Here is a 51,575-nt window from a genome sequence, read left to right on the forward strand (position 1 = left end):
AACCTACAGCTGGTAGGGGAACTATGAAAGATGTACTTGGTGGGGTGGATACTTTTTCACCAGTATATCAGGACTTGGGTATTTTTTTTCTAAAAAAAATCATCAGAATGAATTCGCTCTGACTTGCCGGAATCATTAAAAGGAAAGTCAGTAATTAGGTAGATCCCTTGGTTTTGACTACTCGCATTTTAACTGATTATTTGTATTTTATATAGACATAGTTATATCCAATTGTAAATCCGGTCACTAGCTCCACCGGATCTCGTTCGATTTAAGACAAAAAAAAACCACCGAAAAGGTGGTTAGAGATTAGGCTTCCGGAATTATGATCCCGAGATTCAAAGAAGATAGCTTTTTCTAGCTTCTATAAATGAAATTGAAAATCGATAGAACTAAAGTACCAATCATAAGGAATACGTTAACTTCATTTCCTCTTCCAGAAATAAACCGCTGACACTTGTCCCATTACACTGGTCAGGTTTCTTCCTTTTGGAAATTCGCGGGTGCTGGAAGCATCAAGCTGCCACTGATAATTTCGTGCATGGATGAGCTGAAGCTTAGAACTGATTATTAAGTTATTGAACTGTTTGTCATAGAGAAAACCTAGCGATAAATCGATCCAGGGTTTGCGTTCAGTAAACTGTAATTGGGTCTTGTAATAGAAATCCTGATTATTGGCTAGGCGCTCTAAAAGAATCCCCATTTTTTCTACCCCATCAACCAACGAAATTTCAACGGTCTGAAGGTTAGAACCCGTTCCAATTCCAACCCCGAGTGGCTGTCCATAATTCCCAAACCCACGGGCAGGATTATGGGTATGCCAGGATAGTCCTCCTCTAATCCCCCCGTATCGGATGTATCGATTTACCGATTCCTGTTGATGTGTAATTTCAGATCTGATTTGTAGGCTATTACCCCATTCTGGAATCTCAAAAAGCTGATTAAATCCAAAGATAAAGGCTCGAGCATGTTCTGGGGAAAGAATAAAATCCCGCCAGGTAAACGCATGGTCCCTACGCCCATATTCAAAATACAGTTCGGATTTGGTTTTCGGAACGACTAATCTTCCAAATAAGGTAATTGTCTGATCTCTTCCATTGGCATCAAAGTCCACTGAATTGCCATTATTGAAAAATCGTTTCTTTTGAAAACCTTCAAAAATGGGGAACCAGTCATAAAATTGTTCTCCCCTATTCTCGTTGTATTGTTGAAAGGTTCGGCTAAATCCAAAATAGAATCCTTTCACCCATTTTGGGTTCCAGGTAAACGTAACCGCATTAAGATATCGGGAGTCTCCGGTAAATGGATTAAAAAACCGATCATTTAGATCTTCATTTTGTGAAGGAGCAAAACCCGAATTTTGGAGCTTTCCGATAATCAATTGTCCTTCAAAACTTCCTAAGAAAGTTTTGGCAGGCTTGAAAGTATTGATCGTCCAATGCGGAAAACCTTGGGCATTATTCGAAAAGGTTAAGGCATTAAATTGTCCGGGTCCCCACCAAATATTCTCGGTACTGCCCCCTATTTCAAAAGCACCATATTGAAAGGTCAGCTTCGATTGTCCCCACCATGGCGAAAAATAGGTTCCATCTCCATACCGCTCGGGATTATCTCCCCAATTCCAAAGAAAAAATCGATTACTGATCTGGAACGTAGTCATTTCTTCCAAGCCCGTTTGAAAACCAGCATTCTGTGCCACTACTACCTCAGGGCGAAAGGTTAGATTTATGAATTTATAGTTGAGTTGAACTCCACCTGAAAAGTAAGTTTGAATGCCTGGATTGGGAATTAAACCATAATCAGCCCATCCATAAGGTCTTCCAGTAAGAATTCGGGTGGTATTGAGCAGAGGTAATATACTTACCGCTAAGTCTTTATTGACAAAAGGTGAAATACCGTTGACAGTTGTCTCATGAAGTGTCGTTCCAAAAAGAACTGGCCGAATCAAAAAAGAACTACGAATGGAATCAGTAGCTAATAATTGACTTCTACGCTGCAATTCTTCCAAAACGGGGAAACCAGCAGGAAGGGATTGAGCATAAGATAGGTTTAAGAAGAAAAATAGGGGGAATCCTAAAATAATTCCTGCATTAACAACCTGACTTTTCCCAATCATAAAATTTTTTGTAATCAAATCGATAATCATCCCTTTTAGAATCCTCCAATGAAAAATTGGAAAAGACCATTAATTTAGAATTGGAAGTTAGGAATTGAAATCCATTCGCGTAGCCTCCAGGCAGAAAAATGATTTCAGGAGCATCAACATCAAGAATTTTGACAAGTGGTGTTCCAACTTGATAATTTTCAAAATTAATTACCGGAAGCATTACCACTTTTATCCTACCTGCAATCGGTAAAAATGCCTTTAATTCCATTTTATGGGCTTGCCATGCCCGAATTTGACTTTTATGAGCCGGGGAAATAATGTAAAATCTTTGAAAGGTAGATAGATCGAATTCGTTGCAAAAATAAAGCCCTCCCCGATCATCTTTATGGTGTTGAATTTTGAAAAAATTAGGCTTATGCAAAAGTCATCTCGGTTAATTGAAGAATGTTTTTTTCCCGTATAAAAGTGGATTCCAAAAGAAGTTTGGAAGCCTTTCCCATTTGTAATCGTTCCTGATCCGATAAGTTGATGAACCTGCCAAACCCCGCTGTGATCTGTTCGACTTCATTAGGGTCAGAGCTTATCCCTATTCCAAATTCATTCATCATTTGAGGAACTTCTCCTTTCATCACCGCAAAAATGGGTTTCTCGTAGTTAAGGTAGGTTTGAAACTTACTGGGGATCATGATCTCATAAATGGGCGAATCCACTAATGAAATTAACAGCACATCACTGCCTTCAAAAAAATCAGGCATTTCCTCCAAAGGTTTTCTTCCTACAAAATTGATGTTTTTAATCTTATTTTTCTGAGCGAAGAGTTTAAGTTCCTCCAAAGCCGAACCATCACCGACCAGATTCAGCCATGCTTTTGGGAATTGCTCAGCGATTGGTTTAAAGCCTAAAAGAACATTATCTAAATTTTGAACTTTCCCTATATTCCCAGCAAAAGTAAAGTTAAACTCTCCCGGTAATACTCTTGGGTTAGTTGAGTTCGAATTGATTATGGGCCAATTGGGAACCCAAACTATAGACTGCCCATTTTTTACGTATTTTGAAAGTTTATAGGAAAAGCCGGTGCAGGAAACTGCGATTTTATCCGCATTATTATAAACAAAAGAAACCAGACCATTCAGGCTTTTTTCCAGTAGCTTGGTCCTTTTTATGCCGTAGGCATAGACTGTGTCAGGCCACAAGTCCTGCGTCCATATCGTAAGAGGTTTCTTGTATACCAATTTGATAAGCGTTCCTGGCAGGGCAACAGTTAAAGGGCCTGTTTGGTACACAAAAACTTTATCAAACCTTTTGCCTATAAAAAGGCCAATCAGAGAGGCGAAAAATACAAAGCATAAATAGTTTAAGATCTTGATGATCTTACTTTTTTGATAGCCAGGGATAACTAAAACCCGATGGATTGCGATGGAATCAAAATAAGTTTTTTGATACAACTTATTTTTAAACCCCGAAAACACCTTTCCAAAAGGATAAGAAGGGTTTCTGGTAAGAACTTCAACATGATATCCCCTATCTGACCATTCCTTTGCAAGGTCATTGATGATAAAATCTTCAGGAAAAAATGCCTCCCCAATTATTAAAAGTTTTTTACCCGACATGAGGATAGATAGGGGAATAAATTTCTGGGTGAGATTGCATGAAACGCTTCATTTCCAGAATCATTTCTTCATAAGAAGGAATCAATCCTAAAAACTCAAGATGATCGGTTTTCAGACTTTTATCGACTTCCTTACCCAAAGATGGATTGACCCTGATGCCCAGCTCAAAATACTCATTGAATAAGTTCAACAGTTCAAATTTTGAAATAGCCTCTCCATTGCTGACGTGGTAAAGCCCCGAAAGCTTCTTCTCCATGGCTATATCAATCACTTTGGCTAACTCGACGGTGGATACTCCTCCCCAAAAAGCTTGAGTAAACCCATTTACTTCATTGGACTGGTTCATAAACCAATGGAATAAACCTTCTCCATTCGTTTTCAATTCCGGACCAATTATGGAAGTTCGAAGTGTCAAATGCTTATCAGAAAAAATCTCACCTAGAGCCTTTCCTCTACCATAAACGTCGTCTGCGTCTCGAAAGTCCGACTCAACATAGCCTCCCTTTTTACCCGAAAAAACACAATCTGTAGAAACGTGAATGACTTTTGATCCGATGGAATCAGCAAGGGCAACCAAATGATGTGGCAAATACGCGTTGATTAAAATAGAGTTCTTGGGATTTGCGTTTGATCCTTTGATCAAAATCCCAATACAATTGACAATGATATTGGGTTGGATTTCATTAATCAATTGGTCAAGTCTTTGAAAATCGGTTACATCGCAAATGATCGTTTCCGCTCGAAACTTAGTTCTAAACGATAAATCAAAAACCTCAAATGTAGGGTTTTGACTTAATCTCAGAACCACCTGATGTCCCAGCATTCCTGTGGAACCTAATACCAAAACCTTTTTCATTCTTTATTCCAAGTTACCCGGTTCACAATTGAGGTATAGCTTTGAATTGCTCTAATAACCCTCGTTGAGGTATTTTTCACCTCATATTCAAATGGCAAATGTTGCTGACCCGCTGTATGGAGCTCTCGGGCTACCGGAATGGATTGAAGCATGTTTTCCTTGGAGATCCCTCCCATTACGATCGTCCCCGCGTCAATGGCTTCCGGACGTTCGGTACTCGTACGAATACTCACCGCCGGAAAATTCATCATCGCTGATTCCTCCGAGATGGTTCCGGAATCTGAAAGAACCACAAAGGCTTCTTTTTGTAATTTGACGTAATCAAAAAATCCTAAAGGCTCGACATTCCGAATTAGACGGTGAAATTGAATTCCTTTCTCTTGAATGCGCTTTTTAGTCCTAGGGTGAGTACTAAAAATAATGGGCATTTGGTAGGTTTCCGCAACCGCATTGAGCGCTTCAGCCAAAACTTCAAAATGGTTCTTTAAGTCAATATTTTCCTCTCGATGGGCACTGACCACGATATAATTTCTGGGTTCTAAACCGAGTTGGTGTACCACATTGGACTCCAAAATCTCTGATTCGTATTTTTCCAACACTTCCCTCAAGGGAGAGCCAGTGACAAAAACATGATCTTTTCGAAACCCCTCGCTAAGCAAATATCTTCGGCTATTTTCGGTATAAGTCAAGTTAATATCTGAAATATGGTCCGAGATTTTTCGGTTAATTTCTTCTGGTACGTTTTGATCAAAGCAGCGATTTCCGGCCTCCATATGAAAAATGGGGATTTTCAATCGCTTTGCAGCTATGGTACAAAGGACACTGTTGGTATCCCCTAAAACGAGTAGGGCATCAGGCTGAATTTGAGCAAGTACTTCAAAGGACTTGGCAATTACATTACCAATGGTCTCTCCGAGATGCTTGCCCGCTACATTCAAATAAAAATCCGGTTCACGAAGTTGAAGATCCTCAAAGAATATTTGATTTAAGGTATAATCGTAGTTTTGTCCGGTATGCACCAGAACATGATCAAAAATTTGATCGCACTTTTTGATGCATTCCGATAGACGAATGATCTCCGGTCGGGTTCCCACGACGGTGACTACTTTTAATTTTTTCATTTGCTCTAATTTATTTTCAAAGGAAACATGGAGTCTCGCATGTTGGACGCACATGCTCCGGTGTGAGGATCACATCATGCTTGATTTCATTACTTTTTCCAGTTGGCAAGCTCCTCTTGAATAAAGTCAAGACTCAGTAATTTTTCTTTGATTTCAGGGATGGTAAGACGTCGGGTATTATGTGAATTATAGTCTTCAATTTCTCCAACCTCAAGTTTTCCTTCTGTATAATATCTTCCATAGTTAAGGTCTCGGTTGTCTGCTGGAATCCGATAAAAATCTCCCAAATCCTGGGCCTTGACCATCTCTTCTCGAGTACAAAGGGTTTCGTATAATTTCTCTCCATGGCGGGTTCCAATCACCTCAATGGGATTATCTGCTTGAAACAATTCTTTCATTGCCAAAGCCAAATCGCCAATTGTAGAAGCCGGGGCTTTTTGTACAAATAAGTCTCCTTGTTTGCCGTGCTCGAAAGCAAACATGACCAAATCGACCGCCTCATCCAGTGACATGAGGTACCGAGTCATCTTAGGATCAGTAATAGTCAAGGCTTTTCCAGCTTTCAATTGATCTACGAATAAAGGAATTACTGAACCACGAGAAGCCATAACATTCCCGTAGCGAGTCAGGGTGACAATAGTTTTATCTTTTGGAATGTTTCTAGACAGAGCCACAGCCACCTTTTCCATCAGTGCTTTTGACATACCCATGGCATTAATGGGGTAAGCAGCTTTATCGGTACTCAAGCAAATGATATTTCTGACCCCATTGGCTACTGAGGCTTTAATAACATTTTCTGTTCCTATGACATTGGTTTTTGTAGCCTCGGTTGGAAAAAACTCACAGGAAGGAACCTGCTTCAGGGCAGCAGCCTGAAAAACATAATCCACACCTCGCATAGCTACATCTAAACTATTGTAATCCCTTACGTCCCCGAGATAAAATTTAATTTTAGGATTATTTAAAGACACTCGCATGTCATGTTGCTTTTTTTCATCTCGGGAAAAAATTCGAATTTCCTCGATAAATTCGGAGTACATAAATTTCTTAAGTACTGCATTTCCGAAGGATCCAGTCCCCCCAGTAATTAAAAGAGTTTTATTTTTCAACATATAAATTAATAGAATAATTTTTTATAAAATTTGAGTAAGGTATAGGTAGGTAAATAAAAAATTTTAGACAAAAATTCTATTTGACCAGATTTAAAATTAAACTTAGACTCAATGTATTTGATTATATTAAAATTAAAATAACTCATAAAGTAAGAAACTTTAATTATAAATGGAATTAATTTAAATTTCTCCAAAAACTCCTTTTTAGTCGTTAAGAACATCCAAATCTGAGCTTTCACTTGTAAATAAACTCTCGCTTTTAGCGCAGCATTTGTCCCTCTAATCCTTACCTGGGTTAAAGAATCATTGAGAACACCTAATTTATATGTTGTAGCCAATAATAACCAAAAGTAGCCATCTTGACCATAACGCATAACTTCTGAAAACCTCAAATTTGGATTACCCATTAATATTTCACGCTTAATCATAACACAGGGAGTAGCCACAGGAGAAGAAATTAAAGACTTCAAAAATACATCGCCGGAGAAAAAAGAAACATTAACGACAGATATTGGCTTATTTGTATGATCATTAAAAAGCGTATAGCCAGTATGAGACCAAACGTGATTATTTTCAACCATAAAAGACAACTGTCGCTCAAGCTTAAAGGGATGCCATAGGTCATCAGAATCTAAGAATGCAATATAATCCCCAGTAGAAGCTGCGATCCCTAAATTTCGAGCATGGCCAGGACCAAGATTAGAAGTTTTGAAATACTTAATAAAGGGGCCATGAACTTTAATAAAATCAGTATCATCAAGTGGGGAACCATCATTAATAACTAGTATCTCAATTTCTTTATATGACTGGTTATAAACACTTTCTAAAGCAGAAATTAACCAAGAGAAATTTGAATAAAAAGGAATAACAACTGATATCATATCCTTTTAAGAAATTTGGCGGGATTTCCCACATAAATAGAATTTGGAGGTATATTACCAGTAACAACACTTCCTGCTCCAACAATTGAATTTTCTCCAATTGAATAGCAATTGGAAAGAATTAAACAATTCATTCCAATCCACACATTCTTCTCAATAACAAGAGACTTACCAATTGGAGCATTTTTGGGGTTTAACCCATGATCATGAGTTTGCACACATACATTTTCCGATAAAAGACAATTTTCTTGTATAACAATACCTCCAGAAAAATCCAATTTGCAACTACGCCCTATAGTAACTTTATCGTTCAATACCAATGACCCAGAATCTAATTCTGATGTAAAAGAAACATTTTCACCGATCTCAACATTATTAAAAACTTGAATAGCATTAGGATACCTATAAATTAAACCTCTACGAACTACAACATTTTTACCACAATAGGAAATATTAAAATTGAAAATAAAAGTAAAAATTCCATCTAAAAATCCATTATAAGCTCGTTTTGAAATTAGGTAAAAAAAACCAAATAAGCCTAAGAAGGAATAATTCCAGAATTTACGCATAGTATAATTTAAATCGAATCGACTACTAATTCAAAGTGACTTTTATTATTTTCAAAAAGATACTTATTAACATCTGAATTAGCATTAGCGGCCAAGTTTTTAGCAAACTCAAAATCATTAATAAGAAATAATACTTTATCACAAATATCAGATTTAGACTTAACCTTAATTTGAAGACAATTATATTTATCAATCATTAAGGAAGGAATACCTCCTACAAAAGTGGTAATAATTGGAACATTGAAAATCATTGCTTCATATAGAACACGAGGAAAGCCTTCATGATAAGTAGGCAAAATAAAAATATCAGATTTCAAATAAACTTGTCTAAGAAGATCAGGATCAAAAATAGAACCACTAAAACAAACAACATCTTTTAAACCTAAATCATGAACATATTTCTTTAAAGACAAATAAGATGAACCGTCTCCAACCAGATTTAATTTAAGGTTTACCGCATTTTTCTTACAAATGGCATGAATAGCATCAATTAATTCAAAAACACCTTTATCTTTCTCCAATCGACCAACAAAAAGAAGATTAAAACATCCATTTACTTTATACTCTTTAAATAATTCTAAATCAGAAATTTCATAATTTATCATAGGTCGAATAGTATTTACATTCTGATTATACTTTTTAATCTCATTTGTAAAGAAGGGGGAAACAGTATTAATGAAGCTAGAATGCTTGTACAAAAATTTAGAGAATCGTGAATTAATTTTTTTTTGCCCTCTGACATACAAACCAAAAGGTTTATTTATAAGAACACAAAAAATACAAATATATTTAAAATTATTAGGATAAAACAAGTACAAATAATCTGTTCTAAAAATTAAATAAAAGCAATATAAATAAGCTTTTATATACTCTAATACTTTAAAACCATCTTTCCTGATATACCTACAAAAAATATTAGTATTTGAAAGATTAAAATTATTAATAGTATCAGAGGCTTTTTTTTGTTCTTTAAAATGAAAGTTAGTAACAGAATACCTTTCTGAAAGTTCAAGCATAAACTCTCCTGTGCGATCATAAACAAAAAGATTATTATTGGAATCTTCGAACATTGCATTACTATTAATTAAAAGAACCTTTTTTGCCATAAAATTTTTAAGATAAACACATGGAAATTAAACTATTTAAATATCACTCTAGAAGGAAATATATAAACTCTATTTAGATAGGAAAGAATAAAAATGGGTATAAAGTAAGTGAAAAATGAATCAGAGATTAAATTAAGATTCCCAAAAATGAAGAACCCAATCGAAACAGAAAAAAAACTATATACAAAGGTATTATCTATCCTAGAAGTTTGAAAAGATAATTTATCAAAGAAACATATAAAATAGGTAAGTATAGGAGTAAGAATCCAAAAGAAATACCGTCCAAAAAGCATACTTGCTTCGGTAAGGGTTGGGACTATATTAGATCTAGTCCCCAAATAGGAGTTAAAATAAAAATTAGACCGATCATCTATATTAAAAAAGTCATTCAAAAACATAACTTGCGCAAATAATTCATCTAATATATTAGAAAATTGGATATTGTTATAATATTGATCAGCAGCCTGAATACCCAAACTAATATTGGGAATTCCATGGAAATAGGAATTTAAAAAATAGCTACCAATTTCATAATTAAATGAAACGGAATTAATATTAGAAACAGAAAAAAACTTAATCAAAGTCAAAAGCAACATAGAAAATAAGCCATAGGCTAAGAAATATAAAGAAATTAATTTAGAAAATTTTGAATAGAATTTGGTTAGCACAAACCAAAAAGAAAATAAAGGAATTAGAATACTTAATCGACTGTTACTAAAATAAAACAAAGTGGAAAACAATAAAGGCAAAACAGACAATACGAAATAATAAAATTTAGGATTATTGACATACTTTTTATAAAAAAAAATAAAACCAAATAGAGGAATAATATAAAGACCCCATTTTATAAAAAATATAAAAGCAGTACTTCCTTGAAATTCTTTTTCAAAAACAAACTCATTCGGAGATAAAATAAAACTAAAATTTGAAAAAGAAACAGGAGAAAAGATATAAATAAAAGTTAATAAAAATACAAAAGCGATAGGCAATTTATACGAATAACTAGAAACAATAAAATTATTAATTTTAACAAGATGTCTATTATAAAAAAAACGTAAAGAAGTTAATACCAAAAGCATCTCCAATAAAATATAAAAATATGAAAATATCAAGGATTCATTACGAATTAATGAATTATAAGGAGAATAATAATTTGAATAAACATAAAAGAAAGGAAACATGAAATATTTGGCAATAAAAACAATATTAAGCATAATGTAACCTACACCTACATTTTTTGGATTTGGAACAATTAAATAAAACAAAAGTCCAAACGTAATTGGAATTAAGCAAACCCAGGTTTTAGGATTTGAAAAATTAAATTCATACGAAATGACAAATACAATAAAAGATACTAATAAAATAATTAATTTATAGTATGAATGTTTCAATCTCTTAAATTATTAGAATAAATTAATTGCTTAAACAAAACTTCTTGGAATTCAAATTTCCCTTCATGAAAATTTAGAGAACGATCCCAATAACCAGTGCAGGCTGAATAAGCTGTAGCGGCGTAACCAAAGCTAATTTCTCCAATATAAGGCTTTCCATCTACATTAGAAATTATAAAATCATAAGCTACTGTCTGCATTTTAAGAGATTCATTTACTTGAAATGCAATCTTAATACAATCAATATTAATTTCCTTTTGATCATATATAATATAACCACTTCCAGATGCTCTAAAATCACCTTTTCTAACAAATCGCTTTAAAGCAAAGGCTATTTCACCAATAACTACTACTCTTATATCAAAACCGTCATTCTCAATAAAATCCTGAAAATAAACATATCCAATTTCATTTGATACAAATTTAAGATTATCAGGAACATCAAACATACGATAAAGAGATTTAAATAAACCTAAAAGAAATTTCCCCTTACGTTTATGTCTTATTATCCGATCAAAAAAGGAAGCTTTTTGATTATAGAATGGAAAACCACTTCCAAAGGCTCTTTGTATGTATTTTTTGGCCTCATATTTACTTTTGAGCAAAATAACATTATTTGAGCCTGATCCTTTTCGAAGCTTGAATACTTTTGGAAACGAGGTACTGTTGGCCCAGTCAAGGGCTGATTTTTTATCATAAAATACGAAAGTAGGGATAACAGGAGCCTGGATTGCTTCAAGAAGGTATTTTTGACCCAGTTTATCATCAAAATGCCAAGAAGTTTTGAAATCAGGAAAAACAACAATTCCTGATGTTTCTAACGAAAATAAAAGCTGCTTAGCAAATACTTGATCCCTATAATCATAATTACTATAATGCCATAAAAAAAGATCACATCCCTGAACTTGTTCAATTATATCGTTACTGTAAGCATCTACTAGAATGAAATCAATCGAATATTTTTTACAGTAATCCAACCACTTATAAGTAAAAAAATCTTCATTTTTTGCTTTTTGAATTGCAATCTTTATTTCTTTAGGGAAATTCATTTTCTATTTTGATTTATATATTTAATAAAAATACCTCCTCCTAAAATTAATCTTGATAAACTTACATTAACCGCGGCTCCAATAATACTAAAATAGTAAACAAAAGGAAAAGCTAAAGAAAACCCAATTAAAGAAGTTAGAACTGTATTTTTCATAACTAACTTATCTTTCCTACGCACTAAAAAATAATTCAAACCATATATATCGTAGAAAGCATATCCAAATAACCCAACGGCTAGAATAAATAAAACTAAAAATTCATATTCATAATCAAGAGAAAGATACAAAAAGACAAATTGATGAAACACTATCAAAAAAACAACCAAAATAAAAACAGTAACAATTATCACATTTCTATAAGTACCAAAAGAATGTCTAAATTTAATCAAATATGGATAAAAAACCTTTGAAATAGTACTAATAATAGTGGCAAACAACTCAATAATTTTCCTTATAGATGTAAAAATACCTACGGCTTCATTAGAATAAAATACACCTAGCAACATAGTACTAGTACTATTATACAAAGTCGGCACAAATTGATTAACAAATACTGGAAAATTCTCACTAATCACTGATTTAATCTTAACCCAATTAATTTTAATAAATCTTATTTTAAATTTTCGAAAAATGACATATTGCGAGATAAATCCTGCAATTATCAAACCCATACTTTGTAACAAAGGATATATCCAATAATCCTCTTCTGCTCTAATGAAAACAAAAATACAAAATGTAAAAAGTGTCTTAACCCCAATATTTATAACTGTGATAAATTTCATTTTTTCCATGCCCTGAAAGAACCAATCTGGAAACAATGAATAACCTATTAATGAAATACTAGTTAGAAAATATACATCTCTGTATTCATGAAAATCTGAAACAAATAATATAATAAAACTAACAATCAGCAAAGACAGAGATAAAAAAATCAATTTAACGATATACACTTTACTATATATCACACTTAGCTTTAAACAACTTTCTCTAAACGCAGAAACATCTCTTGTGGCTGTAATTTTAAAACTATAATCAGTTAGAGATTGAAAATACGAGATTAAAGTAGTAGCTAACATTATAACACCATATTTCTCAAATCCAATGGTTCTTAAAACATAAGGCAAAGTGATTAATGGCAAAATCAAACTAAATAGCTGAAGAGCAGATAAAGAAATAAAATTTTCTAATAAAACAGTTTTAATATTACCATTTTTTTTAAAAGTGTTTAATAAATTTTTATACATAATTTACTCTAAGGCCAATCAACAACTTCGTCTTCTCAATTAATTGCATATCGATTGAAGCCATTAATAATCATGGAATCACTGATAGCTACCATTAAGAAAGGAAACCTTTCAATTCTAACAGACTACTACCTATTTCAAGATAAGCGACAAAAAAAGTATATTTATCAAGATTACCATCTCTATAAAAAATGAAATGCAAGAAAATTGGAAAACCCTATGGAGCGGTCACCCCTAATTCGACATTTACAAAGGTAACTTCTCTATTTCTTTTAGGTCGATAGTTCTGGATCAATTTCGAGTACCAAAATAATCTATAAAATCTAAGCGAGATCTCAAATTCAAAAGTACTTCGCAACTATTAAAAATTAATAGGTAAAACTACTCGTGATAGGAACCTTCTTGACAACTAGTTTTTGGAACTTGAATTCCGTTCTTCAATCCTATATAGATTAACTTGTTAGTGCTCCCTATTCAGGGGTAGAAAGCGCAGAAAAATGTTTAATGATTTTTAAAAAGGTGATTCTATTAAGCGTAAGTTTAATTCGAATTTTGATTCTTTCTTCTAACCTCACAACCTAGCGTCAACTTTCTCCTTCTCCAACACACTTTTCACATCAAACACCACCTGATTCTCTGATTTCTGAATAGACCAGGATTTGAATTCTTTATGAGCTACAGCAAGAATAATGGCAGCGTAGTCCTCCAGAATTGGCTTATCTTCACCCTTGATTACATCAATTCCATATTCATGTTTTACCTCAGCCGGATCGGCCCAGGGGTCATATACACATACGTCTACATCGAAGGACTTTAACTCTTGGTAAATATCGATTACGCGCGTATTTCGTACATCAGGGCAATCTTCTTTGAACGTAAAGCCCAAAATCAGAACCTTAGAATCAATCACCTTAAGGTCCTTACGCATCATGTGTTTGATTACCTCAGTAGCTACATGTTTTCCCATGGAATCGTTGAGTCTGCGACCTGCTAAGATAATCTCCGGATGGTAACCTACCTCTTGAGCCTTTTGAGCTAAATAAAAGGGATCCACACCAATGCAGTGCCCTCCTACCAGACCGGGGCGAAAAGGAAGAAAGTTCCACTTGGTTCCTGCCGCTTCCAATACCTCCTGGGTATCAATATTCAAGAGATTGAAGATCTTACTTAGCTCGTTGACAAAGGCGATATTTATGTCCCGCTGTGAGTTTTCGATGACTTTGGCGGCTTCCGCTACTTTAATGGTAGAAGCCTTATGAGTACCTGCTGTGATGACAGCTTTGTAGAGTTGATCGACGTATTCTGCTACTTCAGGCGTGCTTCCGGAAGTGACTTTTAGGATCTTGGTTACCGTATGTTCCTTATCGCCGGGGTTGATTCGCTCGGGGGAATAACCTGCAAAAAAGTCTTCGTTAAACTTTAGCCCAGAGAACTTTTCCAACACTGGCACACATTCTTCTTCGGTGACCCCAGGATAGACAGTGGATTCATAAATGACTACATCTCCTTTTTTTAAGACCTTTGCAATAGCTTCTGAAGCTTTCAGCATAGGGGTTAAAATGGGACGATTATGTTTATCCGTAGGCGTGGGGACAGTAACAATGTAAATATTGGCGGAGGAAATAGGGAGGATTGCATCAGTGATGAGCAGTCCTTTACCTTTTTCCTCAAGTTGAAGGGAAGTTTTGAGGAGAACGGATTGGAGTTGAGCATCGTCCACTTCCAAAGTACGATCATGACCTTTTTGGAGCTCATCCACTCTATTTGGATCGATGTCATATCCGACGGTTTTGAACTTTTCGGCGAAAGCAGCAGCTAGCGGGAGGCCTACATATCCCAGTCCGACGATGGCAATTTTACTTTCATTTATTGGTTTAAGCATAATTATAGGAAAACGAATCAGATAGAAATTCTATTTAAGAAAATTAAGCCTCACTGAGGACATATATGAGATCCTTTTTAAAAGCATCACCTCTCATTGAAAATTGGTCAGTGTTCTCAAAAGCTTTAAAAAAGATCCAATCGATTACCACCGCTATCAAAGATTTGACGAATTCAAATCATAGAAAAAAGGATAGGGAGAAGTTTGTGAAAATTCAACATTTTATCAGGTGACTTCCCCTGTTTAAAAGGAAGCTGCGCTGATCCATTTTTTGGATCTACAAGCAACCTTACCTTCCATCAATTGAACTCCAAAATGTTAAGTTAAGTCAGGATTTTCGTTCTGAAGTCGCTCATAAACACGTTTGACATCTTGGGCTTTTGAGCGCTTGAGGACTAACATGGCATCTTCGGTTTGAATAATCAAGCTATTTCTAATCCCTACAAATTCGGTATGAACTTCAGTACCCAAAACCATATTGCCATTACTATCCACTTTCCTACCCTGCTTTTTGAAATAGAAAAAAAGTTGTTCAAAGCTCCCCATGTCAGACCATTTAAAATCTGAGGGAACCACTTTAATTTTATTACTTTGCTCCATAACCGCATAGTCCACCGAAATACTCGGGATCTGGGTTGAGAGTTTTTCATCCAAGAAACTGTCTTTACGCTTTTCAAAAGCTTCTTTTGATCGTAAATAAACTTCAGATTCGTATTCCTTTAACTCGTCCAAAAACAATCCTGCCTGAAAACAAAACATGCCAGAATTCCAGTAAAAGTTACCTTTTTTAATAAATTGCTCGGCTGTATCCAAGTTGGGTTTTTCCCGAAAGCTTTTAACCTCCTCACCTTCTGCTTCAATGTATCCAAAGCCTGTCTCCGGTCGTCTGGGCTTGAGACCGAAAGTGACTATAAACCCCTCTTTTGCAAGCTGGATCGCTCTGTTGACAGACTGGTCATAGGCTGTTCCTGACTCAATCAAGTGATCTGAAGGGGTCACAAAAAGAATATCATCGACTTTTACCGCAAAGGCCGCAAAAGCAATCGCTGCTGCCGTATTACGGGGACAGGCTTCTATAATTTCCTGATAATTATTGATCCCTGCCTTATCTAGATCTTTTCTTGAGAGTTGGTAATTATCCTTGTTTCCTACGACTAAAACCTGATCACAAAAGGCTTGATTGCGTTTGGCAGTTTTTTGGAAAAGTGTTTCTCCTCCGAAAATTGGCAAATATTGTTTAGGTCGTCCTTTTCTCGAGATCGGCCATAAGCGTGAACCGATGCCTCCTGAAAGAATAAGATTGATGATTTTCAATTATTTAGGGTTGAGATATAAAACTAGGAAAATAAGAATTAAGGAATCTGCATTTAAAGTTACCAATCTTCTGTTAAACAATGTAATCACTAAATCTTACTCTCACAGCTTTCTCTTTTTGATTATTTAATTAGTAAGTCTTAAGCAAATCTAAAATAAAATTCCTAATAATGGAATTTGATGCGATTAAATCGAGCAGAGCTAAAAAGCTACGCACGATTAAAAAACACCGACCTTGAGAAGTTTTACCTGCGCTTTAAAATCAACTATAAACACATGGAAAACCCAGGTCGAATAGTCCACATACAGGAGAATGATTATCTAGGATTTTCCATTTGAGCTCTGGAAGACAAATTATAAACACATGAATATACATGACTTTAAATACTTAGTTAAATTAGTAAGTAAAATTCATGAAGGAATCTCAATTTAAAAACTCAGTTGATTTTTTTTCGTTACCAACCCTATTGTTAATTTTGTACTTTTCAAATATTTCAAATATACGAATAGTTCTACCTTTTCATTCGTTGAATAAAACTATTTTTTGCGATGAAATTGTATATATTCAATAAATAATTACTGTCATCCGAGTAAATTTCAAATCACCGGAAATAGTGGTTTTTTGGAATATTTAGGGGGATTTTTCCTTTTTCTTCAAAACACCCCCCTGTTCTAAGCCAAAGATATCCAGTTGTACAATTTTCAGATTTCGATCTTCCATACTCAGTTTTGCTGTTTGTAGGATCGTTTGGAAGCAAACATAGGAGATTAGGTTTGCTCTAGCCATGGCTACCAAGGTGGTAAACTGCTCACATTCTTGAATTCGCTTGTGGATTAGGCTGAATATCAGGTTGGCGATCAAGACGGTCCAGACTTGGGTCTTAATTCCCTCTGGGCTGTCCGAGAAAAAATAGCCCAACTCAAAATTTTGTTTTAGTTTCTTAAAGAAGGGTTCAATCTCCCATCGGTTTTTATAGAGCAGGACAATAGTGTGTGCTTGAAAATCAAACAAGTTGCTCAGAAACCGAAAGATTTTGCCGGTCAGTGGATCTTTGTAGGTGATCAGCCTGGCCTCAGAAGACTGATTATCTGCCTTTAGCTCTATCTGCTGATCCAACATCGTCCCTCCGTAAAGAAAGTCGTGGGCTTCTGCCCTGATTTCCCTGACCACCTCATACTTTGCATTATTGTTGAGCCGGGTCACGAAGTAAGCTCCCTGATCGGTCCACTTACGATAAACTCCGTAGTTTACATAGCCTTTGTCAAAGACATAAATGCTGCCCGGTTCTACCTTCAGCTGTCCGAGGAAATCCTTGTCATTGCTACTGGCAGGAGTTAACCAGACCAACTCAGGTACCCTATTGTCCAGAGGAAGTACGGCATGGACTTTAAGCCCTCCTTTTTTCCTGCCGTTCATGGGGTTTCTGCCCGCCCCTTTGAACAGGTCTGTGAATAGACTAAGGGTGGTAGAATCAAATACCTTTACCTGGTCCGGCTTGGCTTCCCCATTGATTGGAAGACTTAGATAGCTGTCCGATATCTCGGTTCGGTAATGAGCCAAAAGCAGGTAATAAATGTAGCCAAACACCTCATTGGGACGCTTTCGGTTAGCATCAGAAAGGGTACTGCTGGCAGGAAGGCGGAAGATCCCCAGGTAGCTCAATTTATGCTCCAGAAAAAGAAGGCACTTACACAAACTGTTCAGCGACTGAGCTTTGGATACCACCCCGTAGAGCATGAAAACCAGCTGCTTCCAAGTGCTCATGGTTTTGTAATAGTGGTCTGATTTAAACGTCTGAGTAGCTAGATCCACCACTTCACGGGGAATAAAAGAAAGTAACTGGCAAAGAATCGGCTGTCCGGATAATTTTGTATGTTGCATCGGGATACTTGTAGTGTGGTAACCACAACATCCCAAAAAAGGCGGAAAATCCCAAACCGGGACCCGCCTTTCTCTTTTTTGTATTATTCCAAGAACTTCAAATTATCTCTTTTTCTTTACTCGGATGACAGTAATAAATAATTAAAAAATAATCTTAACCATTACCATAATTGAACTAATGAATAACAAATAGATTTCTACCTTAATACGGCTTCGCCCCTTCAGTCCCGAAAACTTGAAAAATTGAGTGAAATCGGCCTTGAATGATTTCTTTCGCTCCTTCGCCCCTCAATTTTACTGTTTCTAAGTACTTAGCGTTTTTTAAAATAAGATGAGAAAATTTCCCCGAGAGGAAAGTTTAAATTGTGGAAATCCACTAACCACTTGCCCGCTAAAAGGCCAAGTCAATTATTCAAGAATTATGCTACAAATGTACAAAATAGAGGATTTTTAATAGATAATTTTAACATATACTTAATTGGTTTTGTACATACTATTTTTTGTTTTTAGAATACATTTTAATGAATTAAATCAAATACTAATTTTCGTAAGTGATTATATTTCATTTAATGAATTATAAAAATTAGGACTAAAACCTTCAAACTCAAATACCTCACCTTATTCATAGAAAAGATTAATTCATTGTATAGTTTTTAGGATATTTTGTTAGCGCATGATATACCACAGATTCTAATATCTTTTTTTGGTTTTACCAAAGTTATTAATGCTTAAGAGTTCTTAGAAAAATTTTTCAAAAGGAAAATGCTTAATTCTTAGCTGGTATGATTCCAGGATTTTGAACGATGGCTTATTCTTAATTTCACTCTAAGCAATTTTATGAATGCAGAGTTTAATTTCAAGACCGGAGAAAAGATAAGTTAAAGAAAAGCTTCTTTCAATAGATTTTAAATCTGTGAATGACGATTTAGATCCAACCTGGCACGGTTAGAATGAAATTTCCTAGATTTAACGATTTAAGTTTTTCAATTCGTCTTCCACTTTTTTGCCTTCAGTGATTCCTTATGTAGTATCAGAAAAATCAACCAAGCGAGGTAATTAGCTGCTTTAGTCTACCCCAATCCTGAATTTTCCAAAACTGGCTATGGCCAAAATTCTCGGCTAGAAACTTTTCATTGCTACCTCCATTGACAACAAAAGGCTGAGATTCAATCTCATCAAATTTGGGAGAGGTATTTACTTGACTTTCTAAAAATAACTTGATGCTGGCCCCATAATCATAAACTCGGACGAAATTGGCAAGCTTTTGATTTTCAAGATAAAATTCATATTTGCTACAGGGCTTGTGTTCAAGGTGATGAACGTAACGATTGACCTGAAATGCTTGATTGTGGATGGTTGTAGAAAATGTTACCGCAGGGCTTTGGCTAGGTAAATCCCAAAAAGGTAAATTCTCAATCTCTGCTAGAAGGCGCTCAGTTGGCGAAATAACTTGAGCAACCTTATGATGAGAATCAAAATCCATCAACATGGTAAAGGCATCAAAAAGTACAGGTTTACCCACATAGCGATAGGTTACCTTATGACCTTTGAGGATTTTTGTTCTGGATTTATACCCTGTTAAGGCTTTAGAAAGTAAATTGAAAATCTTCATGGCTCATGGATTAAAAGGCTAAATAAAAAACGGATTCGTGCTTGAATCATTGCCTATTGCAAAATACAGCAATCATGCCATGCGTGACCTTCTAAAAAATGAATTAAGTGTTTTCCTTCTTAGTTGGATGAATTCAGGAAATCTTAAGTAATAAACTAATGAATTACCAAACCGATGAATTGAATAATTTCTGAGTGGAAAGTATCCGAATTTTGATTTTTAAATTGAAATTTAAATCTGTCATTTGTCTCAATAAATCAGGATTGGTTTCTATCATAGTTTAAACATATAAGTTTTGATTTTTCCAAAAAAGGTGTTTAAACTAAAAATTATACTTACCTAAAAAAATAAAATGGGCTAAAAATACCCAGAACTGGGTATTTTTTGGGACAAAATAAAACCCGAAATTTAAGCATGTTAAGTTTTAAATCTGGCAGTAGGCCAACTAAAGAGCTTCTGGTTTCCAGAAGCTTTTTTTCTTTAAACCTTAGGGCCACAGCTTACCTAATTAAAACAAAGACCCCAGAACGCTCTACCTTAGTACCGGTTCGGGTCATGAATACCGCTCGGTAAACATAATTCCCATTCATGGCCTCTTGCCCTTTATAGGTCCCATCCCAACCTGGAGATTCTAGACTTGAGGTTTCAAATATAAGCTCACCCCACGTAGTGAAAATATAGAAATCCATGGATGCTATCCCCCGATATTTGGGTACAAAGAATTGATTCTTTTCTCCATTTGGGGTAAATGCATTTGGCACAATAATCAAATAATCATCAAATACTTGAATAAGCCGCTGAGTCTCTGATATACAGCCAAAGGAATCGATGGTAGTTAAAGTCACCGTATACGTTCCTTCAGCCTCATACTGATGAACCGGATTCTGCTCGGAACTCGAATTGCCATCTCCAAAATCCCAGTCCCAAATCATTGGATCACCGACAGAAGAATCCAAGAATTGTACATCCTCCAGGACTTGGACATCACTGTTTACCACGGGTTGGCTTCCTGCAAATTCAATTTGATAATCAAATTCAGCAATCAATTCGGTATCCGCAATGACTACAGCAATTCTATTTACAGGTGTAAAGCACTGACTATCTTTAAATGATGCTTGTACCAAATAGGAGCCACTCAAATTAACAGCAGAAATCTGGTCCAATCTCAAAGGAGAACCTGATGGCGACTCGATGATATAATCAAAGACATTCGGGTTAAAACCTTCAATGAATTGGGTTAAATCCACGGTCTGATTGGGATCACATACAATACTTGGATTGGAAACACGTAAGGTAGGCAATGGGTTAACGGTGACGGTAACTTCCTGTGATTCAGGAGGACAAACCCCATCACCTGATACCATCACAAAATAGGTGTACGTCCCTGGTTGTGCCGTCAACCCATTGATTTGTAAACTACCGGAACCAGAAGATTGATATGTGGCACCGAACTGATCGCTTGAGGCGTTTAATAAAACAGGTTGGGTCAATGCTTCATCATAATACCAATCAAAGCTGACCGAAGCAATCGACTGACTGAATGTTGCCATCAATTCACCGGTCTCCCCCTCACAAATGGTGATATCATCCACGCTAATTACGGTTGGTTCATCTGAAATGGTGATGGCACCATTATTTAATAGGCAGCCCTTGCTGTCTGAAACCCGGATTTGATAATCTCCCGCTTGCAAACCGGTAAAGCTGAAATCTCCTGTAGAATTCGTGTTTTGTTCTTCGAGTAGAGATCCCGAACCAGAAAATAAAGAAACAGAATAAGGAGCGGAACCTCCTGAAACTAGACCGAGTATCTCCCCATCTTGAGATTGGCAACTTGATGGATTAACTTCAAATTCTTCAAAACTCAATTCTGCCGTTGGTCCTAGAATTTCGATAGTTTCTGTTAGTTGAGTTTGACAACCTGTGGTATTTTGCACTACGACTTGATAATTCCCTGGAACAAGGTTTTCAATGAGTCCATTTGAATACGAAGTGAAAGCTCCTCCGTTCAAACTGAATTGAAGCTCATCGATATCGGAGCCAGAAAATTGAATGCTTCCACCCTCTCCAAAACACGCTTCATCTTGTTTCACGTAGCTTACTTGTGGAGCTGAATCGACCTGTACTTCTACTCTTTTTTCTTCCCCTTCACATATTCCAGGTCCGGAAACGGTAACAAAAAGAACGGGATTGTTTCCTGCTACTAAGCCATCCAATTGAAGCGTTCCATTGGAATTGATGGAAATAGAGACTCCTGCTCTGCTATCCCCATCGCTTAATAAATTTGCGGCCGATACACTACCCCAATACCAGGAGTAACTGGCATTGGAGTTTGCGGGATTAACTTGAGGAGTGAGGATCGCAGACTCTCCTTCACAAATGGCTAGGTCTTGCAAAATAATTTCAGATGGACCGTCTACTAAGGTGAAGTTCCCTGTGGTGTTGACGAAACAACCATAAAGATCTGTGATCTCTATCGAATACTCTCCTGGACTCAAATTTGAAAACCGGATGGTGTTATCCCCAGTATTTTGGCTTTGGATTTGGGTGCCATTTTCCAACAAGACAGCCGCATAATTAGGGGTGCCTCCATTCCACGTAACTTCAATGAACCCGTCATTGCTACCACAGGCAGAATTTTTGGTTTCCACATCTATAATTTCCAATAATTCAGGTTGGGTAATTTCAATACGGTAAATCTCTGATAAGCAATTTGCCTCATTACCAACCTGTATTTCATAAATGCCTGGAGCAAAATTTAAAGCCTCTAAATCTTCTGCGCTAATCCCGGAAGCACCATTGATGGAATATACAAAATCACTTTCTCCACCCGAGGACACCCTGATTTTCCCATCTTCAACCCCGAAACAGGTGATATCTGATTTTTCGAAAACTGGTGCAGGACTAGCTCTAACCTCAAAAGCAAAAGGTATCTCTTGTCCAGTACATTCAATGGTTAAGTAATAGGTATAATTTCCAGCAGGTAAACCGCTAATTTGAAGCCCTAGCGTTGTGCCTGATTCTTCAAACACATAGGCCACTCCAGGAAGATTAGGATCTTCTCCTTCTGATATAAGATCACCTAGGTTAGGCGTTTTTGACCAAGTAAAAGTGGTAGATGAGGCATCAGATACCGTGTTGATGGCTTCTAAAGTAATTAGTTCTCCTTCACAAATCGGGTCTACCGCAACCGGCGAGTAATCAGGTTTATTTTGCTCGGTAATTTCAAAATCAAATACGGCTTTACATCCTTTTTCATCCACAACAATTAAGAAATACACACCCGGGCCCAAATTAGAGATTCCACTTAGGTCTCCTGAGTTAATTACAGGACCATCTTCTGCATTACTTCTCCATTCAATTTGATAGTTCCCCCATCCTCCTTGGATCTCCAGATTAGAAATACTTCCATTCTCCAGATCACAGGAACTTCGCTCGACAATAACATCAGGACCAAGGCTTATGGGTGCTGTAGGGCCCTCCACAAGTAAATCAGGAATTTCCAAAGTACAATTAAAGTTACCTGACTGATCACGAACACTGATGGTATAACTCCCCGGCTCCAAGTCACTAAAGAGCGGAGAATCCTGCCATGGACCTCCATTTAAGGAAAACTCTAGTGGATCATTACCTCCTTGAATATTAATCAATTCGAGCTGGCCATCATTTTCCCCAAAACAGGTAATTGGCGTAATAACAGGCTCTGCAGAAATCTGTTGAGAAACCTCAACTTCAGCCACTTCTGAGATGGTACAAAATTCAGGTCCAGACAACTGAATGTAATATTCAAAAGTACCTGCTGGAAGATTAAACACTTCCAAACTTCCATCTCCGGTATTGATTTGATACATAATACCAGAACCAGAAGGATCGTAATTGGAGGTAATGGGTTGAGTAAGGTTTTCATCCAAAAACCACCTGACTTGGGGCGAATTGCCTGAAGCAGTTACGATTTGAGGTACTAATTCGGCTATTTCCCCTTCGCAGATAAAATCCTGCATCGGATCAATTTGAATGGTAGTACCTTCATTATTTACTAAGGTAAACTCATTTGGAAAATCAAGTAAACAACCGTTCGAATCCTGAATTGTAATAGAATAATCACCCGGTCCAAGATTTGAGAGTGAATAAACGCCTAGGTTTTCACTAAAACTGAATTGGTCAATTGCTTGTCCGTTGATTTGAATTTGATAAGGTCCAACTCCCCCTGAAAGCGTAAAGTCAAAGCTCCCATTGTCATCACCACAAGTAGGGTCTTGTAAATTCCCTTTGCTATAAACCAACGCCTCAGGCTGGGTAATCTCGACTTCAGTTTGGGAAAAACAACCGGTTTGAGAATCAGTGATCCCCAGAGTATAGAGTCCTGAAGGTAAATTTAAGGATTCTAGTTCGTTCTGAGTCATGGAGTTCCCTCCATTTAACGTATAAGTATAAGTCGAACTCCCCCCGGAATTCACTGTGATTTTTCCACTTTCTTCACCAAAGCAGAGCACATCAGTTATTACAAACTCTGGTGCAGGAAGCGGGTTCACAACGGCTTTTGCCTCTACTAATTCTCCAGTACAAACCACCTGCAAATAGTAGGTGTAGGTACCCACGGGCAATCCCTGGATGGTCAATTCATTATTCTCCGCTATGGTGTAGGTTATATTAGGGTCAGTTGCATCGGGTCCAGTTTCCAAAGGAAGAGTAGTTGCAGCGTCTGCATACCAAATTAGATCTGTTGGAGCGGCTCCACTCACTGTTTGTACAGGAATCAAAGAAATTGATTCTCCTATACATACCTGGTCTTCGGTAATTGAAACTTCCGGAGATGGGAGTTCACTGATTTCAAAGGTGCTTATAAACTCACAACCTCCTTCATCGACAATGGATACGAAATACGTACCAATGGCTAAATCCGATAGTTCAAGAAAATCCGTTGCTATTGGCGTAGAGTTAAGATCATCCTTATACCAAGTAAGGGTATAGTTTCCGTACCCGCCACTTATCTGAATGTTGCTAATTTCTCCATTGTCTAAACCACAACTTGTAGAAATTAGGACTGGATCGTCATTGATACTAATAGGGGCGCTTGGGCCCACTACGGTAAAGTCTTCACTCAGGCTACATCCTTGATTCGTCTGAACGGTGAGGGTATGGTCTCCTGCGGAAACTGCATCAAAGGTATTGGACGCTTGAAAAGGTCCACCGTCCAAACTGTATTCAAATACCTCATTGCCCCCAGAGGCATTTGCGGTAACCGTTACGCCTTCTCCGAAACAAATTTCTTGATCATAAACCAATTCCAAATTAAGGCCAGCAGAGATGGTGACGGTAACTTCTTCAACTGGAACCGGACAGAAATTTTCACCAGAAACTCCCAAATAATAAGTAAAAGTACCTTCTAAAAGACCTGAAATTTCAAGGTTTTCGCCAGCTAGATTATAAGAAATAGAAGGATCGCCCGAATCAGCACCAGCCGAAATTAATTCGGTCATGGCCGCATCCTTATACCAATTTACCGTTCTGGGAAATCCTTGAGTGTCTATCTGAGGGACCAATTGGATCAACTCGGATTCACAAGATTCGATATCTTCCAGAACAAGGGATACTGCCGCCTTATCATCGTTGATTATGGGAGCCGAAAGTGCAGGACTGATACAGTCATTTGAATCTTTTGCCTCCAAAGTATAAGTACCCGGACCCAAATCGGTGAAACTATAGGCATCCGAGGTAGCGACTGTACTTAAAACGCTTCCATCCAAAACAAGGCTTACCTCATAGGGCCCATTTCCTCCCGTCACCGTACCTGAAATTGCTCCATTACTTTGGCCACAGGTCGCGTCGACAATGGCTTGATCGATCAATTGAACCTGACTGGGTTGATTCAAAGGAACAGAAATATAATCCAGGCACTGCGTGTCTAAATTTCTAACCAGAATTACATAAGGATTTGATTGAAAAGGCAAATTTGAAAATACGCCAGTAGTATTGTTCTCTCCGGTTTCAGTCAACGTGTATTCATAGTTCTCACTTGGATCAGCTGCCGCTGATCTAGTAAGGGTGATTTGACCATCACTTCCTCCAAAACAGCTAATGTCTTGGGTAGAAACATCCACTTGAGGAATTGGATTAACCTGAATTAAAAAAGTTGATTCTGGCTGATCACAGGCATTTTCAATTCTTACCACAAATTCGTGTCCAGCAGGATTTGGTGCTAGATTTCTAAAGGTGGCGGTTAATCCATCCCCTGAAATTTCAATGGTTCCCCCTGCCACGCTCTGGCCGCTGGAAAGTGGACTAAATGCAGAACCGGTGCCTACCCCCCATTGATAAACGGGATTTGCAGCCGGAGTACCCAAGCTAAGGACATTTAGTTGAGCTACATGTTCATCACCTTCACAAATCGTCGCATCATTTGGAAATTCGAATGCCGGATCTTCTTGAATTGTCAACTCGAAATTCTGAATCACCTCGCAACTGTTATTATCCGTAACATTTAAGGTATAGTTCCCCCCCGGTAGATTTGAAACACCCACTCGAGAGGATCCTAAATCAGAAATATCAGCATTATCAAAAGTCTCACCCGTGGTATTATTGGTCAACTGATAGGTATAGAAGGGGAAACTCGCCGATGGGGTTCCTCCGGTGATGGTCCAAGAAATACTACCGTTAGAAGGTTCACAAATTGGATCTACTTCTTGTGGATCAATTAGTTGTAACTGATCGGGCTGACTTATGGAAACTTGGGAAATAGTTTGACAATTGGTTCCGTTTTCATTGACTGTCCGAATGGTATAATCTCCAGCCTTGAACCCTGCATTTTCTAACGCACTTTCTGAGTCGAATCGGGTTTCTGCAAAGTTGGACCCATCAAATAAAATTCCTGAAACATAATATACATAACCTGCTTGGTGGTTATCAACCAACAATGACCCAGAGGTTGAATCAAAACATAGTGCCTGGGTTGAGGAGAAGGTAGCAGAAGGTAAAGGATAAACTTCAATTTGAGTATCAACAACCTGTTGAGTACATCCATCTACTAAATAAAACTGGTAAACACCGGGATTTAATCCGGTAATAGAAAGGCTTTGATCAACCGGGTCAATCGAATAGGTCCCATCATTAGTCAATGGTGTTCCTGCGGGATCATTTAAAAACCATTGCAACTGGGTACTTTCCACAGACCCTGCCACCGTGTTAACAGGAGTAATTACAAAGGAATTAATTAAACCACTATTGTCCTCATAGCAAAGTGGAGAAGGAGAATTAATGGAATAAAGAGGTCTTGAAATAAGTGGAAGAGTGGATTCATTGTCATAAATACATTCCTCATAGACTACATTCTGACTTGCATCATCCCAGTTAATGATTGCTTGAAAATTCTGGACACCGGTAGTAAGTTCATCCGCAACAGCACTGACAATTGAAGTAGAAAAAGTAACCTCTTCTCCAGGCATCAGCATTGGTAAGCCAAAATCAGCCAAAGTATACTGCCCAATAAAAACTCCGTCTACGTAAAAAGAAAGGGGAGTATCCGTGGGAATAGCAGCATTGGAGTCGCCAATGGCATCACTGGCATTTCTAATCAACATTTCAAATTCAATACTCTGATCTGGAGCAGGGCAAATAAATCTACTTGAGAGAATCTCCACCTCAGCATCCATAAGATTGATTGCTGTTGTCTGACAACCTGCATCGTTATAAAGTGTCGTCTGAACCAGAAAATTATTAAATGGAAATTCGTCAGATTCCAAACACCCAAATTCATTGTATTTTGGAAAATAAAACCCGGTGGTTCTCCCATGATTGGGTTGGGGAACAGGTATGGTCAGATCTTGATTGACGTTAAAACTAAAATAGGCGTACTGGTTCCAGACACTTCGAGCAGGTGCCCATGGCTTGGTAAGGGATTTATATACAACTAAAAAAGCAGAACGATCTAATTGATTATTGCCATCAAATGGATCACTTCCTCTATCCGTTACTAAAATTTCTGCTTCCCCGTCCATATCCACGTCTGCCACTATAGCTCCTTCATTTGCAGTTTGTGAATAAGAGGGAAAAGTTGCCCCAGGTCTATTTGCACTAGTGATCCCATCAAGAATTCTTAAATTTTCCTCATCTCTATAAACCAGATCTTGTCTCCCATCCTGATCAAAATCAAACATGGTGATGTAGGTATGACCTGAGCGGTCATTAGTTGAGATAAACTCCCCTGGCCAAGTGGTAAGTTTTCTAAACGTTTGTCCTCCGGGATCAAACTCTAACATCCATAACCTTTTGGGGGTAGTAAATCCAATATTGGGTTTTTTATCTCCATTTACATCGCCTATAAATGGAAGACTTATAGCAACATCTGTGTTAGAAGTAAGACTCGGATCTGAAATACTTGTATTTGGGATAAGCTTATAACCCAGAATCGAACCTGATCCGCCAGATAAAGTCCAAGCATAAAGCTGCCTATCCATTGTGGTTCCTTTTCTTGCCACCGAAACAACTACATCGAGTTGCCCATCTAAGTTTATATCTGCGATGGAGGTATATCCGTCTCTTAAAAAATTCCCATTGAAGTTGGGAGCTAATATAGGTGTCATGGTTCCTGAAGTGGATCCTGAATTAATATTAACTTTATATATCGTGTTTCCTGCCGCCAATTCAAGGACGCCATCATTGTCCAAATCAGCTGCAACCGAGACCGCGGTAGTCCCAGCAATCATTTCATCAGAATTTCCCGGAGAAACTTGAGAAATTCCTTGCCCATAATAGCTATCGGAATCAAATTCATCCAACGCTGGATCTCTAAGTGCCTCACCGCTGGTGATGAATTGCCCGGTTTCGGCATTAAAAATTTCATTATAAATGTAGACCTCTGGAGAACCGTCTGCATTAAAGTCTGCTACAGCAGGAGCCCCCCCAGATGGAAATCTATAATATCTTGGAGGAGCTAAAGGATCGTATAAAGGGTGACCAAATTGATAGATGGGATCAATTGCCGAAATTTTGAGAGGCTTTGAACTCCAAGGCACGTTTCTTCCATAACTTTCAGTAGAAACCCATTCCTCCTCAAATGTTGAGCCGTTAAACCGATAAGCGACCAATTTACTTCGGTAGTCCTGACCTCCCAGTCCCACGCAATTCGAAATAGGGTCGTTGGATGGGTTTGTACAATTATTCAACGGCTCCCAAGAAGCTGCCACGATAATCAAAGGAGCCCCGCCATCAACCTTTGCCAGCACAAATTGGGCAGGTGATTCGATGGAAAAGTAGGGGGTCTGAATTTCTCCTATTTTGACTAACGTCTCAGTCCCCATTCCATCATTCGTCATTTTGTAAACCAGAATGTTCCGGGTATGAGAGGTAATGTAATTTCTAAACGTAGGGTCTACTTGTTTGGCGGGAATTAAAATTTCCGGTGAACCATCGCCCGTTACATCTCCGACTAAGGGCATTGCTAAATCAATAGTTACCTTCTCTTGCGTTGATGTTGATCTTCTTATTGAAAAATTGTTTTCAAAGTCAGGAATAAACACACATTCAAAGGCTGGGGGGAAATCAATAGGAGAATTGGGAATGACAGGTACAGTCTGAGCAAAAAGAACTGGTGTTTTAAACAAAAAGCTTAAAACCAAGAAAACGAACCGGAAGAAATTATTCGGATGTAATTGTTTTTTCATGCGAAATGCTTGAATTCCCTTAAGTTAAACCAATCGATAACAAAAGTTATTCATTTTTTAACCCAACCTAGATAAACCTATTTTTTTCCAAAGGAATTTTCAATCCAATTCCCAAAATTTAATCATTTGATAATCATGTTCCGAGAAGAGTAATTTGAGTATCGAATACTCTTCTCTCCAAATTCAGGAGATAATGCATTTTTGAGCCATACCCTCCAAAGGCAAAAGAATTGAATTAATCGCCTAGACTTTTAAAACAACTCTTGATCTTTTCAACCTATCTCACAAATGAAGCACAAATCATTTTATAAGATCAAATATAATACCATTCAAACCCCAGCACTAGAAAACTGCCCAGAATTCCAGGTTAAACTTGGAAAATAAATAAATTAAACATCAAAAAATAGCATTTGAAAATCAAAAACATAAGGAAGTAAATCCCCGATAGTTTTTGCACCAACATTTTAGTAAAGTTTGCCTCGAATAAGGGAGTTTTACGTCCTCGCTTTCCCTTGGCGCCAAGCCAATCTCTTTTTGTAAAGAGCGATCAAATGAGTCCATATGGCTTTTAAAGCGATAAATTCCTTACTCTACTTTACATTTTAAATCGAAATTAATTTAAACTCAACTCCCAGCTTCCCTGATTGCAACAAGCGTTTGGAATAGATTGGAAAAGCAGTATTTTTGCAATGATTTGGAAAAATTAAAACCTTCTTACACCAGCCACTGATAAGTAGTAACGAACTTACTGAAAATCACTGAACTAGTTTCCCTATATGCTTTTCAATTCTCTTGAATTCGCCATCTTTTTACCCATTGTATTTTTTATTTATTGGATTCTTCTTAAAGGGAAAACAAAAGCTCAAAACCTTTTTATAGTAATCTCCAGTTATTTCTTTTATGGGTGGTGGGATTACCGGTTTTTATATTTGATTATTTTCAGTAGTATAAGTGATTACTATTTGAGCAAAATAATTTTTTCTTCAAGTAAATCTTCTCGAAGAAAGATGGCCATGACAGCCAGTGTTTTGCTCAATTTGGGGCTTTTGATGTTCTTTAAATATTTCAATTTTTTTATTGATTCATTTGAAGAAGCATACACTTTTTTTGGAAATCCAATTTCTGTAGAGCGCCTATCAATAATTCTTCCAGTGGGGATCAGCTTTTATACCTTTCAAACACTAAGCTACACCATCGACGTGTACAGAAGAAAACTAGATCCCACGGATAACATAGTTTCTTTTTTCGCCTTTGTCAGTTTCTTCCCCCAACTAGTAGCAGGACCTATAGAGCGAGCCACCAACCTTCTTCCACAATTTGAAGTCCAGCGTAATTTCAATTTAGATGAAGCAAAATTAGGCTTAAGGCAAATTCTTTGGGGATTGAGCAAAAAAATTATTATTGCAGACAGCAGTGCGGTATTTGTTAATGAAATTTTCAATAATGCGGAAAATCATAATTCTTCGGCATTACTAATTGGCGCAATTTTGTTTGCTTTTCAAATATATGGTGACTTTTCAGGGTATTCTGATATCGCCATAGGGACAGCACGTTTGTTTGGATTTTCCTTGATGAAAAATTTTGCCTATCCCTACTTTTCCAGAGATATAGCGGAATTCTGGAGAAGATGGCACATTTCTTTGTCCACTTGGTTTCGTGACTACTTATACATTCCTTTAGGAGGAAGTAAAGTAGGCTTAATCAAGAAAATCAGAAACATTTTAATTATATTCATTGTAAGCGGATTTTGGCATGGTGCGAACTGGACATTTATCTTTTGGGGCTTTTTAAACGCATTATATTTCATTCCACTTGCCATATCCGAAAAGAATCGAACTAACCTGGGAATTATTGGAGGAAATCATCTAATTCCAAAATTAACTGATCTTCTGAAAATGCTTTCTACATTTTCGTTAACAACAATAGCTTGGATATTTTTCAGAGCTGATAGCATTAAGGAAGCATTTGCTTACATTCAAGGTATAGTCCATCGATCAATTTTCGACCTTCCTTCCATATCTGATCTAAATGGAGCCATAAAAGTTTTAGTGTGGATATTAATCTTCACTGGATTAGAATGGATATACAAAACAAAAGACTTTCCACTGGAACAAATGAACATCCCTAAATTTTTCCGATGGACCTTGTATTTTGTATTAATCCTGTTGATAATTTCCTACTCGGGTCAACCACAAGAATTTATTTATTTCCAATTTTAACATGAAGAGTTTTCTTAAACAAATCGCTTTATTTCTCTCATTTTTTATATGTGCCTCAATTATTTTGTTTTTATCAATTAATTTGTTAATCAACAAGAAAGGAAATTTTGATGAGTCCACTCAGTCTTCAACCTATATCTTAGGACATTCCCATGCTGAATTTGCCTACAATGATACGCTTATAAACAAAACTAAAAACTTTGCAAATTCAGCTGAACCCTACTTTTATACATATTCTAAACTAATAAAACTATCTTCTCACAATCCCGAAATTAAACTAGTAACTTTAGAATTTTCAAATAATTCCATAAGCAAGGCAATGAATGACTGGATTTGGGAGGAAAAATATCTTAACCATAGATTTACATTCTACGCCCCTTTTTTAGATTTTGACCAAATTCAAACTCTACTAATTTATAATCCGATCTATACCATTGAAAATTATTTTAAAAGTATTATTAATAATTTATGGAAATTAGTAAGAGACGATATAGATTATATCCGGTATTTCGGAAGATATTCTGCCCTAACTCGAGAAATGTCCTCAGATGAAATCATTGAATTTGAACAAGAGCAATCAAGTCCTATCTCCAGCATCAATCTTTATTATTTAGATAAGATTGTAAATTTTTGTAAAGAAAAAAACATCAAGTTAATTTTCATTCGAACTCCACAACATGAAAGCTGCAGTGAATTGGCAAATGAACCAACCTTTCAGAAAATATATCACGAAAATTATACACAAGTACCATTTTTGGATTTACAAAAATTCCCATTAGAATTAAATGATTTTGCTGACGTAGAACACTTAAATCAAAATGGAGCTAGAAAATTATCTAATTGGTTTAATCAAAAATTAAAAACTGGAAAAATTGAAAGTTTACAACCTGGACTTACAGAATATTTTCCCTAAAAATCACCCCAATTTGTTTCATCTCTAATTTATTAAATTCATACATTAATATAAATACAGGATATTAATTATACATCAATATTACATTTTATTGATTTTTTTTTAAATAAAAAAAGCTTCATCACTGAAGCTTTTTACATTAATAACCTTATTTAATTAATCTAATATTTTATAATTTTTATTTTTATTTGAATTAATCGTTTTTTCTTACTACTGAAAATAGAACAAATATTTAAAAATACTAATGACATAACATATACTTATCGGAAAATTAAATAAGTTTAGCATTAGCTGGAAAAAGATTTTCGAATCAAATTTACCCCCCTTTGTACCAAATTTATTTTAAAACTGATAAAATCACTTCCATCGTTTTAGATTTCTCTTCCTCGGTTAAATTAGACCCACTTGGCAAACATAATCCCAAATTGAATAGGGTTTCCGCTTCCTTGCTACCGACATAAGGAAAGTCAACAAATACAGGCTGCAGGTGCATTGGTTTCCAAATAGGCCGACTTTCTATATTCTCTTTTTCCAAAGCCAATCTTACTTCATCCTTATTGGGTAAGCCATCACTTTCTGAAAACAAGGCAGTGGATAGCCATCTATTGGAAAAGTAACCCTCTGGTTCCTGAAGAAATCTAACCCGCTCGAATTGTTTTAAATTTTGTTTATAAAACTCAAAGTTAGCCCTTCTTGCCTCAATCCTTTTTGGAAGTTCCTCCAATTGCCCAATCCCAATTGCGGCGGACACATTACTTAATCGATAATTATACCCAATTTCTTTATGTTCATAATGTGGGGCGTCTTCTCGAGCTTGGGTTGCCAAAAATTTTGCTCGCTGAATTAAATCTGGATCTTTCGTTGTAAGAGCCCCTCCCCCACTAGTAGTTATTATTTTATTCCCATTAAATGAGAACACGCCAAAATCACCCATTGAACCAGTCAATTGATGATTAACTTTACTTCCAAGTGCCTCTGCTGCATCTTCAATGACTGGAATGCCATACGATTGGGCGATATTCATAATTTGATCCATTTGCGCTGGCATCCCATATAAATGTACCGGAATAATCGCTTTTGGAAGTTGAGGTTTCCCCCGATAAGTTTTACCTGATCCTGTTTTAAACTCACCTTTGAGGCAGGCTTGAATAGCCTTCTCCAAATATTCAGGAGACATATTCCAGGTATGAGCTTCACTATCTACAAATACAGGAATAGCTCCTTGGTATCGAATGGGATTGGCAGAGGCGGAAAAAGTTAACGATTGGCAAATCACATAATCACCTGGGCTAACTCCAGAGAGAATTAATGCTAAATGGATGGCAGCAGTACCTGAAGAAAGAGCTGCTACAGGTCTTCCCCTCGCGTAATCACTTAATTTTTGTTCAAACCGCTCGATATGGGGACCGACCGGTGCAATCCAGTTCGTTTCAAATGCCTCTTGGACATATTTGAACTCATTTCCTCCCATATGGGGAGAAGAAAGCCAAATTTTTGACTTTTGCTTATCCATCATGATTCCCCTTAAATTTCTCTACCGTAACAGTTTTAGCTGAAGAGGCACCTTCCCGCTGAAAAACCTTTAGAATGGTCAGTACTAAAATCTTCAAATCCAATGAAAAGCTCAAATTATCTACATAATAGACATCAAGTTCAAATCTTCTATTCCATTCCAGAAGATTTCTACCATTGATTTGTGCTAGGCCGGTAATTCCGGGTCTAACTTCATGTCTTCTCATTTGAGTTTTAGAATAGAGAGGCATATATTCAACTAACAAAGGTCGTGGGCCAATCAAACTCATATTTCCTACAAGAACATTAACCAATTGAGGGATTTCATCCAGTGAGGATTGTCTTAAAATTTTCCCAAAAAAGGTAAGTCTTTCATCATCTGGAAGTAATTCATTATCAAGCCCTACCCGATCGTTCATCGTCTTAAATTTAATCACCTTAAATATTTCCCCATTTTTCCCAGGTCTATCCTGAAAATAAAAAGCCTTCCCATCGTTAAGAATAAAAAGTGTACAAAAAATGACTACAAAAAACGGAAATAATAAAATCAATACGATTAAAGAGATAAAGAGATCAAGAAACCGCTTGAAAAAGCGCTGATATATTTTCATTGGTTGATCACTTTTTCTCCAATCAATTGAATGTACTTAGACGAAAGGATCTCTCGGTCAAAATTCTCTTTAACAAACGCATAGCCATTGTTACCTTCCTCGGCTAATCTGGAAGGATTTTTCAAATACTGAACTATCACTTCTTTATAATGGTCCGCGTTTTCTGGCTCAACATAAGACCCTGATTTTGAATCCTCTACAAGCTCTTTACTTACTCCGTCAATGGCCATCAAAACGGGCTTTTTACAAGACATGTAATCGAAGGTCTTATTGGAATAAATGGTCTTAAATGTATCTGCCTTTTTTAAAATACTAGCGCCCATATCTGAAGCTAAAATGTATTGAAAAACTTCAGACTTAGGTACTGGATCGAGAAACTCCACATTGGTGATTTTACGACGTTTCTTTTCTTCAATTAGGAAAGGCTTCTGCATTCCCATCCCTATCAGGACAAATAAAACCGATGTCTCTTTTAGTAATTCGGCAGCATCAAATACTTGCTCGAGATGATTTGCTACGCCATGGGCACCGACATACGTCACTACAAAGCGGTTTTCCCATTTCATTTTTTTCCTAAATCCTTTTGCATCAAATGAGGCCAACAATTTTTCAGAAAGCCTAAAATCAGCACCATTGGGAATAAAGATGATCTTTTCAGCATCTATGTTCTTATCATTCACCAAACTTTTTTTGAACGCAGGAGTAAGGACATTAATCAAATGAGCCTTTTTATAAATAAACTTCTCCAAAGAAAAAGCCATTTTAATGACCCAACTATTAGTCAAGACCTGTGTATCTATAGCCGACTCCGGCCACAAGTCACGGACTTCAAAAATGAAGGGAATTCTTTTGATTCGAGAAATGATATAACCACTGATTCCGATAAATAATGGCGGAGAGGTTACTAGGATAAAGTCATATTTTTCTTTGCAAAGGAATATTCCAGCAAATGTTGAGGAAAACATGAATGAAAAGTATCCCCATAAACGCCCTAAGAAATTAGAATTATAGGATTCAGAAACGTGGGTCCTGACTACATTTACCTTCCCTTGTTTCTTTTTCCTGAACAACCTGCTTTTGTACTCTGGCCTTTTTTTACTTCCGTTGTAATGAACCATTCCTGCAACAACGGTTACCGTATGTCCTTGATCAATCCAATTTGCAGCCATCTCGTTGAAGCGTGAACCACCTGGATCATCATCTTCTAAAAAATACTGATGAATTAAAAGTATATTCATTTGAGTTGATAAGAAATTTGGGTTTCTAATTCATTATTTTCCAGAGGGAGTTTTAAACGAGAAATCCTTCTCATTTCTCCATAATGCTCACTGTAATATCCTTGCTCAGCCGTTTCTTGATTCCATAAAAAGTTTCTATCAATATCCTTACTCGGATTAATTTTCAAAAGATCAGTAGGTTCAAAGTTCCAAATTTGCACTGCAGCGGTATGATCAGGGACTTGAAGTATGCTGTCTTGCACTTTCCACTTACTTTCCCCTTTAATTTTAATTATTCTCCTTTTGTGGCTGCAATTTCTAAAAATAAATCTGAATGCGGAAATCTCACCCTCAAATTCCCAAAAAGTTTCCTTTTCAGAAAATGCTGCTCGCTTTGCCTGGGTCCAATAGAACCAAATAAACCGGCTTCCTTTTAACATTTGGCTTTCATTTTCAACCATCACCGTGTTATGACCCAACGTTCCCTCAAAATTCTTTTTGAGCTCTTCCTGGCAATTATATTGATAGGTCCCAGCATCTAAAAGAATATTTTTTCCTTCTACCCAAATATCAAGATGCAGATTATCTGCCTGTTGTGGTCGATCTTTATGGTTTCCACATCTTACAAAAGTTAGTGTCCCTTGGTCTCTTAATAGGTAAAATCCACCGATTTCAAAACTATAGGCTCCATCGTCTCTACGGATTGGGCTAAATTTTGATTCACTCGAAGCATTGGACCTACCCCACCAATAGGCATCTTCCAAGAAAGGCTCATCATAAAATTGTTTTCCAGTCAAAAGGAGATGCAATGCTTCTAATTGGGGACGGTAATCTCTAAAAGGCATGGAAGAAAAAGGGAAAAATAACGCGCCGTCATTGGCACCATAATTTGGCAAATATCCTGACTTTCCATCCTGGCATACTAAAAGAAAAGCAAGTGACTTATACGCTCTCTGGTAAACTAGCTTTGAAAAGGGCCGTTGATGAATTTCAGTAAGCCTAATTCCCAAAGTCAGCAGTTGAATAACTACCCGATGATAATTCATACTGAACTGAAGAAAAGTTCCATCTGAATAGATTTGATAGGCCACTTCTTTCTCAAACCACTTCCTCCCTTTCTTAGCCCACTGTTTGGTTTGAGGAATAAACGGGAAAAGAAGATCTGAAACTGCAAGCAGTAGGGTTTCAGTAATTGCATGATTATTTCTTACTGCGATCCTTGAAAAATTGATATGATGATAAACATGATGTAAAGACCAATAAATAACCGGCTGTAATTTTTCCCAAAACTTTTGGTCAAAAACTGGCGAATCTTTGTAATAATAAATAGCAAAGCACCAATTAAACAATCTTAAAGATATCTCTTGGCTACATCGCCAATTCGGCCCTGAATTTATTGGATTATGGTCAATCCAGCTTTCCATCTCTGATTTTACCCATGAGGAATGATCGCTTCCTGTGCTTTGATCGTATCGGATCATATCCAGTAAAAAGGTAAACCTCGATTTTTCCCACACGTATTTAATATCCCCTAAGTCAGGGTCAAAATCCGGAATTTTACTCCAATGGGTATCCCTTTGAAACTTATTCCCACTAATTGGATGAGTCACCCAATCGTAATCAAGTCCTAGGTCAATTTCATGTCTGAAAAAAAATTGAAAGACCCCACCCTTCATTTTGGAAACTCTACGCTCTAACTCTTCAGAATTAAATTCATAAGAAGGAAGATCAATTCTGGAATCATAAAAAAAACCAGGAGAATTTGCTTTCCAGTTTTCCCACGAAATAAAGGAAATGGCCTTGGGATGCTGTGGGTGCCTACGTTTTAAAACTCCTGATTTCTTTTCAATCTCATGCCAAACTCGGTAAAGTGTATACCTTATACCCATGTTGAAGATAAATTGAACACCTAATTTAAATTTCTTCAGCATTTAATTAAATCAAACTTTTTCCCAAGTGCCAGTACTTAGACTGCGGATGGAAGCCAATGCCGCTTTACTCACATTAAAGAGTTCCTCTGGCCGGATGGGTACCTCTCCTCCATTTTGAATAAAATCAAAATAACTTGCAAACTGATTTTTATGGCCTTTATCTAATTTAGTTTTTAAGGATTTAAAACCAGAAACTCCAAAACCTACAGTTGATCTAAAATTATCCATAATTATGGTTTTTTCGTTCCAATACACCTCTAACCGTTCCTTACTGTATGCTTTTGAGCCATTAGAGAAGTAATTTATTACCGAACTGCTTCCATTCTCATGCTTGAGTAAAATACTTCCATTATCAGTATTTTCCTGGGGTTCCAAGCCAAGGGCATTCATACAAACTTCACGGATAGGAGAACCAGATAAAAAAACTGCGAGGTCTAAAAAATGACAAGCCTCACCAATAATTCTTCCACCCCCGACCTTCATGTCATGCACCCAAACATTTGACGGTATAAATCCGGCATTCATCGTGGCGATGAGCTGAATTGGAGTTCCAGAATTTCCCAATGCTTTTTTAATAGCTTGGGTGTGGGGGGAAAATCTTCGATTAAATCCAACCATCAGAGATGCCTTATCTTGACTCCAATACGTTTTTTCTACCGCATGAAGCTCATCCTCTGAGATGGCTAAGGGCTTCTCTACAAACACATGCTTCCCTTTATTTAGGCTATCCATGACTAGTTTTGCATGTGAATTATGCCTTGTGGTAATAATTACATGATCTACCTCGAGGTCGTTTAAGATCGCCTCATTATCTGTAGTGGAATTTTCAATTCCATGCTTTTTTGCCAATTGGGTCCCTGTAAGTCCTCCTGCTGAGGAAATATACTTCAACCGAATAGGCAGATTCTTGATTGCTGGGAGCATGGTCATTTTTGTAAAGTTTCCAGCTCCAATAATCCCAGCTACTCCTTTTCCTTTTCCAAACTTAGGGGAAGAAATTTTTAAAACATGACCTGAATCATCCTTGTTTTTAGACTCGCTTTCAGGATATACCAAAATACTGGCAATCGATTTGGAGGTACCGATTTCACCATAAATCTGAAAATAATCGGCAAGGGCTACTTTTTGGGTAATTAATGGTTTAACATTGAGTTTACCTGATTGAAGGGAAAATAAGATCGATTCAAAATTTCGCTTTTCTGTCCACCTCACATAGGGTAAAGGATAATCTATTCCCTTTTGCTCGTAATCATCATCATATCTACCCGGACCATAGGAACAACTCACCTGAAAACTAAGCTCTTTTTCATAAAAATCTGCTCTAGAGATCTCCAGCCCTATTACACCAACTAAGATGATCCTGCCCCGTTTTCTGGACATTTTAGCTGCCTGTGAAATAATTTCATTTGACTTGGCGGATGCCGTTATAATCACCCCATCAGCCCCGATCCCATCAGTAAGTTGCATGACTGTCTTAACCGGATCAGAAGCTCCTCCGGGATTAATGGCAGTTACGCCAAAACGTTCGGCAATCGCACATTTTTGAGGATCTAGATCAATTCCAATGACCCGACATCCATTGGCGATTAACATCTGAGCAGTCAACAAACCGATCAAGCCTAACCCGGTAACTACAATGGTTTCTCCAAAAGTCGGGTTGCAAAGTCGGATTCCTTGTAGCCCTATTGAAGCAATCACGGTAAATACAGCTTCTTCACTGCTTACTCCATCTGGGATTTTGGCAACAAGATTCTTTGGAACATTGACATATTCAGCATGGGGTCCATTGGATACTACCCTGTCTCCTACTTGTATTCCGCCCACACCTTCCCCTACTTGTTGGACTACACCGACGTTACAATACCCTAATGGAAGAGGCTGTTCGAGTTTATTGAAGACCGTTTCTAGCGTAGGAATTAATCCTTCGGCTTGGATTTTATCCAACACCATTTTAACCTTGTCAGGCTGTTGTCTTGCTTTTTGAATTAAATTGGCTTTGCCAAATTCCACTAACATTCGTTCGGTACCCAGTGAAACCAAAGAATGTGTGGTTCGGATTAAAACAGCACCTTTCGAAACCATAGGTGCCGGTAAATCTTCTAATCGTGTTTCTCCGGTTTTAAAGGACTGTATAATTTGTTTCATATATCGTTGGGCTTGAGAAGCTGTAAGCGAATTAAATCTTCCAGTTCCAAACTTAATTTTGTTGATTTTAATGTCTTTAACTCGTCTCCCTTTTCTTTATTCTGAATGGAACGGCCTATTTCATCATACATTTTTCTCAGATAGGCGAGTTTATCCGTTCGGTAAGATCTGAGTATTCGGCTATTGGATTCACTTTCATACCTCATGGAGTCTTGAATGTATGCTCGTTTTCCAGAAACTGTAAACTCTACATATTCACGCATTCCAATTCGGTTGGATCCCACATCAGAAAGAGAAATTACTCCAAAAGCCCCGTTTGATAAGACGATTTGAATCGTTAATTCCATTGGATTGGGTTGAAATACTTTTAAATCAGTCCAATCCGGATAATCGTTGATATACAGAAAATGATCAATCCAATGGCATCCATTTGAAATAATCCTACTTCCCGAAACAGGCCAGTTGTACCAGTGATACTCATTTAAAGGAATTTCAAAAACTGTCGCCTTGAAATTAATGGGCTCCCCTTTGGTAACTGCTAAATCTTCAAAAATAAAGTCATTAAAGATTTGATAGCGCTTTTGAAAACATTGATAAAATGGCGTCTTTTTTTCTTCCAAAGATTTCAATACCCTTTCATAATCCTCCCAATTGGTTGCAACAGGCTTCTCAATAACAGGAATAATGCCGTGATTTATCGCCATTTCAGCTAGACCGGCGTGGGTATGGTGAAACCCCGCAATTAACCACACTGGATAAGCAAAATCGTCTCGATCCGGAAGTGGGCTAGTAGATACAGCGTCAACTTCAGGTTTTAAAAGAAGGGCAGGGTCTATTTCGTGAATTTTAGCTAATCGAACATGGGGGTTGAGGTAAGGTAACGTAATTGTTCTTGCGTAATTCCCATATCCAAAAAGTACCGAAAATATTCCGTTGCCTTTTTTTGGTTTTGCATTGAATTGAATCTCCTTTTTGCTAGGAAAGGCTTCCCCTATTTCTTGAAAAACCTGACCTTGAACCAAGGATTTTAACTCATGCATTTGCGCAGAACTCGGAAACTGATCTTTCCCAGAGATCGTAGGGAAACAAAAGGATAAATCCTTGAGCAAATCTTGGTATCGTTCTGGATCTGCTAAATTAGCCCAACCTTTAGGTAGTGTATCTTGAGGCTGAACTTCAAGGATACCTTGTTCAGAAACCGCTAAAAAAGATTGATAATTTTGTGCTGAAGGATGAAAAAACCAACATAACCCTTTTTCGGTTTTCCCTAAACCCGCCACCATCCATTTATCATTCCTGATTTTTTCAGAGACTGATCGTGAAAAGGACTTTCGAATGACGTCTATGGGCCTGTAGACTTTAAAATAATTCCAGATTTTTCTCCATTTGGACCCCGTATAGCTTATTCCACTATTCCCACTAGGCATTAAAGCCACATAGGCTATGGGCTCTAAAGCCAGCTCACCTGAATTGACATAAGGGTTAGGTAAGTGATGATATAATTTACCATTAAATCCTAGTTCCATAAATGAAATCGCTCGAGTAGGTTTACCACTGAATTAGAAATGATAAGTTTAGGCTCTGGAAGTTCTTTTTCCTGGCTAAGGCGAATCGCCTTGGAAATCGATTCGACCGAATAGGGATTAAACGTGGCTGAAGGCTTAATGACCTCATGAACAAAGGGTAGATCAGAGGCAAGGACCGGCATTCCATATTGGGCAGCCTCAAGTAATCCTAGGCCAAAACTTTCCAGCGAGGAAGGAAAAATTAAACAGCCTCCCGTTTGATATATTTCCGATAAACGGGTGGAATCGCACCAGCCTAAATTTTTAATTTTTATTCCCTGAGCCGCTGCTTGTTCAATTTGTTGAATGAGTTGAGGATATTGCTGACTTATCGTAAGGTAAAGACTCATCTGTGGATGGTCTTTGCTGGCTTGGATAAAGGCAGGGATCAGTTGATGGTGCATCTTATTCGGATGCCCATCGGAGATGTAATACAACTGATTTTTATTTCTTTCTTTCTTTCCTAGGGTCTCTGCAATCGGTTTGAAAAATGGAATTCGTTTGATCTGAGAAGGCGATATTCCCCAATGATCTTGCAGCCCTTGCTCCATAAATTTAGTCTGGACCAACCAATGATCCGTATTTCTTTTAAGGTATCTGACAACCCAGGATTTTAACTTATAACTGAATGCAGTTTTAAACTCAAATTCAGAACCGGTATAGAACAAAACAGAATTATGCAAATAGGTATCTACCTTTGCTTTTAATTTAATTGTAGGAGGAACATTCCCAAAACACAGGACATATTCAAGCTCAGATTTATATTTTTTATAAAAATTATGGCGCTTTTTTAAGCTATTCGGCAGAAAAGTAGTTCTAGATTCAGGCAAGTGAGCGAAATGGTCTCTTACTCGATTATCCAACAAAAAATGAATCCCTAGACCACTATTCTCAATTTCATCAATTAAGTATTCCAATAGCACTTTGCCCCCGCTATTATTGATAAATATGGCATCCAATAATAATTTCATAGCCTAGAGCGAGAAAAAAGAATCTACAGCGGATTTTGGACTAATTCGTCGGGCTAAGGATTTACTGTTTTTTCCCATTTGTATTTTTTCCTCCAAAGTGAGTGAATAATAATCGTGCAATTTTTGAACGAGTTGACTCAGATTTAAGGGATCAAAATAATACCCATTATATCCTTCTTTTAGAAAAACAGGCCCTGAACCTACCTGATCAGAAAGTACCAGCGGCAAGCCCATGGCAGCAAACTCATGAACTACCACTCCAAAAGGTTCATGAATACTAGGCAGACAAAATAAATCAGAATCCTTGCCATGATTGATCAATTCTTCTTGTGATTCAAAAGGATAGAACTCTACATGAGGATGACTCACCCGGTAATCAGCTGGATTTCCACTTCCTACTATCCGTAAAAATAGCGTAGCTGCTATACTGGAAGGTAAAGCCTCAAAAGCGTCAATCAATCGCTGAACATTTTTATTGGCTGAAAGCCTTCCTACATATAGGATTCTAGTAGAATTTAGTGGACTGGTATGCTCAAACCATTCTGGCGAACAGGTAAGTAGATTAGGGATTATTTTTGATTTTGAAAACCCCACATTTAGCGCGAAGTTTTCTTGCCTAGGCCCAGGCACCCAGATAAAATCAAAATATTTTCTATATAGCCAATAACCGAGCACCTTTCTCATTTTATCTTTCAGGGTTCCTTTCCATTGGTTATCACAACCCATAATTCGAATCGTTGCTGGCTTACTTTTTTTAAACGCCAAATTCGCTTTTAAATAAAGTTGATCCATCCTTCCAGAGGTCCAAATATGAGTGGGATCGAAATCAAAAAATAGCTTCTCAGCCTCCGGCCAAGACAGTTTGCTGCGAGGAATCGCTGTCAAAGTAGAAGATGCTTCAAAAGAAAATGGCGTTAACCGTAAATGATCCCAATAAACTAACAGAATTTCAGTATTCTTTCGGCGCTCCATTTCTTCAAGGACACCTAAGGTATAGGGCATCACTTCAGAATAAAGCACCAAAACTCGGGTATCAGTATTAAATCTGCTCATACAGCGCTAAATAATTCTGAGCAATGGTCTGGACTTGATACTGCTGAAGATTTTTTTGGCCCAATTCAATTAAACTTTCTCTTAGTTGCGCTTGCTCTATCAATTCAAGTAAACCCTTTCTAATTTCATCAACACTGAAGGGATCAACTACTAATGCCCCTTCTCCAGCTGCTTCAGGCATGGCCGAGACATTCCCGGTTACTACCGGTCTTTGGGCGGCTTGAGCCTCTAGAATGGGAAGACCAAATCCTTCATATTCAGAAGCAAAAAAAACAATATCTGCGTCCTGATAAGCTTGATTTAATCCTTGAGAATCTAAATTGATCCGCTGTTCATACTGAATACCAAAATCTCGAAGGAGTTGAACATGTGAAGAATTTTCCAAGCGATTGATCAATAAAAGTTTCACGTCCAATCCCCTAACCGCATGGATGAGTCTTTCCAAATTCTTATTTGTCCCACTTCCGATTTGCAAAATGACAGGAATTTCATGGTTAGGTGCAGGACTTGGTTTTATAAATGGGAGTACCGGATTTTTAATGACCGTGATTTTTGAATCAGGAACGCCTGCATACTGAATCAGCTGGTTTTTAGTGAATTCTGAGATGGCAGTGATATGCTTTACCCGATTAAATGGGATATCCATCCAAAGTTTTTTATACGCTTTTTTCTTCCATCCTTTCAAAGACCTCGTATAATGACCAATATCATGGACAGTAATGATGGTATTTTCTTTTGGTAAACCCAAAGACAAATAATTTACGTCCCCTGTTATGTGATTGATAGGTCCTTTGTTTTTAGAAGCCCATTGGATGGATTTTAAAATCCCTAGCTCATCGGGCTTCTTAAACACATTTACCTGAATACTTTTTACGAGCTCCTTTCTAATTGTCTCAAAAAGTTGCTCAAAGGTATAATTTCCGACTCGATTATCTCGATCGAAATGATGAACTAGCATTCGTTTATCAAAAGATTTAATTGTTCCACTAGTGACTTTGCTCGTTGGTCTAAGGAATGTTCCCTTAATGCCCTGTGATACCCTGCTTGTCTTATTTTTTCTCTTACCTCTGGTTGATTCAAGAACTTTGTAATTTTTTGAACCAATTCTACTTCATCTTCAAAAAAAGCAGCTTCTTCATCCTCTTTATAATAGGTAACAGATTGTTCGTTTCGCTCATGAAGCAGAAATCCACCACTGGCTGGAATGTGAAAAGTTCTGGAGGTGATCAAATCTCCCGAAGAGGCCCCGGAAACTTGCTCGGATAAAAAACCGAGGTTAATTAAGGATGCACTGATCGCAGCGGCATATAAATCCCCTAAAATTTGTCTTCCCTGAATAAATGGTTTAAGAAGGGAATTGGTTGATTTATGCCATTGCTCACCCCATACTTTAAGTTTGATGGAAGGAAGTTTCTCCACAAGATACCCCAAGAGTTTTTCTTTCTTTTGTGAAAAAGTTCCAATAAAGGATACTTCACAAAAGAATTCCTCAGGAATCAAGAATTGATTTATCGGTCGGTGAATTTCCGGGTCAAATCCATGAGGAATGAACGATGCAGAAGAAATGCCCAACTGGGTTTTTAAATCAGTTATCCCAAAAGTTTTGGTAGTAAAAATATGATCGTATACGGGGAGCGTTTTGGGAAGTAAGTTTCCATGGGCTCGAAAACTCACATCCGGAAAAAAATTCACTAAAGGTGTTCCCGATTTCTTCATGAGCGCTAGGGTTTCAGGATAAACAAACGCCCCTTTATAAACCAATACAATATCGGGTCGAAAAATCTGAAACTTGGCCAAAATCTCTCGATTATATTCCCTTAGAAATTGATTTCGTGACAGTTTGGCAATTACTTTTGGCAATAAACTTCGCGCTTCTAAAGGAATCTGATAAAATTCATCTACGATTTCAATAAGCGCACCCTGTCGTGCGATGGCTTTAAAAAGCCCACCCGCATTGCTGCCTCTCCAAATAGGACCAACGCATAGTAATTTCATTCCTGCTTCCTTAAAATTATACTCATAAACAGGAGCAATAAATAAATGGATAAAAAGGTAATCAGAATCTGAAGATCAGCACCTAGCCCCAAAAATGCGGTTAATAACAAATAGACACCAAAATAAGTCCCTAATAAATTAAATCGCTTATCATAGAAACTAACCGAACCCCAAAGTAACTTCAAAAACACACCAACAATTATCCCTCCAATGGCTAATCCAGACCAGCCGAAATCCAAAAATAACTGCCCAGGTATAGTCATATTAATAGAATTATTATACCAATCTTCTGTTTCAACGGCAGCGCCGATCTGAAGCGCAAACCACACCCCCAAAGCAATCGTCGGTTTTTCGGGCCAAAGAAATCTGGGAATAAAAGCGACCAAAAGAGGGGTCACGCTCGTGCCTTGGTAGTATCCATTCTCGACGACCAAACCACAAATAGCAGAAATCTGCGCTATATTAGAACTTCGATCAAACGCACTTAAATTATCATCTTCTTCAATCAATACACTAGTATTAGAGTCTAATGCAGAATTAAGCTGCATTACTCGATCTAATCCCACCCCAATCTGGGAACGATTCTCTCCAAAAAATTCGAAAAAACTGTAGAATAAGGCAAATACAATAAAAACTGGAATTAATTTAACATTCAATAGTTTGGAAAAGCTTCCAGCCCCCAGAAAGAAGCCAATTAAGAAAACTAATATCGGAAGAAGCATTTCTATTCGCAGGTAAGCGAATAGTAAGGCATTGAATGTGACTGCAATCATGGCTATGATTGCCTTCACAAATAAGGAGGATTTCTGGTATTTCCCTGCTAAGCGGGAAAGGATAAATACCCCTACGATGGGAAAGAATTCGATGACCATTTGGATACTTCCAGGAAAGGAGAAGAAAAGCCAAAATCCCTTTAAGGCAAAAAGAACGGTTAAATAAAATATCCAATCCACAACCCGTTGATTCTGTTTTACCTTTAAATAAATTTCTGGAAATTTTATGTTTTGAAATAAATCATATCCTAATCCTATAAATTGATTCCCTAGAGCAAACACAAGAGAGGCAACAGGGAATAAGTAAGGCTCTGCATAAGGAAAATTAATAAGATAGTTCCCTGACTCATGACGGTAAATAATACTCAAATTAGCCAAAGAGACCACCGTTAGACCTAAATAGTAAAAATGAATTAATTCAAATTTCCGATCTCCTCGAGTTTTTATGAGTAATTCGATAAGTAAAAATCCAAAAATAGTCAGGGTACACCCGTAAGTAGGAAACCAAAAGTAGACAAAAACATGAATTGCAATCCAAATGAGGTGTTTTAGAGCCATTATGCTTTGAATTCAACGTTCATCCGTTCACTAGTCAGCAAAATCGAATAGGTTCGGTATACTCTTAACTGAACTTCCACAGGGACAACCTTATTTTTCAATTGATTTAAGTCGGCTAAACATTTCCCTCGGACTTCTGGTGGAAGATCTTGATTGAAACGTACCGAAATTTTCTCAAAATCGGATTGAAGGATAGCCAAAAGTGGGGTGTGAAATCCGATTTTATCTTTTCTATCAAGTACTGACTCGGGAAGGAATTCTGAACAGGAATCCCTTAGCAACGACTTTCTTTTCCCATCCTTTAAAAATTCATCAGGCCTAATTTGCATTAAAAACTCTAGGATTCTATGGTCTAAAAATGGGGTTCTACCCTCTACGCCTTCATTCATAGCATTTCGATCATCATAGTGAAGTAAGTGCGGCAAATGGATTTCAAATAGGGACTCGTTGATCAATTGATCAAATTTGATGGGAGAAACTAAGGTTATTTTTCTCTTATTTACTTTCCATGCGCTTGGAATAAATTCCTCCCGTTGACTTTTTCTTGATTCCCGGAGCCTTTTCTCCATCCTTGGCAGAAGAAGGGCCATCCAAAATTTCATCCAATTGGCCTTCCCCCAATGAAGATTTTTAAAATTTCGTATAAATCGTCTAAATTTCCCGCGCTTCAATTGAGCGGCTAATACCCCTCCTAAGCTGTGATCATACCCGGCAAAAAGTTCATCTGCCCCCTGCCCTCCTAATACTACTTTGATGCCTGAGTTTTTTGCTGCCTTCATCAACAAGCCATGGGCACTAATACTCGGATCTCCAAACGGTTCCTCCTGAATATCCAAGGATTCTTCCAGGAGGTGTTCATAGGAGATTTTACCCAAATCTACGTAATGAATGGTAATTCTTTTTTGATCAAATCGCTTAATTACATCAGCTACATAGGCAGATTCATCTTTGGGATCACCAGGGTTTTGTGCCGTAAAAATATGCAAATGTCCGGTGTGATATTTCGCCAGTATCCCCGCTATGATGGAAGAGTCTATTCCCCCGGAGAGCGTTATTCCAATGGGAACATCGGCCAAAGTCTGTGAAAGGACAGCTTCCACGATTAATTCCTTTAATTTTTGCCTTTCTTTTTGGCCGAAGGATTTTCTCCGGATTGTTTGGACTGGAATCTCCCAGTACTTTTTAGGATTGATTTTTTTCTCCCCAATTTTAAGATAGGCAAAAGAGGCAAGCGGAAACTGAGTGATTTCATTGTAGAACGTTTCCGTTCCTAAATGCCCATAATTCCCACTCGACAAATATTCAGAAACAGCCGTGGTATTGAAGCTGAGTTTATTTTGAAACTTTAAAAAAAGTTTAATCTCAGAACCGAAATAAACCTCATCCTGAAGGAATTGATAATAGAGTGGTTTTTGTCCAAATCTATCCCTACTAATAAAAAGAACTTCTTGTTCTTTATCCCATACAATCAGCGCCCACATCCCCACCAACTCTGACAACATGTTATCGCCCAAAAGACAAAAGAGTTCGAGTACAGTTTCGGTATCAGAATGGCCTCTGAATTGGAAATCAGCCAAATACTTTTCTCTAAGGTCTAGATGATTATAAATTTCCCCATTGAATGCAATACTATACCTACCGCATTTGGAAATCATGGGTTGATCGCCCCCACTTGAAAGATCCAAAATGGATAAACGGGTATGCCCCATCCACATATTCCCAAGATTTAGATCAGACTGCCTATCCGGACCTCGATGCCGAATAATTTCCAAATCATTTCGGTCTTGTACCGATTTAACATGGGATAGGTGCGGAGATAAAAAGCCAGCTATTCCGCACATATTAATGAGTGAGTTTGTATTTAATTAAGCGCATCATGGCTAAGATGTCAGAAGGTAATTTTGAGGATCGAGATGGCTTTTCCACTTTTTCTTGAGGATTCAAATTCGAAGCAAAAGTTTCATATCGGTTCCAGCAGGCCTCCATACTAAAATGGGAATGGGCTAATTCTATGGCTTGATGAGGAGTCGAACTGGGGTCAAATTTTGTTGTTAACTGGATAAAACTTTCCAAAGCCTTTTCTAGGTTTCCAATGGGGAACAGAGATAAAACTGAAGTGACATTGGGTAAAGAATCTAAATCTTCTACTCCACTTACCGCTGAACTCATGACTTGGCACCCTGCTGAAAGTGCTTCCATCACTGCAACGGACATTCCTTCATAATTTGAGGTTTGAATTAGAATTTGGGATTGACTTAAATAGTCAAAGACTTCTTGGTTTGGAATCCAACCCAAATAATGGACTTTTTTTGATAGTCCATAATCGGTAAAAGTATCCTTTAACTGATCCAAATCATTCCCATTTCCAATAAGAATTAGCTCCCATTCTGGATCTTGAGCACTGATTTTCTGAAAAACCTTAGGGAGATCAGACACTCTTTTTTGCTTTTCCTCTATTCGACCGACAAAGCTTATCCATTTTTTCTTCGTTACAATCGAAGGCTTTTTATTCAGTGTAATTCCGCAAGGAATAACCTGATGATCTTTAGGGATTTTCACCTTATTTTTTATCCGCTCTGACACCGATACAAATCCAGCCACAAAATCCCCATACCTTTCGGCTAACTGATAATAGTAGTCATCATCACTATGCAAAACCCCTATAAAACAATAAAGATTTGCCAGTTCTGAACAAGCTCTCCAAACTGCTTGATCATCTGAGGGAATTAAAATTGAACCTAAAGGAAGATTTTCAAGGATCAGTTTTTTATAGAAATCGACCCTATGTTCCATGCTTCCCAATTCAAACCTGAAATCAACGGGTGGGGAAATCAGACCAGAAGTACCCTCCAAAATCTCCGAAATTGGAAGCTTACCCGAAGATGAAATAAATGGACGTTGAGGGGAAGGTGCTAAAAGTCTAACCTCACGACGATGTGCAATTCCTGATTTAAAAAAATCCATCATCCAGGAGGTCACTCCACCCCGATGGTAAGGATGAGTGACAAGACCCCAAATCATGGTTCAACTAATCGTTCAAACTGCTCACCAATTCGCTCTACCGAATACTCTTCCAAAAACTTTTCATTTGGCCTAAAGAGACGGTTGACTAGGTCCTTTTTTTCCTTAAAGGCACTGGACCACTTAAGATCTATATAGTTGTGTACGAATGGTTCGCCAAACTCTTGTTCAAATCCACCCGCATCCTTACCCAGGATGAGTATTGGTTTATCAAAGCGGCAATATTCATAAAACTTGGAAGGGATACCTTTTCGTTCATTTACCTCCCAGGACAATAGGCAGAGTATATCTGAAGAACTCACTTCTTCAAACAAACTTTCTTTATCCAACCAACCTAAATAGATTACTGGAATGAGAACGGATAGCCTGCTTTCAAGTTCATGGTAGGTTTCTTTACTCCCCGCAAATTTAAATTCTATATCCGTATTGGGAACATGGATAGTTGCCCAGGATAAAAACACAAGCAAGGCGTCAATATTTTGAAAATTGAAATCGATAGATCCGTAGTAAAAAATAACCAGTTTGTTCGGATCTGTCTTATCTTCAGCCTTGATCTTATTTTCAATTGCGTGAGGGATATGATTAACCTGTCCAAAAAACTCTTCCAGTTCCCTCCCCCATTCCTTACTCACACAACTCACTACTGGCTTTTGCTTTGCTATACGCTTGTAGAAATAATTTAAAGGGACCCTTCCTAAGGAAGAGTAAAAGCCCTCATACATGGGGTCTTGAAAGTCAAAAAATAAGGGAACCTTATAACGCTTAGACACTAAATACCCTAAATACAGAGGCCCACGAGGGGTAAAAAAGCATAAGACAGCATCAAACTTTACCTTTTCATTTTTTAACCGATCCATGGCCATTTCTGACCAACTTGAAGAAAAATCTCCTTTCGTAAATGCAAAATAGGCCGTCCTAATCTTCTGAATCCATCGGTTTTTTAATACCGGTTTAAATCGATAGGGAATTCCTTCTAATTTCAACTTTGCCCCATCAGCAAGCAAGCGATGCTCTTGAATGGTTCTTTTGTAAGAAAATAAAACCGTAATTTGATATCCTTTTGAAGCTAGATACTCTGCTACATATTTTGGTCTTTTTACTAAAGCGGTGGTTTGTTTGGAATGAAACCCTTCGTACTCATAGCAAATAAGAAGAATCGATTTCTTCATTTTTCAAATTTATTTAAAAAATCTCTCAGACAATCTGGGTTTAACCTGAAGTTCGCATTCTTATCCAGATCTTGCCCATAGATCAAGTTGTGCTCAAAACCGTATTTTTTACAAATATTTTTATAATGTTCGGGGTGAAAATCTAAATCAGGAGCGATTTCAAGTACCTGAAGACTTCCCCCCTTCTTGAACAAGGTATTGGTGAGTCCAGCTCCATGAATTCCGATCACAAAACTTGCCGAAGAAAATAATTCAACTTGCTCCATCAAGCTTAATTTATTGCAATCCACTAATTGAAACCCAAATTCATTCAAGATCGGAATTATTTCCCCCATGTTTCGAATAGACCGACCCTCTTTCGAATTTCTAACGATAAATATTCTTTTGGATTCCGATAAGTTTGAATCTGGCCTGAGCAGATCTACTACTTCATCTAAGGAAGTAGAAAGAATATCCTCTTTAAATAAATAAAGCTCTTTGGCATAGATATATTCTGATTCGGACTGAACAATTAACTTCCGTTTTTTGGT

33 protein-coding genes are annotated in these 51,575 nt (G+C 37.3%); 2 read left to right on the forward strand and 31 right to left on the reverse strand.

The window, feature by feature from the left end:
• Positions 1-424 precede the first annotated feature (424 nt).
• The 16 genes from Q0L00_RS16515 to Q0L00_RS16590 all read right to left on the reverse strand — a co-directional run bounded on the left by Q0L00_RS16515 (position 425) and on the right by Q0L00_RS16590 (position 29,392).
• Positions 425-2,116 (reverse strand): capsule assembly Wzi family protein, encoded by a 1,692-nt coding sequence (locus tag Q0L00_RS16515; protein WP_297337995.1) that lies wholly within the window; start codon positions 2,114-2,116, stop codon positions 425-427.
• 404 nt (positions 2,117-2,520) lie between these two features.
• A complete protein-coding gene (locus Q0L00_RS16520; protein WP_297337996.1) occupies positions 2,521-3,717 on the reverse strand; it encodes a glycosyltransferase family 4 protein in 1,197 nt (398 codons plus the stop codon).
• Entirely contained in the window at positions 3,707-4,573 is an 867-nt protein-coding gene (locus Q0L00_RS16525; protein ID WP_297337997.1) for an SDR family oxidoreductase, read from the reverse strand. The genes Q0L00_RS16520 and Q0L00_RS16525 overlap by 11 nt, the downstream gene beginning before the upstream one ends.
• Entirely contained in the window at positions 4,570-5,694 is a 1,125-nt protein-coding gene (gene wecB / locus Q0L00_RS16530) for a UDP-N-acetylglucosamine 2-epimerase (non-hydrolyzing) (protein ID WP_297337998.1), read from the reverse strand. Before wecB ends, Q0L00_RS16525 begins: the two co-directional genes overlap by 4 nt.
• An 89-nt stretch (positions 5,695-5,783) precedes the next feature.
• Entirely contained in the window at positions 5,784-6,806 is a 1,023-nt protein-coding gene (locus Q0L00_RS16535; RefSeq protein ID WP_297337999.1) for a polysaccharide biosynthesis protein, read from the reverse strand.
• A 5-nt stretch (positions 6,807-6,811) separates the two neighbouring features.
• Positions 6,812-7,687: a glycosyltransferase family 2 protein gene (locus tag Q0L00_RS16540; protein ID WP_297338000.1), complete on the reverse strand. Its 876-nt coding sequence runs from the start codon at positions 7,685-7,687 to the stop codon at positions 6,812-6,814.
• Positions 7,684-8,256 (reverse strand): acyltransferase, encoded by a 573-nt coding sequence (locus tag Q0L00_RS16545; protein ID WP_297338001.1) that lies wholly within the window; start codon positions 8,254-8,256, stop codon positions 7,684-7,686. Before Q0L00_RS16545 ends, Q0L00_RS16540 begins: the two co-directional genes overlap by 4 nt.
• An 8-nt stretch (positions 8,257-8,264) precedes the next feature.
• On the reverse strand, positions 8,265-9,362 hold the full coding sequence (locus Q0L00_RS16550) for a glycosyltransferase family 4 protein (protein ID WP_297338002.1): 1,098 nt from the start codon (positions 9,360-9,362) through the stop codon (positions 8,265-8,267).
• Between the two features lie 32 nt (positions 9,363-9,394).
• On the reverse strand, positions 9,395-10,753 hold the full coding sequence (locus tag Q0L00_RS16555) for an O-antigen polymerase (RefSeq protein WP_297338003.1): 1,359 nt from the start codon (positions 10,751-10,753) through the stop codon (positions 9,395-9,397).
• Positions 10,750-11,802, reverse strand: a complete 1,053-nt coding sequence (locus tag Q0L00_RS16560; RefSeq protein WP_297338004.1) for a hypothetical protein — start codon at positions 11,800-11,802, stop codon at positions 10,750-10,752. Before Q0L00_RS16560 ends, Q0L00_RS16555 begins: the two co-directional genes overlap by 4 nt.
• Entirely contained in the window at positions 11,799-13,046 is a 1,248-nt protein-coding gene (locus tag Q0L00_RS16565) for an oligosaccharide flippase family protein (protein WP_297338005.1), read from the reverse strand. The genes Q0L00_RS16560 and Q0L00_RS16565 overlap by 4 nt, the downstream gene beginning before the upstream one ends.
• A 571-nt stretch (positions 13,047-13,617) precedes the next feature.
• On the reverse strand, positions 13,618-14,928 hold the full coding sequence (locus tag Q0L00_RS16570) for a nucleotide sugar dehydrogenase (RefSeq protein WP_297338006.1): 1,311 nt from the start codon (positions 14,926-14,928) through the stop codon (positions 13,618-13,620).
• Positions 14,929-15,246: 318 nt separating this feature from the next.
• Positions 15,247-16,242 (reverse strand): sugar phosphate nucleotidyltransferase, encoded by a 996-nt coding sequence (locus tag Q0L00_RS16575; RefSeq protein ID WP_297338007.1) that lies wholly within the window; start codon positions 16,240-16,242, stop codon positions 15,247-15,249.
• A 631-nt stretch (positions 16,243-16,873) separates the two neighbouring features.
• Positions 16,874-18,124 carry an IS4 family transposase gene (locus tag Q0L00_RS16580; RefSeq protein ID WP_297338008.1) on the reverse strand — a complete coding sequence of 417 codons (1,251 nt, stop codon included), beginning with the start codon at positions 18,122-18,124 and terminating at the stop codon, positions 16,874-16,876.
• 1,039 nt (positions 18,125-19,163) lie between these two features.
• A complete protein-coding gene (locus Q0L00_RS16585) occupies positions 19,164-19,736 on the reverse strand; it encodes a hypothetical protein (protein WP_297338009.1) in 573 nt (190 codons plus the stop codon).
• 500 nt (positions 19,737-20,236) lie between these two features.
• The gene (locus tag Q0L00_RS16590) at positions 20,237-29,392 is read right to left on the reverse strand and encodes a PKD domain-containing protein (RefSeq protein WP_297338010.1); all 9,156 of its coding nucleotides are present in this window, start codon (positions 29,390-29,392) and stop codon (positions 20,237-20,239) included.
• 1,199 nt (positions 29,393-30,591) lie between these two features.
• Here Q0L00_RS16590 and Q0L00_RS16595 point away from each other — a divergent pair.
• Both Q0L00_RS16595 and Q0L00_RS16600 read left to right on the forward strand, forming a co-directional pair.
• Positions 30,592-31,611 carry an MBOAT family O-acyltransferase gene (locus Q0L00_RS16595; RefSeq protein WP_363318560.1) on the forward strand — a complete coding sequence of 340 codons (1,020 nt, stop codon included), beginning with the start codon at positions 30,592-30,594 and terminating at the stop codon, positions 31,609-31,611.
• 1 nt (position 31,612) lies between these two features.
• Positions 31,613-32,524 carry a hypothetical protein gene (locus tag Q0L00_RS16600; protein WP_297338012.1) on the forward strand — a complete coding sequence of 304 codons (912 nt, stop codon included), beginning with the start codon at positions 31,613-31,615 and terminating at the stop codon, positions 32,522-32,524.
• 337 nt (positions 32,525-32,861) lie between these two features.
• Here Q0L00_RS16600 and Q0L00_RS16605 read toward each other — a convergent pair whose 3' ends face one another.
• From Q0L00_RS16605 to Q0L00_RS16675, 15 genes are all read right to left on the reverse strand, one after another.
• Positions 32,862-34,040 carry a DegT/DnrJ/EryC1/StrS family aminotransferase gene (locus tag Q0L00_RS16605; RefSeq protein ID WP_297338013.1) on the reverse strand — a complete coding sequence of 393 codons (1,179 nt, stop codon included), beginning with the start codon at positions 34,038-34,040 and terminating at the stop codon, positions 32,862-32,864.
• The gene (locus tag Q0L00_RS16610) at positions 34,030-34,647 is read right to left on the reverse strand and encodes a sugar transferase (protein WP_297338014.1); all 618 of its coding nucleotides are present in this window, start codon (positions 34,645-34,647) and stop codon (positions 34,030-34,032) included. Before Q0L00_RS16610 ends, Q0L00_RS16605 begins: the two co-directional genes overlap by 11 nt.
• Positions 34,644-35,885 carry a glycosyltransferase family 4 protein gene (locus Q0L00_RS16615; RefSeq protein ID WP_297338015.1) on the reverse strand — a complete coding sequence of 414 codons (1,242 nt, stop codon included), beginning with the start codon at positions 35,883-35,885 and terminating at the stop codon, positions 34,644-34,646. Before Q0L00_RS16615 ends, Q0L00_RS16610 begins: the two co-directional genes overlap by 4 nt.
• The gene (locus tag Q0L00_RS16620) at positions 35,882-37,795 is read right to left on the reverse strand and encodes an alginate lyase family protein (RefSeq protein ID WP_297338016.1); all 1,914 of its coding nucleotides are present in this window, start codon (positions 37,793-37,795) and stop codon (positions 35,882-35,884) included. The genes Q0L00_RS16615 and Q0L00_RS16620 overlap by 4 nt, the downstream gene beginning before the upstream one ends.
• 9 nt (positions 37,796-37,804) lie before the next feature.
• Entirely contained in the window at positions 37,805-39,940 is a 2,136-nt protein-coding gene (locus Q0L00_RS16625; protein WP_297338017.1) for a bi-domain-containing oxidoreductase, read from the reverse strand.
• The gene (locus Q0L00_RS16630; RefSeq protein WP_297338018.1) at positions 39,937-41,466 is read right to left on the reverse strand and encodes a Gfo/Idh/MocA family oxidoreductase; all 1,530 of its coding nucleotides are present in this window, start codon (positions 41,464-41,466) and stop codon (positions 39,937-39,939) included. Before Q0L00_RS16630 ends, Q0L00_RS16625 begins: the two co-directional genes overlap by 4 nt.
• Entirely contained in the window at positions 41,457-42,476 is a 1,020-nt protein-coding gene (locus Q0L00_RS16635) for a glycosyltransferase (protein ID WP_297338019.1), read from the reverse strand. The genes Q0L00_RS16630 and Q0L00_RS16635 overlap by 10 nt, the downstream gene beginning before the upstream one ends.
• Positions 42,477-42,479: 3 nt before the next feature.
• Entirely contained in the window at positions 42,480-43,529 is a 1,050-nt protein-coding gene (locus Q0L00_RS16640) for a glycosyltransferase (RefSeq protein WP_297338020.1), read from the reverse strand.
• Positions 43,516-44,487 carry a glycosyltransferase family 1 protein gene (locus tag Q0L00_RS16645; RefSeq protein ID WP_297338021.1) on the reverse strand — a complete coding sequence of 324 codons (972 nt, stop codon included), beginning with the start codon at positions 44,485-44,487 and terminating at the stop codon, positions 43,516-43,518. The genes Q0L00_RS16640 and Q0L00_RS16645 overlap by 14 nt, the downstream gene beginning before the upstream one ends.
• Positions 44,481-45,524, reverse strand: coding sequence for a glycosyltransferase (locus Q0L00_RS16650; RefSeq protein WP_297338022.1), 1,044 nt, complete (start codon positions 45,522-45,524; stop codon positions 44,481-44,483). Before Q0L00_RS16650 ends, Q0L00_RS16645 begins: the two co-directional genes overlap by 7 nt.
• A complete protein-coding gene (locus Q0L00_RS16655; protein WP_297338023.1) occupies positions 45,521-46,855 on the reverse strand; it encodes a hypothetical protein in 1,335 nt (444 codons plus the stop codon). Before Q0L00_RS16655 ends, Q0L00_RS16650 begins: the two co-directional genes overlap by 4 nt.
• On the reverse strand, positions 46,855-48,696 hold the full coding sequence (asnB, locus tag Q0L00_RS16660; RefSeq protein ID WP_297338024.1) for an asparagine synthase (glutamine-hydrolyzing): 1,842 nt from the start codon (positions 48,694-48,696) through the stop codon (positions 46,855-46,857). The genes Q0L00_RS16655 and asnB overlap by 1 nt, the downstream gene beginning before the upstream one ends.
• 1 nt (position 48,697) lies before the next feature.
• Positions 48,698-49,876, reverse strand: coding sequence for a glycosyltransferase (locus Q0L00_RS16665; protein WP_297338025.1), 1,179 nt, complete (start codon positions 49,874-49,876; stop codon positions 48,698-48,700).
• Positions 49,873-51,045 carry a hypothetical protein gene (locus Q0L00_RS16670; protein WP_297338026.1) on the reverse strand — a complete coding sequence of 391 codons (1,173 nt, stop codon included), beginning with the start codon at positions 51,043-51,045 and terminating at the stop codon, positions 49,873-49,875. Before Q0L00_RS16670 ends, Q0L00_RS16665 begins: the two co-directional genes overlap by 4 nt.
• Positions 51,042-51,575: glycosyltransferase family 61 protein (locus Q0L00_RS16675; RefSeq protein WP_297338027.1), on the reverse strand; the 534-nt coding region annotated here is incomplete at its 5' end. The genes Q0L00_RS16670 and Q0L00_RS16675, both read right to left, overlap by 4 nt.

It is taken from the genome of Algoriphagus sp. (assembly GCF_024305035.1).
In the GTDB taxonomy this organism is placed as follows: domain Bacteria; phylum Bacteroidota; class Bacteroidia; order Cytophagales; family Cyclobacteriaceae; genus Algoriphagus.

What these genes read in the sequence shown, in the direction of transcription:
- Q0L00_RS16635 (WP_297338019.1), bottom strand. Translation starts at nt 42,476, where the DNA reads ATGAAATTATTATTGGATGCCATATTTATCAATAATAGCGGGGGCAAA.
- Q0L00_RS16570 (WP_297338006.1), bottom strand. Translation starts at nt 14,928, where the DNA reads ATGCTTAAACCAATAAATGAAAGTAAAATTGCCATCGTCGGACTGGGA.
- Q0L00_RS16540 (WP_297338000.1), bottom strand. Translation starts at nt 7,687, where the DNA reads ATGATATCAGTTGTTATTCCTTTTTATTCAAATTTCTCTTGGTTAATT.
- Q0L00_RS16640 (WP_297338020.1), bottom strand. Translation starts at nt 43,529, where the DNA reads ATGAGCAGATTTAATACTGATACCCGAGTTTTGGTGCTTTATTCTGAA.
- Q0L00_RS16520 (WP_297337996.1), bottom strand. Translation starts at nt 3,717, where the DNA reads ATGTCGGGTAAAAAACTTTTAATAATTGGGGAGGCATTTTTTCCTGAA.
- Q0L00_RS16605 (WP_297338013.1), bottom strand. Translation starts at nt 34,040, where the DNA reads ATGATGGATAAGCAAAAGTCAAAAATTTGGCTTTCTTCTCCCCATATG.
- Q0L00_RS16600 (WP_297338012.1), top strand. Translation starts at nt 31,613, where the DNA reads ATGAAGAGTTTTCTTAAACAAATCGCTTTATTTCTCTCATTTTTTATA.
- Q0L00_RS16580 (WP_297338008.1), bottom strand. Translation starts at nt 18,124, where the DNA reads ATGCAACATACAAAATTATCCGGACAGCCGATTCTTTGCCAGTTACTT.
- Q0L00_RS16610 (WP_297338014.1), bottom strand. Translation starts at nt 34,647, where the DNA reads ATGAAAATATATCAGCGCTTTTTCAAGCGGTTTCTTGATCTCTTTATC.
- Q0L00_RS16515 (WP_297337995.1), bottom strand. Translation starts at nt 2,116, where the DNA reads ATGATTGGGAAAAGTCAGGTTGTTAATGCAGGAATTATTTTAGGATTC.
- Q0L00_RS16645 (WP_297338021.1), bottom strand. Translation starts at nt 44,487, where the DNA reads ATGCTAGTTCATCATTTCGATCGAGATAATCGAGTCGGAAATTATACC.
- Q0L00_RS16625 (WP_297338017.1), bottom strand. Translation starts at nt 39,940, where the DNA reads ATGAAACAAATTATACAGTCCTTTAAAACCGGAGAAACACGATTAGAA.
- Q0L00_RS16615 (WP_297338015.1), bottom strand. Translation starts at nt 35,885, where the DNA reads ATGAATATACTTTTAATTCATCAGTATTTTTTAGAAGATGATGATCCA.
- Q0L00_RS16560 (WP_297338004.1), bottom strand. Translation starts at nt 11,802, where the DNA reads ATGAATTTCCCTAAAGAAATAAAGATTGCAATTCAAAAAGCAAAAAAT.
- Q0L00_RS16550 (WP_297338002.1), bottom strand. Translation starts at nt 9,362, where the DNA reads ATGGCAAAAAAGGTTCTTTTAATTAATAGTAATGCAATGTTCGAAGAT.
- Q0L00_RS16525 (WP_297337997.1), bottom strand. Translation starts at nt 4,573, where the DNA reads ATGAAAAAGGTTTTGGTATTAGGTTCCACAGGAATGCTGGGACATCAG.
- asnB (WP_297338024.1), bottom strand. Translation starts at nt 48,696, where the DNA reads ATGTGCGGAATAGCTGGCTTTTTATCTCCGCACCTATCCCATGTTAAA.
- Q0L00_RS16565 (WP_297338005.1), bottom strand. Translation starts at nt 13,046, where the DNA reads ATGTATAAAAATTTATTAAACACTTTTAAAAAAAATGGTAATATTAAA.
- Q0L00_RS16585 (WP_297338009.1), bottom strand. Translation starts at nt 19,736, where the DNA reads ATGAAGATTTTCAATTTACTTTCTAAAGCCTTAACAGGGTATAAATCC.
- Q0L00_RS16670 (WP_297338026.1), bottom strand. Translation starts at nt 51,045, where the DNA reads ATGAAGAAATCGATTCTTCTTATTTGCTATGAGTACGAAGGGTTTCAT.
- Q0L00_RS16620 (WP_297338016.1), bottom strand. Translation starts at nt 37,795, where the DNA reads ATGCTGAAGAAATTTAAATTAGGTGTTCAATTTATCTTCAACATGGGT.
- Q0L00_RS16545 (WP_297338001.1), bottom strand. Translation starts at nt 8,256, where the DNA reads ATGCGTAAATTCTGGAATTATTCCTTCTTAGGCTTATTTGGTTTTTTT.
- Q0L00_RS16535 (WP_297337999.1), bottom strand. Translation starts at nt 6,806, where the DNA reads ATGTTGAAAAATAAAACTCTTTTAATTACTGGGGGGACTGGATCCTTC.
- Q0L00_RS16630 (WP_297338018.1), bottom strand. Translation starts at nt 41,466, where the DNA reads ATGGAACTAGGATTTAATGGTAAATTATATCATCACTTACCTAACCCT.
- wecB (WP_297337998.1), bottom strand. Translation starts at nt 5,694, where the DNA reads ATGAAAAAATTAAAAGTAGTCACCGTCGTGGGAACCCGACCGGAGATC.
- Q0L00_RS16655 (WP_297338023.1), bottom strand. Translation starts at nt 46,855, where the DNA reads ATGGCTCTAAAACACCTCATTTGGATTGCAATTCATGTTTTTGTCTAC.
- Q0L00_RS16590 (WP_297338010.1), bottom strand. Translation starts at nt 29,392, where the DNA reads ATGAAAAAACAATTACATCCGAATAATTTCTTCCGGTTCGTTTTCTTG.
- Q0L00_RS16650 (WP_297338022.1), bottom strand. Translation starts at nt 45,524, where the DNA reads ATGAAATTACTATGCGTTGGTCCTATTTGGAGAGGCAGCAATGCGGGT.
- Q0L00_RS16665 (WP_297338025.1), bottom strand. Translation starts at nt 49,876, where the DNA reads ATGATTTGGGGTCTTGTCACTCATCCTTACCATCGGGGTGGAGTGACC.